The sequence below is a fragment of the Colwellia sp. MB3u-8 genome, assembly GCF_014076985.1.
Lineage (GTDB): Bacteria > Pseudomonadota > Gammaproteobacteria > Enterobacterales > Alteromonadaceae > Cognaticolwellia.
In genome coordinates, this window is record NZ_JACGVA010000070.1 from 1 (window position 1) to 57,671 (window position 57,671).

Annotated in this window: 41 protein-coding genes and 2 pseudogenes; 28 read left to right on the forward strand and 15 right to left on the reverse strand. The window is 39.9% G+C overall.

The genetic code is table 11. The features are described from left to right. Nucleotides 1-285 precede the first annotated feature (285 nt). The 3 genes from H4J54_RS15120 to H4J54_RS15130 all read left to right on the forward strand — a co-directional run bounded on the left by H4J54_RS15120 (nucleotide 286) and on the right by H4J54_RS15130 (nucleotide 6,147). On the forward strand, nucleotides 286-3,234 hold the full coding sequence (locus H4J54_RS15120) for a UvrD-helicase domain-containing protein (RefSeq protein ID WP_182191844.1): 2,949 nt from the start codon (nucleotides 286-288) through the stop codon (nucleotides 3,232-3,234). Nucleotides 3,235-3,919: 685 nt separating this feature from the next. After that, a complete protein-coding gene (nirK, locus tag H4J54_RS15125) occupies nucleotides 3,920-5,041 on the forward strand; it encodes a copper-containing nitrite reductase (protein WP_310650178.1) in 1,122 nt (373 codons plus the stop codon). A gap of 125 nt (nucleotides 5,042-5,166) precedes the next feature. Continuing rightward, a complete protein-coding gene (locus tag H4J54_RS15130) occupies nucleotides 5,167-6,147 on the forward strand; it encodes a transposase (RefSeq protein WP_182191846.1) in 981 nt (326 codons plus the stop codon). A 239-nt stretch (nucleotides 6,148-6,386) separates the two neighbouring features. Here the strand turns inward: H4J54_RS15130 and H4J54_RS19805 are convergent, their stop codons facing one another. The 4 genes from H4J54_RS19805 to H4J54_RS15150 all read right to left on the reverse strand — a co-directional run bounded on the left by H4J54_RS19805 (nucleotide 6,387) and on the right by H4J54_RS15150 (nucleotide 11,331). Continuing rightward, nucleotides 6,387-6,578, reverse strand: coding sequence for a helix-turn-helix domain-containing protein (locus H4J54_RS19805; RefSeq protein ID WP_182191847.1), 192 nt, complete (start codon nucleotides 6,576-6,578; stop codon nucleotides 6,387-6,389). Nucleotides 6,579-6,621: 43 nt separating this feature from the next. Further along, the gene (locus H4J54_RS19810; RefSeq protein WP_182191848.1) at nucleotides 6,622-6,795 is read right to left on the reverse strand and encodes a hypothetical protein; all 174 of its coding nucleotides are present in this window, start codon (nucleotides 6,793-6,795) and stop codon (nucleotides 6,622-6,624) included. A gap of 102 nt (nucleotides 6,796-6,897) precedes the next feature. After that, nucleotides 6,898-8,418, reverse strand: a complete 1,521-nt coding sequence (locus tag H4J54_RS15145) for a tryptophan halogenase family protein (protein WP_182191849.1) — start codon at nucleotides 8,416-8,418, stop codon at nucleotides 6,898-6,900. Nucleotides 8,419-8,514: 96 nt separating this feature from the next. Next, nucleotides 8,515-11,331 (reverse strand): TonB-dependent receptor, encoded by a 2,817-nt coding sequence (locus tag H4J54_RS15150; RefSeq protein ID WP_182191850.1) that lies wholly within the window; start codon nucleotides 11,329-11,331, stop codon nucleotides 8,515-8,517. A 646-nt stretch (nucleotides 11,332-11,977) separates the two neighbouring features. Between H4J54_RS15150 and pulA the strand changes: the two genes are divergently transcribed. The 4 genes from pulA (at nucleotide 11,978) to mnmH (ending at nucleotide 19,166) form a co-directional block, all read left to right on the forward strand. Further along, nucleotides 11,978-14,836, forward strand: a complete 2,859-nt coding sequence (gene pulA / locus H4J54_RS15155) for a pullulanase-type alpha-1,6-glucosidase (protein ID WP_182191851.1) — start codon at nucleotides 11,978-11,980, stop codon at nucleotides 14,834-14,836. 498 nt (nucleotides 14,837-15,334) lie between these two features. Then, the gene (locus H4J54_RS15160) at nucleotides 15,335-16,939 is read left to right on the forward strand and encodes a cation:proton antiporter (RefSeq protein ID WP_182191852.1); all 1,605 of its coding nucleotides are present in this window, start codon (nucleotides 15,335-15,337) and stop codon (nucleotides 16,937-16,939) included. An 86-nt stretch (nucleotides 16,940-17,025) separates the two neighbouring features. Further along, nucleotides 17,026-18,060 carry a selenide, water dikinase SelD gene (gene selD, locus H4J54_RS15165; RefSeq protein WP_310650179.1) on the forward strand — a complete coding sequence of 345 codons (1,035 nt, stop codon included), beginning with the start codon at nucleotides 17,026-17,028 and terminating at the stop codon, nucleotides 18,058-18,060. Next, on the forward strand, nucleotides 18,060-19,166 hold the full coding sequence (gene mnmH, locus H4J54_RS15170; RefSeq protein ID WP_182191854.1) for a tRNA 2-selenouridine(34) synthase MnmH: 1,107 nt from the start codon (nucleotides 18,060-18,062) through the stop codon (nucleotides 19,164-19,166). Before selD ends, mnmH begins: the two co-directional genes overlap by 1 nt. A 431-nt stretch (nucleotides 19,167-19,597) precedes the next feature. On the opposite strand, the gene H4J54_RS15175 is transcribed toward mnmH, so the two are convergent. From H4J54_RS15175 to H4J54_RS15185, 3 genes are read right to left on the reverse strand one after another with little or no spacing between them, the layout of a single operon-like run. Continuing rightward, nucleotides 19,598-20,719, reverse strand: a complete 1,122-nt coding sequence (locus H4J54_RS15175) for an acyl-CoA dehydrogenase family protein (RefSeq protein WP_182191855.1) — start codon at nucleotides 20,717-20,719, stop codon at nucleotides 19,598-19,600. Between the two features lie 20 nt (nucleotides 20,720-20,739). Further along, nucleotides 20,740-21,939, reverse strand: a complete 1,200-nt coding sequence (locus tag H4J54_RS15180) for an acyl-CoA dehydrogenase family protein (RefSeq protein ID WP_182191856.1) — start codon at nucleotides 21,937-21,939, stop codon at nucleotides 20,740-20,742. A gap of 26 nt (nucleotides 21,940-21,965) precedes the next feature. Next, on the reverse strand, nucleotides 21,966-23,117 hold the full coding sequence (locus tag H4J54_RS15185; RefSeq protein WP_182191857.1) for an acyl-CoA dehydrogenase family protein: 1,152 nt from the start codon (nucleotides 23,115-23,117) through the stop codon (nucleotides 21,966-21,968). Between the two features lie 470 nt (nucleotides 23,118-23,587). Here H4J54_RS15185 and H4J54_RS15190 point away from each other — a divergent pair, with 470 nt between their 5' ends. From H4J54_RS15190 to H4J54_RS15220, 7 genes are all read left to right on the forward strand, one after another. Then, nucleotides 23,588-26,401 (forward strand): TonB-dependent receptor domain-containing protein, encoded by a 2,814-nt coding sequence (locus tag H4J54_RS15190; RefSeq protein ID WP_182191858.1) that lies wholly within the window; start codon nucleotides 23,588-23,590, stop codon nucleotides 26,399-26,401. 267 nt (nucleotides 26,402-26,668) lie between these two features. Further along, complete coding sequence (locus H4J54_RS15195) at nucleotides 26,669-27,223, forward strand: YbhB/YbcL family Raf kinase inhibitor-like protein (RefSeq protein WP_182191859.1); 555 nt, start codon at nucleotides 26,669-26,671, stop codon at nucleotides 27,221-27,223. A gap of 221 nt (nucleotides 27,224-27,444) precedes the next feature. After that, nucleotides 27,445-28,047 carry a flavin reductase family protein gene (locus tag H4J54_RS15200; RefSeq protein ID WP_182191860.1) on the forward strand — a complete coding sequence of 201 codons (603 nt, stop codon included), beginning with the start codon at nucleotides 27,445-27,447 and terminating at the stop codon, nucleotides 28,045-28,047. A 178-nt stretch (nucleotides 28,048-28,225) separates the two neighbouring features. Then, entirely contained in the window at nucleotides 28,226-28,645 is a 420-nt protein-coding gene (locus H4J54_RS15205) for a PaaI family thioesterase (protein ID WP_220464316.1), read from the forward strand. A gap of 963 nt (nucleotides 28,646-29,608) precedes the next feature. Further along, on the forward strand, nucleotides 29,609-30,379 hold the full coding sequence (locus H4J54_RS15210) for an ABC transporter substrate-binding protein (protein WP_182191861.1): 771 nt from the start codon (nucleotides 29,609-29,611) through the stop codon (nucleotides 30,377-30,379). Between the two features lie 386 nt (nucleotides 30,380-30,765). Next, nucleotides 30,766-31,119 carry a hypothetical protein gene (locus H4J54_RS15215; RefSeq protein WP_182191862.1) on the forward strand — a complete coding sequence of 118 codons (354 nt, stop codon included), beginning with the start codon at nucleotides 30,766-30,768 and terminating at the stop codon, nucleotides 31,117-31,119. Nucleotide 31,120: 1 nt separating this feature from the next. Beyond that, nucleotides 31,121-31,369 (forward strand): hypothetical protein, encoded by a 249-nt coding sequence (locus H4J54_RS15220; protein WP_182191863.1) that lies wholly within the window; start codon nucleotides 31,121-31,123, stop codon nucleotides 31,367-31,369. A 21-nt stretch (nucleotides 31,370-31,390) separates the two neighbouring features. On the opposite strand, the gene H4J54_RS19555 is transcribed toward H4J54_RS15220, so the two are convergent. After that, complete coding sequence (locus H4J54_RS19555) at nucleotides 31,391-31,993, reverse strand: PEP-CTERM sorting domain-containing protein (protein ID WP_259367153.1); 603 nt, start codon at nucleotides 31,991-31,993, stop codon at nucleotides 31,391-31,393. Between the two features lie 297 nt (nucleotides 31,994-32,290). Here H4J54_RS19555 and H4J54_RS19815 point away from each other — a divergent pair. Both H4J54_RS19815 and H4J54_RS15235 read left to right on the forward strand, forming a co-directional pair. Then, nucleotides 32,291-32,413, forward strand: a pseudogene (locus H4J54_RS19815) (efflux RND transporter permease subunit); the annotation flags it as partial. 1,154 nt (nucleotides 32,414-33,567) lie between these two features. Further along, nucleotides 33,568-34,278 (forward strand): PEP_CTERM-anchored TLD domain-containing protein, encoded by a 711-nt coding sequence (locus tag H4J54_RS15235; protein ID WP_182191865.1) that lies wholly within the window; start codon nucleotides 33,568-33,570, stop codon nucleotides 34,276-34,278. Here H4J54_RS15235 and H4J54_RS15240 read toward each other — a convergent pair. After that, a pseudogene (locus H4J54_RS15240) lies at nucleotides 34,252-35,262 on the reverse strand (reverse transcriptase domain-containing protein). The gene H4J54_RS15235 and the pseudogene H4J54_RS15240 sit on opposite strands and share 27 nt — an antisense overlap. 557 nt (nucleotides 35,263-35,819) lie before the next feature. Here H4J54_RS15240 and H4J54_RS15245 point away from each other — a divergent pair. Continuing rightward, nucleotides 35,820-37,616, forward strand: coding sequence for an EAL domain-containing protein (locus tag H4J54_RS15245; protein ID WP_182191866.1), 1,797 nt, complete (start codon nucleotides 35,820-35,822; stop codon nucleotides 37,614-37,616). 452 nt (nucleotides 37,617-38,068) lie between these two features. Here the strand turns inward: H4J54_RS15245 and H4J54_RS15250 are convergent, their stop codons facing one another. The 3 genes from H4J54_RS15250 to H4J54_RS15260 form a co-directional block, all read right to left on the reverse strand. Beyond that, on the reverse strand, nucleotides 38,069-39,160 hold the full coding sequence (locus H4J54_RS15250; protein WP_182191867.1) for an alkene reductase: 1,092 nt from the start codon (nucleotides 39,158-39,160) through the stop codon (nucleotides 38,069-38,071). 421 nt (nucleotides 39,161-39,581) lie between these two features. After that, the gene (locus H4J54_RS15255; RefSeq protein ID WP_182191868.1) at nucleotides 39,582-40,577 is read right to left on the reverse strand and encodes a catalase family peroxidase; all 996 of its coding nucleotides are present in this window, start codon (nucleotides 40,575-40,577) and stop codon (nucleotides 39,582-39,584) included. Between the two features lie 169 nt (nucleotides 40,578-40,746). Next, the gene (locus H4J54_RS15260; protein WP_182191869.1) at nucleotides 40,747-42,189 is read right to left on the reverse strand and encodes a hypothetical protein; all 1,443 of its coding nucleotides are present in this window, start codon (nucleotides 42,187-42,189) and stop codon (nucleotides 40,747-40,749) included. Between the two features lie 486 nt (nucleotides 42,190-42,675). On the opposite strand from H4J54_RS15260, the gene H4J54_RS15265 reads away from it, so the two are divergent. The 11 genes from H4J54_RS15265 to H4J54_RS15315 all read left to right on the forward strand — a co-directional run bounded on the left by H4J54_RS15265 (nucleotide 42,676) and on the right by H4J54_RS15315 (nucleotide 54,243). After that, nucleotides 42,676-44,526, forward strand: coding sequence for an acyl-CoA synthetase (locus tag H4J54_RS15265; protein WP_182191870.1), 1,851 nt, complete (start codon nucleotides 42,676-42,678; stop codon nucleotides 44,524-44,526). A 13-nt stretch (nucleotides 44,527-44,539) separates the two neighbouring features. Next, nucleotides 44,540-45,739: a 3-oxoadipyl-CoA thiolase gene (locus H4J54_RS15270; RefSeq protein ID WP_182191871.1), complete on the forward strand. Its 1,200-nt coding sequence runs from the start codon at nucleotides 44,540-44,542 to the stop codon at nucleotides 45,737-45,739. Between the two features lie 24 nt (nucleotides 45,740-45,763). Continuing rightward, nucleotides 45,764-47,860, forward strand: a complete 2,097-nt coding sequence (locus tag H4J54_RS15275) for a 3-hydroxyacyl-CoA dehydrogenase NAD-binding domain-containing protein (protein WP_182191872.1) — start codon at nucleotides 45,764-45,766, stop codon at nucleotides 47,858-47,860. A gap of 78 nt (nucleotides 47,861-47,938) precedes the next feature. Continuing rightward, nucleotides 47,939-48,916, forward strand: a complete 978-nt coding sequence (locus H4J54_RS15280) for a nitronate monooxygenase family protein (RefSeq protein WP_182191873.1) — start codon at nucleotides 47,939-47,941, stop codon at nucleotides 48,914-48,916. An 11-nt stretch (nucleotides 48,917-48,927) separates the two neighbouring features. After that, nucleotides 48,928-49,662, forward strand: a complete 735-nt coding sequence (locus H4J54_RS15285; RefSeq protein WP_182191874.1) for an enoyl-CoA hydratase-related protein — start codon at nucleotides 48,928-48,930, stop codon at nucleotides 49,660-49,662. 9 nt (nucleotides 49,663-49,671) lie between these two features. Then, complete coding sequence (locus H4J54_RS15290) at nucleotides 49,672-50,070, forward strand: PaaI family thioesterase (protein ID WP_182191875.1); 399 nt, start codon at nucleotides 49,672-49,674, stop codon at nucleotides 50,068-50,070. A gap of 92 nt (nucleotides 50,071-50,162) precedes the next feature. Continuing rightward, on the forward strand, nucleotides 50,163-50,600 hold the full coding sequence (locus H4J54_RS15295; RefSeq protein ID WP_182191876.1) for a thioesterase family protein: 438 nt from the start codon (nucleotides 50,163-50,165) through the stop codon (nucleotides 50,598-50,600). A 98-nt stretch (nucleotides 50,601-50,698) separates the two neighbouring features. Next, nucleotides 50,699-51,451 carry an electron transfer flavoprotein subunit beta/FixA family protein gene (locus H4J54_RS15300; RefSeq protein ID WP_182191877.1) on the forward strand — a complete coding sequence of 251 codons (753 nt, stop codon included), beginning with the start codon at nucleotides 50,699-50,701 and terminating at the stop codon, nucleotides 51,449-51,451. Beyond that, a complete protein-coding gene (locus H4J54_RS15305) occupies nucleotides 51,448-52,374 on the forward strand; it encodes an electron transfer flavoprotein subunit alpha/FixB family protein (RefSeq protein WP_182191878.1) in 927 nt (308 codons plus the stop codon). The genes H4J54_RS15300 and H4J54_RS15305 overlap by 4 nt, the downstream gene beginning before the upstream one ends. A gap of 677 nt (nucleotides 52,375-53,051) precedes the next feature. Continuing rightward, on the forward strand, nucleotides 53,052-53,852 hold the full coding sequence (locus H4J54_RS15310) for an IclR family transcriptional regulator (protein WP_182191879.1): 801 nt from the start codon (nucleotides 53,052-53,054) through the stop codon (nucleotides 53,850-53,852). A gap of 184 nt (nucleotides 53,853-54,036) precedes the next feature. Then, a complete protein-coding gene (locus tag H4J54_RS15315) occupies nucleotides 54,037-54,243 on the forward strand; it encodes a hypothetical protein (RefSeq protein ID WP_182191880.1) in 207 nt (68 codons plus the stop codon). Between the two features lie 307 nt (nucleotides 54,244-54,550). On the opposite strand, the gene H4J54_RS15320 is transcribed toward H4J54_RS15315, so the two are convergent. The 3 genes from H4J54_RS15320 to H4J54_RS15330 all read right to left on the reverse strand — a co-directional run bounded on the left by H4J54_RS15320 (nucleotide 54,551) and on the right by H4J54_RS15330 (nucleotide 57,624). Then, nucleotides 54,551-55,891: a TRAP transporter large permease gene (locus tag H4J54_RS15320; RefSeq protein ID WP_182191881.1), complete on the reverse strand. Its 1,341-nt coding sequence runs from the start codon at nucleotides 55,889-55,891 to the stop codon at nucleotides 54,551-54,553. 3 nt (nucleotides 55,892-55,894) lie between these two features. After that, nucleotides 55,895-56,425, reverse strand: a complete 531-nt coding sequence (locus tag H4J54_RS15325) for a TRAP transporter small permease (RefSeq protein ID WP_182191882.1) — start codon at nucleotides 56,423-56,425, stop codon at nucleotides 55,895-55,897. Nucleotides 56,426-56,559: 134 nt separating this feature from the next. Beyond that, the gene (locus H4J54_RS15330) at nucleotides 56,560-57,624 is read right to left on the reverse strand and encodes a C4-dicarboxylate TRAP transporter substrate-binding protein (protein WP_259367152.1); all 1,065 of its coding nucleotides are present in this window, start codon (nucleotides 57,622-57,624) and stop codon (nucleotides 56,560-56,562) included. Nucleotides 57,625-57,671: the final 47 nt, after the last annotated feature.

Below are 57,671 nucleotides of genomic sequence, written 5' to 3' on the forward strand. Positions count from 1 at the left end.
GATTTTTTTGATTTTTTTTGTGAATTTTTTTTGATTTTTGTAGGACGGACTTTAGTCTGTCAACTGCTTAGCGGGCAATTAACGTTATGGGTTAACAAACAGCTATCGCGGGTATTATTTTTTATTGGTACTTGTGCTGTTAATGGTTAAATTTCATTTAACTTGTTGGACTAAAATCCCCCCTACAAAGGGCCTAGTGCTTTTTATTCCTAGCTGTTGACATGACTAATGTTAGAATAAGTTCTTTCCCGCTTTTATCTCTTTAGTGTTAGGTTTTTGTTGTAAATGAAATATATCCCTTCAAGTGTTTTTGGCCGTTTTATGGGTAAAAACACGACAATTAATATCAATGAAATTGGCTTGTCTTTTGATGTTGAAAACAGTTTAATCGAAATTAAATGGCAAGATCTTCTAGCCCCTCCAATGTTTTGTATCAGTTTTTTTGGGCAAATCGTTACCTTAAAAACGGCCAATAAAAACTACGTTTTTACTATGCTAGCTTATAGTTCAAGGCTTATGCAGCAGGGTCATTGTCAGCAATTTTGGGTCGGCGCTAACATGCAACGGCTTGATACCTTATTAAGTGCGATAAAAAAAATCACCCATGAGCAATATCTACGACAATCGACTATTAAACGCGTTCAATTAACCGTTAATCAAGAGTTTACACGTTGGTTTCCTTGGATCAACAACAGTAAAGCACAAGCAATGGTGACTGAAAAACTGCAATTGCTTAACCATTACCAACATTGGCAAGCGCCGGATATAGATGATTGTCGTGAACGCTATATCAAGCGGCAGCTGCAAGTTCATCAACACTTTTTTGATGATGTTGAGTCCAATCCTTTAACATTACATCAGCGCCGAGCTTGTATTATCGACAATGATAATAATTTGCTGTTAGCGGGCGCTGGCACAGGCAAAACCAGTGTTATGGTGGGGCGGGCCGGGTATTTACTTAATAGCCAACAAGCGCAGCCTAGTGAAATGTTATTACTGGCTTATGGCCGTAAAGCCGCTGACGAAATGGATGAAAGAATAAAAGACAAACTGGCGACTACTGAAATAAGTGCGACAACTTTTCATAGTTTAGGCCTAAATATTATTGCTCAGGTGGAAGGGGTTAAACCTAGCTTGTCGGTATTAGCCACAGATGAAAAAACTAAGGCTAAGTGGATCCAAAGCTGTTTTGAACGCTTAATTGATCAGCATGCTCAGTATCGATATTTGCTCATCGAATATTTCACTCAGTACTATTACGTTGAGCGAAACGATTTTGATTTTAATAGCTTAGGTGAGTACTACCAATATTTAACCGACAATGATATTCGTAGTTTAAAAGGCGATAAGGTTAAAAACTTTGCTGAGCTCACTATTGCCAATTGGTTATTTAATCACGGTATAGAATACCAATATGAGGCTAGCTATGCACACAAGCTAAAAACCATAGCGCGTAGGCAATATCAACCAAACTTTTTTCTGCCTGAATTGAATGTTTATATTGAATATTACGCTATAGATGAGCAAGGTAATACCGCGCCTTATATTGATAAAAAGGCATACCATGAGGCGATAACATGGAAGCGCAATACTCATCAGCATTATCAAACTCCTTGTCTTGAATTAAGCTACGCGCAGCATAAACAAGGGCGGTTAATTAGCGCGTTAGCAGCGTTTTTTACTCACCAAAAAATTGCCATTGAATTACTGCCCGATGAAGCGATATTGGAAAGTTTAAAAGAAAGTGGACGAATAACCGTACTCGCTAGCTTGTTTTGTCAGTTAGTGGGGCTTTATAAAGCGGCTGATGTGGACGCTACCTTAGAGGGCGGGTTAGAGCGTAGCTTAAAAGATAAGGTTATTGCCAACTCAGCTGATCCACAGCAAACCGCCAAGGCACTGGTGTTACTTAAGCCCATTTTAACTGCCTATGAGGCCCATTTAACACGCCAAGCAGAAATTGATTTTGAAGATATGATCAATAAAGCGCTAGTTTATGTTCAAACAGGGCAATTTAAATCGCCGTGGCGTTATATTATGGTGGATGAATTTCAAGATATATCAGCGCCACGGGCACGATTAGTTAAAGCATTACGTGATAATAATAAAGCCTGTTCAATTTTTGCCGTTGGTGATGACTGGCAAGCTATTTATCGTTTTAGTGGTGCAGACCTGAGGTTAACCACAGGTTTTGCTGATTATTTTGGCGCCACCACGCAATCAGTATTAGATAAAACCTTTCGCTTTAATAATCAAATTGGCAAAGTCGCGACAAATTTTATTGGTAAAAATCCGGCACAAATTCATAAAAATATTAACGCGTTTAAACAGGTTCAAGCCCCTGCGGTTTCACTACTTAAACGTGATAATGCGGCTTTTAACTCATCAAACAACAAGGTGATTGATGAGCTGGACAATGGCGCTGTTGACGATGTTTTAGCCGCTATTTCAGCTAAAGTATCTCAGCCAGTGAGTGTTTACTTACTGGCGCGTTTTTGGTTTCAGTTACCCAGTAAAACAGCGTTAAAGCAGTTAAATAATCAATACTCGCTATTAAACATTGAAGCGCAATCTTTTCATGCTTCAAAAGGCAAAGAGGCTGATTATGTTATTATTATCGGACTGAAAAAAGGCGCGCATGGCTTTCCCTCTGAAAAAGCAACACCCGCACTGCTTGATGCACTGCTCGCTAAAAAAGAAGCTTTTGCTTATGCAGAAGAACGGCGATTATTTTATGTGGCGCTAACCAGAGCTAAAGACAGAGTTTATATTATTGCCGATATGAGCCATGCCAGTTGCTTTGTTAAAGAGCTTATCGATGAACATAGCCTTGACCTTGAGCTGGATGAATTTGGCAGTGCCACCAGCCAAGCATTTATTGACCAGCTAAACTGCCTGGTTTGTGAAACCGGCAGATTAAAAAAACGAGCCGGTAAGTATGGCGCTTTTTATTCCTGTTCACACTTTCCGCGCTGCGAGCATACAGAACAACCCTGCGCTAACTGTGCAAGCCCCATGAGCCAAAAACGTCATAAAGGCTTTAAAGTTTGTTTAAATCCATCATGTCAAAATGTCATACCCACTTGTGAAAAATGTAATGCAGATATGGTGTTACGTGCCAGTAAAAATGGCGAGTTTTGGGGCTGTAGAAACTATAAAGGCAATGATCCCATGAGCTGTAAAAATGGTCTTGATGGCTCAAAAATAAACTGGCCTGAAGTAGCCGCTGAATAAAGTTGAAAGCATCTCAATAAATATGGAAAGACAATAGGCAAAATCAACTAAAGTTGGAAGCTCACAATGCTATGTGTTGAGCGGAAGCTAGCTATCGGTTACTTCTTAGGTCAGCTGACTAAGATTTATCACCATAAATAGTTCGCTTAGCCACCATATATTCATTGAGTTACCATGAAATCAAATGCCTGTCTGAATGACTGATGCTCGTCTTAAACACTATATTGCATTAAAAATATTAACAGAGAATTAATTATTGTAATTTATCCACAACGCCCACTCTGTTAGCTTTATTTTTGGCGATAAGTTGAAGTTAACCTCACTTGTTGGGGTTTTGGTGTGAGGTAAGCTATTTCATTCAGTATGTCTTGCCGAGTTTCGAGTTAGGTATATTCCAAATATTTCTATTCTTAGTTGCTGTCTATTTTCATTTTTCTGATGGCTACACTACGGCAATGTTGCAAAAAGCACACAACAGGCAAATCAACGAAAACAAAACATTTTAGCCAATACTTACTTAGTTTGTTATTTGGGCGTTATAAAATGCATTACCAATGTCGTTTAGATGATTTAGATGTGTTAATGGCTCTTTTGATCTAAATCAATGATATATAAAAGTTTTGAGGTATGGTTACGACTTAGCGTTGGTTATAACGTAATTGATAATAAACCTTGGAGACATAATGTGAATCCTTTTAAAAAATTAGCCCTAAGTATCGCAGTTGCGACAACACTGGTAGCCTTTTCGGCAGGGTCATATGCTGGTGAGACACTTGATACCGCTAAAGTAGGCCTTGCATCACAGGCGCAAGGACTTGAGCGCGTAACACAAATATTAGTAGCACCACCATTTTTACCTAAGCATGAGCAAGTGGCTAAGGGTGGCCCTAAAATTATTGCCATGACCATGGAAGTGGTTGAAAAAGAGATGGAAATATCACCAGGCGCATTTGTCCAAGCAATGACCTTTGAAGGTTCAAACCCGGGTCCAATGATTGTCGTGCATGTAGGGGATTATGTGGAGCTAACCCTGAAAAATCCTAAAACAAATACACTTCTCCATAACATAGATTTTCATGCGGCAACAGGTGCTTTGGGTGGTGGTGCTTTAACCGATGTATCTCCTGGCGAACAAGTTGTACTTCGTTTTAAAGCCACTAAAGCGGGTGTGTTTGTTTATCATTGTGCACCAGGTGGTGTAATGATTCCATTCCACATTGTTTCAGGTATGAATGGCGCTATTATGATTTTACCTCGTGAAGGTTTAAAAGATGAAAAGGGTCAATCTGTAAGCTATGACAAAGCCTATTATATCGGCGAGCAAGATTGGTATGTGCCTAAAGATGACCATGGTAAATACAAACGTTATAACTCACCTGCAGAGGGCATGGCTGACACTATGGCTGTAATGCGAGATTTAATTCCGACACATATTACCTTTAATGGCAAAGTGGGTGCTTTAACGGGTGAAAATGCCATGACAGCCAAAGTGGGTGAAACGGTTTTATTCCTACATTCAGAAGCAAATCGTGATACCCGTATCCATTTGATTGGTGGTCACGGCGATCTTGTATGGCCAGGTGGTTCATTTAATGACACACCGATCACTAATCAAGAAACATGGTCAGTACTTGGCGGTTCAGCTGTTGCAGCAATGTATACCTTTAAACAACCTGGTAGTTATGCTTATGTTAACCATAATTTAATTGAAGCTGTTATGTTGGGTGCTTTAGCGCATGTATCGGTAGAAGGAAAATGGAATAATGACTTAATGGAACAGGTTTCTAAACCTAGTCCTATTAAATAAAACGTAGCACCACTTACCACTTATTAAGCCACCCATTACCACTTATTAAGCCACCCATAATAACTTGTTTGTTTTTTTAACAATAAACTACACTTAATTTACCCTTTTTAAGTGTGGTGATTGTTATGCCCAAGCCTCGTTCACAACAAATCAGTTTATCTGATACGCCGTATTATCATATTTGCAGTCAAACCGTTCGAAAAGCCTTTTTATGTGGTGTTGATAAAGCAACGGGTGTCAGCTATGAGCATAGACGTAGTTGGATTGAAAAACGTATTTTTCAATTATCTCAGGTGTTTGCTATTGATATTTGTGCTCACGCTGTCATGAATAATCACTTACATTTAGTCCTTCATGTTGATAGTGAACAAGTTAAAAACTGGACTACGCTAGATGTACTGTCTCGTTGGCATAAGTTGTTTAAAGGCACCTTGTTGACCAGAAAATATCAGCGAGAACAACTATTAACTGAATTCGAATTCAAAATGGTTGAAGAAACAGCGCAGGTCTATAAGCAGCGCTTAATCGATATCAGTTGGTTTATGCGCGCTTTAAATGAGCCTATTGCTCGTCAAGCCAATAAAGAAGACAAATGTACTGGCCACTTTTGGGAAGGACGCTTCAAATCTCAAGCCCTGCTCGATGAAGGTGCATTACTCGCTTGTATGGCTTATGTAGATTTAAATCCAGTCCGTGCGGGCATTGCGCCAACACCTGAGCAATCGAGTTTTACCAGCATCCAGCTACGTATCAAAGCGGCGATAAAGGGCAAGCAGCCTACAACGTTATTAGCCTTTATTGGCAATGAACATCAAGAGAAAACCTCAGGTATCAGCTTTAGCTTGAAGGATTACTTAACCCTAGTAGATGAAACAGGTCGCGTAATAAGAGAAGATAAACGAGGCGCTATCGATACTAAAACCGCACAGATACTGTCAAGACTTCACATCAGCGATGAAAGTTGGCTCAAACTCACCACAAACTTTGAAGGTATATTCACTGGCGCGGTGGGCACCGCAGAGCATTTGTGTGAATTTACTGAACACGTGGGTTTAAAGCGAGCACACGGTAAAGCAAATGCCCAAGCTTGTTTGAATAGCGCTTAAACTTAACTAGATGCTAAGACAGCAAGAAAAATACAGCTACCTTTGGGTGGCAAGTACCGCTTGCCTGACATTCACTCATTTAATGAAAATATATAAAAATCGATATACAAAGGCTTAGCATATGAAGTACAGGCATTGTTGTTGACCAATGGATAGCCGTGTTTCAGAGCATTATTATTACGTAGAATTATCATGGGTGGCATAGTTAATTGTCGCATAGTTAATTGTCGGTGGCATAGTTAATTGAAATCATTAAGGTGGCGAGATATTGTACTTTCATGAACAAGTAATGCCTGAGCTATCATGGTGATAGTCCAGCCTTTTACATGTAATAAAACTGCTTTTATACGGTCACGCTCATAACCATCACGAACTTTGCTATGTCGTAATTTTAAAGCTGACTTTAATGCGGGTGTAAGTTCAATACTCATTGGCGACTAGCTTGATCCTCTTCGAATGAAAAATCAAGCATCTTCATTGAACACGGGTATATATCACGATTTTTGTCTTAGTTTTTCTGGGCGTTAATTGCTTATTGTTGTGGCAAAAATATACATCACTCTCTTTATCATTGGTAAAATTTGAACGATTAAATATGCCTTTTTTCTCACTGCCTGATGTATCACCTTTAGGGACTAATGGCGTCATCCCCGCCTCTTGAGTGTCTTTGATCTCTTTACCATGAAGTAACCTTTATCAGCGATAACCGTTAGGTCTTTTCTTTTTAATGCGTGTTGTTACCCAACACGCTTATAGTGAGTGTAAAAAATCATCGTGGCTTGGCATTTTTTCTACCGTGCGATTGATTAAGATTTTTAAATTTTTCATTAAATCATCTACCTGTTCTTCTGATAAGGTATCCACTAATGGGTGATGATCTTCGGGTATATTACCTTGACCTATCATGACTTGTTGCCATGCTGTTTCAGTAAATAAATCGTCAGGCTGACAAAATACTTTCCCTGTTTTTTTAAATAACTGAATTTTATTCATTAATGACTCAGGTACATCCATGCGCTGACAAGCCCGCCAAAATTCACTATCGCCGCGGTTATTGAGTTTGTAATGTAAAATAATGAAATCGCGAATACCTTCAGACTCCACCTTTGATTGACGATTGAATTCGTTAACTTCTTCAAGGTTAATACCCTGGTGAGGAAAAAATTTAACTAAGCGCGTAGCAGCCGTTTGAATTAAGTGAATATTAGTGGCTTCTAAGGGTTCAAAAAAGCCACTAGATAAACCAATGGCAATAACATTTTTATTCCATTGTTTACGGCGACGACCGGTTTGAAATGAGATAATTTTTGGCTCGGCTAGCGCTTTACCGTCAATGTTTTTGAGTAATAACGCTTTAGCCTCTTCATCACTCATGTGTTTACTGGCATAAACTAAGCCATTTCCTGTTCTATGTTGCAGTGGAATGCGCCATTGCCAGCCAACTTTATGAGCAGTTGAGCGGGTGTAAGCTTCAATATTATCGGTTTTTTCACAAGCCACGGCGATGGCACGATCACAGGGCAACCAGTGAGAATAGTCGTCATAACCGGTACTGAGTGTTTTTTCTATTAAAATAGCCGCTAGGCCCGTACAGTCAATAAATAAATCACCACTAATACTGGTGCCATCTTCAAGTGTTACGCTGTTGATATCGCCTGATTTATCATCTTGCGCTATGTCGGTAATCGTTCCTTCAATGCGCTTTACCCCTAAGCCCTCTGCGTGTTTACGTAAAAATTTAGCGTATAAACCGGCATCAAAGTGATAAGCGTAGGCTAACCCAGGTAAATTGGTATTGGGAATTTGTTTAATTGGCGCGAACTTACCTTGCTTAGCGGCTTGGTAGTTTAAGGAATAATCCCAGAAACTGTTACCGTCAATATTGTCGCTGCCACTTTGTAATTGTTGATGTTTTTGCCAGAAATGATGAAAATCACAAAAAGGAAACTTTTTTCCTATGCTGCCAAAAGCATGCATATAGCGCTCACCGTCTTGATGCCAGTGATTAAATTCTATCCCCAGTTTCATTGTGCCTTTAGTGGCTTTAATAAACTCTTTTTCATCAATGCCAACAGCGCTGTTAAAGTTAACGATAGGAGGTATGGTGGCTTCACCAACACCAACAATGCCAATGTTATCTGATTCAACTAAAGTAATATTGAGGGTTTTACCTAGTACTTTGGCGAGTAGTGAAGCTGTCATCCATCCAGCGGTACCACCGCCCACAATAACGATATTTTTTATCTGACCTTGAGTGTTATTTTTATGCATAATATTTCTCGAGCGTGATACCAATGTAGGTTAAATAAAAAAGCCCTTGCAAGAGATTATCACAAGGGCTTTACTTTATCGCACTAGACTAAAAAATTACATTTTGTAGCTAAAGCCTAATAAATAAGAGCTACCGTAGTCTTGGTAATCACGTACTTGTAGTGCATTGTCACCTTGTAATGAGGTGAATGGCTCTTCAGTTAAGTTATAACCTTGTAAGAAGATAGATAAACCTTCTAAGCTTTCAAAACCAGCTTCAGCGAAGTCATAACCAATTTGTGCATCAACAATAGTTTCACCGACAATATCAACTTGTACTGTATTGAAACCTAGGCCGTAAACATCACCTTTAAAGGCATCACGCTTACGCATACTGGCACGGGCAGAGAAACCATTTTTATCGTAATAAAAGGTCGCACTGGTAATACTTTTAGATAAACCAGGTAACTCGTAGTCATTATCATTTTGATCTTTCATATCAGATTCAATGCCAGTATAACTCGCAATAATTCCGAAGCCATCAAGATGCTCTGTTAGCATGTTAAGAGGTAAAGTTGCCGATAATTCATAACCCCAAAGCGTGCCTTCACCACCATTGACTTTACCTGTGCCTGTGCCTGTTGTGTGTTCTGTGTTTTCAGGTAAGTTACCTGTTGCAGGGTTTGAAACACCGGTCATGTCAACGGCGTAGGTACCGTCAAAAATCCAGTTTTGTAAGTCTTTATGAAATAGTGCTACGGAAAAGTAACCTTCAGCACTGAAGTAATTTTCATAAGATAAATCAAGTCCAATGGCTTCTTTTGGCTCAAGTGAAGGGTTACCACCTGAAACACTCCAGTAGTTACCTTCCCCATCAGGTTGATTTGGATTATAGCTAGCGTTAAATGACGCATTCATTTCATCTAAACGCGCACGAGAAATAGTTTTTGCAGCACCAAAGCGTAATGTTTGAGTATCGTCAATTTGCATTGACAAGTTTACACTCGGTAAAAAGTGACTATAGTCATGGCTCACGTCAGCCGGTTGAGTCACCACTAAATCATCAACGGTGTTAAAAGCATTACCTTGTGACGATTGGTCGGTATAAACATAACGCACACCCACATTACCGGTTAATGGCATACCCGCAATTTCAGAAGATATTTCAGCTTGTACAAAAGCAGACATCACTTTTTCATTGACCATCCAAGACTTAGTGGCATGCGTTGAGTTAGTTAAGCTTTCTTGCATTAGGTTATAATAACCATCTTTGATTAAGCCCATAGTGTCATAAGCGATCATATCGCCCATACCAATAAAGTCTAAGTTAGCGGTGCCTTCACGGTATGCTTCAGGTACAACTTTCATGCCTGGATTATCAAGAGAAAAATCACTTAAGGTCATGAAATAACCTTCAGACTGCTTGGTTTTTTGACGTTCGCGATAAGCAACGCCGTAAGTAATTTCAGTGATGAAGTTTGATTCAAGCTCTTGGTTAGCGGCAAACTTTAATGACATGAGCTCATCATCAATGTTTGGGGTATTGATAAAGCCATCTTGTAATTGGTTTTCGTACTCAGTACCGGTAACGCCATATTGGTCATTTAATGCGCCACTCCAACCCCAACTTAATGGACCGCCTAGTTGCATTAGGTTGTAGTCGCTATAATCTAAGCCGTGAGCGAAGGTAGCACCGGTATTGCCTGAGTTAAAAGTGTAGCCTAAGTCATCACCAGCACCTCGACTATCACCACGACCCGTACCAGCATAACTTTCAACACTGTAAACGTCACGTTCAACTTTTGAATAAGCGACATCAAAATCTAATATCCAACCATCGGTTACTGCCCAGTTAGTATTAAAACCCAATGACATTAATTGTGCTTCACGTTCTTCATAGTCATTACGTACTACAACGCGTTGATCTTGTGTGACTGCACTGGTAACAAAGCCTGTTGCCGCGTCAATTACCGCGGTATCAGGCGAAATAGAACCTTGACCCCATGCGAAAGGTATTTCAATACCACGTAAAATTTTGGTATCTAAAAAGTCGACATAAAGGGCATCAAAGGTCATTTTTATGTCATCAGTTGGCGTAGCTTCAATCACTAACATCGCTGAGTCACGCTCTAAGTTAGATGAGCGAACGAATGGCTTAGCACCCCCTAAGATAGAACCTTTTGAACCATCTTCATATTCAAATTCAGGATAACCCCATGCATTCCAACGTTTTTCTTGGTTAGGCGAGCCCATGGTGGTGTAGGCAAAAGCGACACCTAAGGTATTATCAGCAAATTGATCCATATAGAAGAAGGTGCCTTTTAAACCATCATCATCACCATCAGGGTTTAATTTATCAAAACTGGTTTTTTCATAGGTACCATTAAATTGAATAACACGACCGTCTTGGTCTAATGGTTTAATGGTTTGTAAATCGATTACACCGGCAATACCTTCACCTTCAAGGCTAGCATTGGGTGTTTTATAAACGGTAACGCCGCTCATAATTTCAGAGGGGTACAGGTCAAATTCAACGCCGCGGTTATCACCAATAGACACTTGCTCACGACCATTTAAGGTGGTGCCACTTTCATTTTCGCCAAAACCACGAATACTGACTTTGCTCGCACGGCCATCAACACGCTGCGCTGCTAGACCCGGTAAACGAGCAATGGATTCAGCAATTGAAGAATCTGGCAATTTACCTATATCTTCTGCTGAAATAGCTTCAACTACGTTTGATGAATAACGCTTAAGGTTGATAGATTCGACAATACTTTTACGAAAGCCACTCACTTGAATAACTTCAATTTCTTTTTCGTCATTCTTTTTAGCAGCGGCAACTTCTTCAGCAGCAAACGTTGGTGTGCTTAAGGCGATAAGGCCACTTGAAATTAACGCTAACGTCATTTTACTTGGTTTAAAATTTAACATTGAAAGGTTCCCCTGGCTGATTATTAATTAATTTTTATAAGCCATTTCCCATTAGCTTTATAATTATATTTTTTATTAGTCTTGTCACGTCATCTGGTTAAATAAAGCTAAAAGACGGTAACTTTTGAACAACTTTAATATAAAGGCCTGACTGGCAGATGAATAGCGTATGCATACGTATTCACTCGATGTATTTATCCGAAAAATCGATTGAATACGTATGCAAGGATAGTTATTAAAATAAGTAGGTCACTCTGTTGATGAGACGTTGATGAGAATGTGATAAGAATGTTGATGAGAAAATGAATAACGCGGTATAAATTGTTTTAGTCCGATCAGAGACCGGCTTGAGCCAGACCATTTTATGGTTACGTCAACGCCATAGCAATAAGCTGATTTAATTTACACCGCTTTAATTGACACAGCTTTAACTGACACAGCTCAAACTATACTCCTCAAATTAACCTGACGTATTCAAGTTGAATCAGCAGCTTCAATGATACTCAGTAGTCATATAGCAGTCATACAGTAGCCATACTAACGGGTAATATTAAACTGAATACGTATGCAAAATAGCAAAATGGGTTTTTTTATATGCCCTTAACAAGTAAGTTAAGGGCAAGGAAAACTTACTAGATTGGCCACAATGAAAAAGCACCCTAGATCACTTTTTATTTATGCATCATGTTTTGCTGCGCTGCTTTTAACGGCTTGCAGTGAAGAGTCGAAAAAGAGCAATTCGCTTGCAGCGGTAGCTGAAGCAAATTCACTTGTACCTGCTGAGCTAGTTGCCCAAGCGAGTGATAGTTCAGTTCACTGGCTAACACCAAATTTATTGGTTATGCCTAAAACTAACCAGCAGGTAGATTACCAGTTACTCAAGCTAGCAAAAGCAGATTTTGCGGCCCTTGATTTATTAGCGGTTAATTTACCTGATTATTTAATGAAGAAATTCCCACATCTTGCTGATTTTCAAGCCTATAAAGTTGAGTTATTACCTTCGCAAGCTAAAAAATGGTTAAAGCAGCCATTAGTGGTTATTGGGGGGGCGCAAAGTAAGCAAACACAAGATGTACATTTTGTACAAACGGGCGCGGTGTTAGACGCCCTTTATACGCAAGGTGACAATGATGCCAATGAAGAAACAAACTTAGGCACAAAAATCACTGAAAATGGCGTGAGCTTTAAGTTATGGGCTCCAACAGCGCAAAAGGTGACATTATTACTTTTTAATAACGATTTATCTCCCTCATCCACCTCTAGCCTAACAATGCTTGAAGATACCAAGTCTGGTATTTGGTCTGTTGTTGGCGATAGCTCACTCAATGGCGCTTACTATCAATACCAAGTCACTGTTTATCATCCTCAATCAAAGAAAATAGAAACACTGATCACCACAGACCCCTATTCACTCAGCTTGTCTGTTAATAGTCAATATTCACAGGTAGTTGATTTAAATGATGCTAGTACACAACCGCTTAACTGGCAAAGCCAGACTGTGCCTAAGGTTGAAAATATTGAAGATAATATATTTTATGAAACGCACATTAGAGACTTTAGCGCGGATGATAATGCGCTGTCGAATAATAAATTTCGAGGCAAATACAAAGCGTTTAGCGAGCAAAATTCCAGTGGCATACGCCATTTAAAGGCCCTGAAAAAAGCGGGCTTAAACAATATTCATTTACTGCCCACTTACGATTTAGCCACGATTAATGAAGACGACAGTCAGTCGGTAGATATCAATGATACTGTTGCTCAAGTAAAGGTAAAAGTATGTGATATTGCGCCAACTAGCCATATTTGTAGCACTGATTTTTCTTATTTAAATGATTTCAGTGAAGAACAAAGTTTGAAATCACTACTGGCTAGTTTCGATGCTAGCAGTGCTCAAGCGCAAAAAATCGTGAGTGAACTGCGTCAATTTGATAATTTTAACTGGGGTTATGACCCTTTTCATTACACGGTACCCGAGGGGAGTTATGCACTCAGTCCAAAAGGTAAAAGCCGTTTAGTTGAGTTTCGTGAAATGGTGCAAAGTATTCACCACTTAGGTTTTCGCGTCATTATGGATGTTGTTTATAATCATACTTATCAATTTGGTTTAAAAGAAAAGTCAGTGCTTGATAAAATTGTGCCCCATTATTATCACCGGCTTAATATCATCACAGGTGAAGTCGAACAGTCAACCTGTCACACCTGTGGCAATACCGCAACCGAGCGGGTGATGATGGCAAAGTTAATGTCAGATTCATTGGTGACTTGGGCGCGTGATTATAAAATAGATGGTTTTCGTTTTGATTTGATGGGTCATCAAACCAAAAGTGCCATGCTGGCAGCGCGAGAAGCGGTGCGAGCAGTGGATGCGGATACTTATTTCTATGGAGAAGGTTGGAACTTTGGTGAAGTTGCGAACAACACTCGCTTTGTTCAAGCCAGTCAACTAGAGCTAGGCGGCAGTGAAATTGGTACTTATAGCGACAGATTGCGTGATGCAGTGCGTGGCGGTGGTAATAATACGCGCGATTCACAAGGGCTAGGTAATGGTTTACTGATGCAGCCAAACGAACGTCAAACACAAAGCATTTCATCACAAAAAAATAATTTGCAAGCATACCATCTTCGCATGGATCAGCTACGCATTGGTTTAACGGGGAATTTATCAAACTTTCCGCTTTATCTTATTGAGGGTAAAGCGATACTCGGCAAAGATATTCCTTATGGCGACCAGCCAACCGGCTACGCCTTAGACCCTGCTGATACTATTAATTATGTTTCAAAGCATGATAATCAAACGCTGTGGGATAACAGCCAGTATCGTTTGGCCTTTGATGTTTCAACCGCTGATCGCGTTAGAATGCATTTACAAAGCTTGTCGTTTGTTCTTTATGCTCAAGGTATTCCCTTTTTGCATATGGGCAGTGAATTTATGCGCTCAAAATCTTTTCTTAGAGACAGTTATGACTATGGCGATTGGTTTAATCGTGTTGATTTTTCTCAGCATAAAAATTATTACCATGTTGGTTTGCCGCCCAGTGATAAAGACCAAGAGAACTGGCCGTTAATTAACCAAGTACGTAAAGGTCATCAAGGGCGAGATCAGGTTAGCGCTCAAGACATTGGCTTTAGCGCTAAGATATTTGAAGAGATGATAGCGCTGCGCATGAGCTCGCCATTATTTAGATTAACAACCGCCGAGGATATTATAGCCAAGGTGAGTTTTCTTAACCTAAGTCAGCATTCAATGGCTAATCAAGCCTTAGGTTTGTTGGTGATGAAAATAGATGACACACTTGGCCAAAGCGTTGATGCAAATGTTGAAAGTTTAATGGTGATTTTTAATACCAGTACTAAAGCACAAACATTCGCTTACCCTCAAGCTAAGGATTATCAACTTCATCCCATCCAACAAAATAGCCTGGATGCCTTGCTAAAGCAGAGTAAAGCCGATGAAAAAGGTTTTACTGTGCCGGCATTATCAAATGTGGTATTTGTTAAATACTAACCGCGGGCCTTAGGGGAGAAGCTGGGAAACCGGCTTGTTGCTCAAATAGTATTGCTGTCGAGAGAATTTGGGGTAAAATCAAGGGTGTGTAGTCACGCCTTTTTTTTTGCCCTAAGTAAAGAGGTAAATAAGTAAATAGGTACTCCACAGCGATGATGTGGTGATAAAAACTCAGTGATCTGGGTTTTTCCATTAGTCCATTTATTGTTTTTTGGCTTAAGCTTTGTGCTTCACTCCTGAGTTAATGAATGATTAATATAGCACTCTAATTGCACTATAATGGTGCGCGTGCATTAAGCGTAAGCATCAGATAAAAACTTAATACATAGACTTAGGGCTGTTCATTTTTAACTCATTGAATTTAAATAATTAATTTTATAACTTGGTGCATTGCTGGTGTGCTGCTTTTGTTTTTTAGTGGCCTGTAATGTGCATGGAAGTTATTAGATAAATTTTTTAATTTCTGATATAAATATTCAGGTTAATTTAAGGACTTAGATGGACTCTATACTTGTTATTATTGCTGTATCCTTGGCGCTTGCGAGCGTTATCAATATTGTATTAACTAAATTCTCAATTTCGCATATTATTGGTTATATTATTACTGGCACTATTGTCAGTAATTTTTTTGATTTTAATGGCAGCACCACACCTCACTCTCTTGAGTTGATTGGCGAGTTTGGTATTGTTTTTCTTATGTTTACTATAGGTTTGGAAATGTCATTTTCTAAGCTAGGTAAAATGAAAGAACTGATATTTTTTAATGGTTTTATACAAGTTGCTTTTAGCTCTATCATTATTTTTATCATTGCCTTTTATGGCTTTAATGTTGAACCCATATCGTCATTAATTATTGCGCTCTCATTTAGCTTATCCTCAACGGCCATCGTATTACCCTATTTAAAAAAATCAAAAGACATTGTTACCCCTTATGGTAAAAAGTCAGTTGCTATCTTAGTTTTTCAAGACTTGGCGGTGATCCCTATTTTATTATTAATGGGCTTCTTATCCAATAATGAATTATCCCTGGTTGATATTTTATTAAAAACGCTTTTGTATGCCAGCCTTATTATTATTTTCATGTTCACTATTGGCAAAAAAATCATTACTTGGTTACTGCATTTCTCAGCAAATGCCCGCATGGAAGAGCTGTTTTTAAGTTCGGTATTTACCATCGTTTTGGGTACTTCACTGATTGCTCATGAAATGGGCTTTACGTATTCTTTAGGCGCATTTATTGCAGGTATGATCATCGCAGAAACTAAATTTCACATAAAAGTAGAATCAGATATATCGTCATATAAAGATTTATTATTAGGGGCGTTTTTCTTTTCTATTGGCACAAAAATCGATGTGTTATTTTTTATCAGCAACTTACACTGGGTACTGGGTATATTAGCCTTAGTGATGATAATAAAAGCTATTATCGTTTATTTTCTCATGAGAGCAAAAGCGAATAAAAGTGAGTCGATAAAATCGGCTATCGCTTTGTGCCAAGTAGGCGAGTTTTCTTTCGCTATTTTTGCCTTGGCGATCAGTCAAAATATTCTCTCAGAAAATTTAGGCAGTTTCTTAATATTGATCACAGTGTTATCTATGATATTAACGCCTTTTATGGTCAGCAATATCTATAAGTTAGCCGCCATTTTTGTGGTTGAATATTTTGAAGCAGACAAAATAACCGCGGTAGATGCCAGCAACCATACCATTGTTTGTGGTTTTGCTATTTTAGGCAGAATTGTGGCGAAAGAACTGACCAGTAAAGGTGTTGATTTTTTAATTATTTCTGATGATTTACAACATGTATTACTGGCAAGAAAGCGTGGTTATAACGCCTATTTTGGTCACTTAGACAAAAAGCCCGTATTAGAGTCATTAAAAGTAGAGCAAAGCAGTAGTATTATTGTTACTGCTAATTCTTTGAGAAACAAACAAATTATTTGTGAGGCTGTGCTTAATTACTCTCCTAAGGCAAACTTAATAGTGAAAGTTAATACCTTAGAAGAAAAAAGCGAATTGGCAGGTATTAACATTAGCTCGTTTGTCTATGCACAGCATGAAATAGCGGCGCTATTAGTTAAAAAAAGTATGTCTGCAAGTTAAGCGGCAGGTTATAAATAGTAATCGGCAGGTGTAACAGGGCAGGTATTACTGTAAATTAGGCACCTGCTTACGCTTTCATACGAGACATCATGACAAAAATTCGCTTGACTCAATACTCACACGGCGCAGGCTGTGGCTGCAAAATTTCACCATCGGTACTTGACGTGATGCTAAAATCATCACTTACTTTGCCGGTGAATAACGCACTGTTAGTGGGTAATAGCACCAAAGATGATGCAGCCGTTTTCGATATTGGCAATGACCAAGCCGTGATCTCCACCACAGATTTTTTTATGCCTATTGTCGATGACCCAACCGACTTTGGTAAAATTTCTGCCTGTAACGCTATTAGCGATGTTTACGCCATGGGGGGTAAACCCCTGATGGCGATAGCTATTTTGGGTTGGCCGGTTAATCTTTTAGCACCAGAAATCGCTCAACAAGTACTTGATGGCGCTAGAGCTATTTGTGCTGAAGCCGGTATTCCGTTAGCGGGCGGTCATTCAATTGATGCGCCAGAGCCTATTTTTGGCTTGGCGGTTACTGGCCTGATTAATAACGCGCAGATTAAGCGAAACAATACTGCCGAGGTTGGTGACCTTTTATATTTAACTAAACCCTTGGGTATTGGTATTTTAACCACAGCGGAAAAACAAGGTAAATTGTTACCTGAACATGCCGATATAGCGCCGCAAGTGATGAAAACTTTAAATACGATTGGACAAAAATTTGCAGCACTAGACACAGTGACCGCCATGACAGATGTGACAGGTTTTGCGCTGTTAGGGCATCTTTTGGAAATGTGTCAAGGCAGTGAGGTCTCGGCTGTGCTTGATTTTGAGCGAGTACCCCGTCTTGATTTTGTTGATGACTACATCGACCAAGGCTGTGTACCGGGTGGCTGTGAACGAAACTTTACCAGTTATGGCGAACATGTTGGGCCGTTAAGCCCAAAACAGAAAATACTCTTGTGCGATCCTCAAACCAGTGGCGGGTTACTCGTTGCCGTCAAGCCAGCAGGCAAGCAAGCTTTTGAAGCCTTATGTCAAGAAAATGGTTTGAACCTTCAAGCTATTGGCGAAGTTGTTACCGCCACTTCACCCACGGTAAGCTTAGTGTAATGGCCATCAAGAGTTCAGCAACAGCGCGCGCCGATAGCGCTGATTTTCGCACTATTATTGCTAATAAATTGCCTTTAATGGATGTACGCGCACCGATTGAATTTGAAAAGGGCGCTTTTGGGCAGTCGATTAATCATCCGCTAATGAATAATGATGAGCGTGCTGAAGTTGGTCTTTGTTATAAAAATAAAGGCCAAGCCGCCGCTATTACTTTGGGTAATGCCCTGGTTTGTGGACAGAGCAAAGCAAGCCGACTGGCACACTGGCAAAACTTTGCTCAGGAAAACCCACAAGGTTATTTATATTGCTTTCGTGGTGGCTTACGTTCACAAACGGTGCAAGGCTGGTTAAAAGAGTCAGGGGTTAACTACCCATTGATTACCGGAGGCTACAAAGCACTGCGTCAGTTTTTACTGAACGAATTGGAGCAACTTGCCTTACATCCCTTAACGATTTTAGCGGGTAATACCGGTAGTGGAAAAACGCCTTTTTTGGCCCATTGTACGAACAGTTTAGATTTAGAAGGCGCAGCCGGTCATCGAGGCTCAAGTTTTGGCGGTTTTGTGACCGCGCAAGCCAATCAAATCAATTTTGAAAATAAATTGGCTGAACAATACATCCAAGGTAAGTTTTCTTTAACGCAAAGGTTAGTCTTGGAAGATGAAGGCCGATTAATTGGTAGTGTACATTTACCCGAAAGTTTACGCCAAGCGATGACCTTAGCACCAGTGGTGGTGATTGAAGAAAGTTTAGATTATCGACTTGAGCAGATATATCAAGAATATATCATCAAAATGACCGCCCAATACCAACTCGCCTATGGTGAAGAACAAGGTTTTATGGCCTTTAGTGAGTATATAGAGCAAGGTTTATTTAAAGTACGTAAACGCCTAGGTACAGAACGTTATGGTCAATTAAAGCAAATACAGAGTACGGCCTTATCTCAGCAGCAAAAGGGTCAACTAGCGTATCACTTAGATTGGTTAAAACCTTTGCTTAGTGAGTATTATGATCCTATGTACCAATACCAGTTAGGATTAAAAGCTGACCGAGTTATTTTTCAAGGTAACAACGCGCAATGTTTAGCTTTTATACAGGATAAATAAAATCTAATCTAATCTGACCTAACCTAACCTAAGTAAAGCAAAGGAAATTCGATTTTGAGCGGGTATTTAGCCCCTGTTTTCCTCTGCCTGAGTTGTGGTGCAGATAAATCTTGTTGGCGAATTTAGTCATACCAATTTCATTAATTAGATGGTCTACTTTATGCGCAGGAAAAATGGCCAAATATAAGGCATTTATTTAATAACTAGTTGTTCTAATTATTAAATAAATAACGCAGTAGTGGGTTGTTTTAACCAGTAAAAATGATCAGATAATTAGTGAGATGGGTATAGCTACGCTGAGATGAAAAAAAATGCCTTGAATTGGATGTAATCAATTCAAGGCATTTTTATAGCGCTAATCGTTAAGAGATAATGAGCGGCTGAGTTAATCGCTAACAACGATGGTAACGACAAATGCTAACGACTAAGCGTTACAAAGCGGCAAAGCGCTTGGTATGAGCATCAGTGCTACCAAACAAAAATTGAATGGTGGTTAAACGTTTAAAGATATGACCCACATCAAGCTCATCAGTCATGCCTATAGCACCGTGCAGTTGTATTGCTTCACGACCGACTAAGTTCGCTGCTTTGCCAATACGACTTTTTGCCGCTGACAATGCTTTTGCATCACTGCCATTATTACTGTCCATTTTTAATACCGCCATTAACAGTATAGATTTAGCCTGTTGATGCTCGATAAACATATTAACTAAACGGTGCTGAATAGCTTGGAAAGAGCCAATCGTGCGGCCAAACTGTTTACGTGTTTTAGCATATTCTAAGGTACGCTGATGGGCGATTTCCATCGCGCCAACGGCTTCGGCGCAAATCGCTAATGTCGCTTTATCAATAATATTATTCATGGCAGGCAAGGCATTATCTAGCTCACCTAACAATCCTAGGGTAGGGGTATTGTCGAACCAAATGTCAGCCGCTTGATGGCCGTCAACATTGGCATAACCTTCACGTTTCACGCTCGGGTGATTAGCGTTAACTAGGAATAAGCTGATGCCATTGTCGTCATTTGTTACACCAGAAGTACGCGCGGCAACAATTAAGGTATCAGCATGATGACCATTTAACACCACCGACTTTTGACCGGTAATAACAAATTCACCCTGGTTTTCGATAGCACGACATTTGACGTTGTTTAATTGATAACGACTTTGTGGCTCGGCATAGGCAAAAGCCATTTGCAGCTCACCTGCCATTATTCTGGGTAAGTAATCGTCTTTTTGCGCTTTATCACCGGCTAAGGCAATTAAACCACCAGAGATAACCGCCGTTGCAAGGAAAGGTTCAACGACCATGCCTTTGCCAAACTCTTCCATGACCAACATAAGGTCGACCATAGAGCCGCCTAAACCGCCGTCTTCTTCGGTAAATGGCAGCATTAACCAACCAAGTTCAGCAAATAAATGCCAATTTTCTTGACTAAAACCTGTCTTCGATGCCAGTATTTTTCGACGCGTATCAAAGTCGTAATCGTTGAGAATAAACTTTGATACACTATCTTGAATCATTTGTTGTTCGTTGTTTAACGAAAAGTCCATAGTAAACTCCTAATGCTAATTTAAAGGCCTAAAACGGCTTTGCTAATAATGTTAGTTTGAATTTCGTTACTACCGCCATATATGGAAGCTTTGCGATTATTAAAGTAACGTAATGCACTGTTCGTTGCCATATCAGGGCCAATGCTTTGTCCGTCAAAGTCATCATAAAACTGATGAGGAACAAATGGCATTGCGTAATATCCAGCGGCTTCAACATACAATTCGTCAATGGCTTGGATAATTTGTGTCCCAACAATTTTTAAAATGGAAGACTCTGGTCCTGGCGCTTGGCCTGTGCTGATAGCAGAAAGTGTGCGTAATTCAGTATATTCTAAGGCTAATAAATCAATTTCTACTTGTGCCACTTTTTGCGCAAAAATAGCGTCTTCCATTAACTTATTATCGCCATCAGGCGATGTATGGGCTAATGCTTTTAATTGTACGAGGCGATCTTTAGAGATAGCAACGCGAGCGATACCGGTTCGCTCATGGGTTAATAGCACTTTAGCGTAGGTCCAACCTTGACCTTCTTCACCAATAAGATTAATCGCAGGCACACGGGCATTATCAAAATGAACCTCATTAACTTCATGTCGACCATCAATGGTAATAATGGGTGATACCGTTATTTTAGGGTCGTTCATGTTAATTAATAGGAAACTGATGGCTTCTTGGTTTTTAACGCTCGGCTCACCGGTTCTGACTAAACAGAATATCCAATCGGCATGTTGGCCTAAGGTTGTCCATGTTTTGGTGCCGTTGACAACATATTCATCGCCTTCTTTTACCGCTGTTGTTCTAACCGATGCCAGATCAGAGCCTGCACCTGGTTCTGAATAACCCTGACACCACCAAACATTGCTGGCTAATACGTCAGGTAAAAAACGTTGCTTTTGTTCTTCATTACCAAAGGTATAAATAACAGGGGCTACCATTTTTAGACCAAAAGGGATCACGTCGGGGCCACCGGCTTTGGCACATTCATTAGCAAAAATATATTTTTGCGTCGGTGTCCAACCCGTTCCACCATGCTCAACTGGCCAATTAACACCCGCCCAGCCTTGTTTGTAGAGTATTTTTTGCCACTGATTACATTCATCTTTAGATAAATGTAATGCGTTTTTGGTTTTTTCAGCGATATCTTTCGGTAATTTTTCTTGCAAAAATTGCTGCACTTCTTGTTGAAAGTCTTTTTCTTGGGCGGTAAAGTTTAAATTCATGGTGCAAATCCTTCGTTGGTCTTAATTTATTGAATGTCTTTGATCATATTTTTGGCAATTATCATTTGTTGGATCTGTGTCGTGCCTTCGTATAATCGAAATAATCTGACGTCACGATAAAGTCTTTCTACGGCGTATTCTGAAATATAGCCAGCACCGCCGTGAATTTGTACCGCTTTGTCAGCGACTCTTCCCACCATTTCTGTGGCAAATAACTTACAACAAGAAGCTTCTGTGGTTATTTTTTTGCCTAAATCTTTTTGTCTTGCGGCATCAAGTACCATGCATTTAGCCGCGTAAGCTTCAGCCTTACTGTCTGCTAACATCACTTGAATCATTTGGTGCTCAGCAATAGGTTTACCAAATTGCGTTCTATCTATAGCGTATCTTAAGGCATCGTCAATTAATCGCTCGGCAATACCGACACTTAATGCTGAAATATGCAGGCGACCTCTGTCTAATACTTTCATTGATGTTATAAAGCCTTTGCCGGCAACACCACCAATAATATTTTCGGCCGGGACACGGCAATTCTCAAAAATAACATCACAGGTATGAGAACCTTGCTGACCCATTTTTTTATCTTTAGGCCCAAGGGTAATACCAGGAGTCGACGCGTCTACTATAAAAGCTGATATTCCTTTAGCGCCTTTAATCGATGGCTCGGTGCGAGCCATCACGGTAAAGGTTCCAGCTCTTGGCGCGTTAGTAATATAACGCTTGGTACCATTAATAATATACTCATCGCCTTGCTTTATTGCCGTTGTTTGCACGGCAGAGGCGTCAGAGCCAACATCGGGTTCAGTTAAACAAAAAGCACCAATAATTTCACCTGAGGCATACTTAGGTAAATAGCTTTGTTTTTGTTTTTCAGTGCCATCAAACACAATAGCGGCCGAGCCAATACCGTTATTAGTACCAATGAGGGAGCGAAAAGCAGGTGATGTTCGACCTAACTCAATAGCGACCAGCGCTTCTTCCTCCATTGTTAGACCTAAACCATCATATTCTTCTGGGATTGTCATACCAAACAAACCCATGGCTTTCATTTCTTGAACAATATCATCTGGAATAGCATCGTTTTCTGCCACTTCATTTTCCGCAGGAACTAACCGCTCTCTAACGAATTTTGAAATACTGTTTAGAAACTGATCCAACATTTCTTGATCTCGAATCATTTTTTAATCTCTATTGTAAAAGCTCTGGGTTCCGCACAGTGGAACATAGGGTTAAATAAATATCAAGGTGTAATTGCAGCTAATCACATTATATTCGCTGACTAAATATTCTCTTACTAGATATTCTCTTACTAGATAATATTAGTTTTATTTTTAGCTTTATATTATTTTTGTTAATGTTAGGTTAAATTGAAATTAGTGGAACCAATGGCTAAATAAAGTGCTTGCATATTCCGCTACGCAGAATTAGTATCACTTAAATCGATTTTTGAAGGCAGTGTTTTTTAGGCTTTTTTACTGAGTCTTTATAACGATTGAATGGCTGAATTATCATGACGATGCAAGTAAAACCTTAAGGGTAATTTAGTGCAGTAAGCAGAAAAATTAATAGCTGTTGGAGAAAAACAGTCATTAATTGAAAATATTATAATCACAATAAAATAAAATAAAATGAATAACAGGGGAAACAAATGAAAAATACCAGACTAAAACGAAACTCCATAACCATCGCGATTAGCGCAGCGCTTGGAATCATGGCAAGTAGTGCTTTGTATGCCGAAGAAGTAAAAGAGATAAACAAAAAAGATATTGAGAAAATCCAAGTGATAGGTTCTCATTTAAAAGGTTCGGCACTAGAAACCTCAGCACCTGTGCAAACGATTAGTCGAGCTGATTTAGAAAAAATTGGCTCTCCCTCTATTGTTGAATTGACTCAGAAATTGTCAATTAGCTCTGGTATTCAAGGTAATTCAAATCAATATGGTTCTAATGGTACTGAAGGGACTTCCAATATCAATTTAAGAGGACTAGGAGCAGGCCGTACCTTAGTGTTAATTAACGGCAAAAGACATACCTTCAACCCTTACGCTATTGTTGATCAACAAATGTTTTATGTTAACACCCAAGACATTCCTTCTATGGCGGTTAAACGAGTCGACATGTTAAAAGAAGGTGCAGCAGCTATATATGGCTCTGATGCCATTGCAGGTGTAGTTAACTTTTCAACCCGAAGTGATTTCGAAGGCCTAGAAATAAAAGCTGACTATAAAAGCTTACAAGATAGTGACGGTGATTACGGCTTAGGTTTCATTTGGGGACTAGGCAATGATGATACGCATTGGGTAACTTCTGTTAGCTATGATAAAACCAATACCATCAACACCAGAGATAAAGATTGGGCGGTACAAGACTTTGCCACTAACCCACAAGGGGGTTGGTCATCAATCGGTAATCCACCATCGATATTTAATGCGGCTTGGCTCGGTGATAATTCACAACCTAAATACTTGATGGATCCTGGCTGTGAATCATTAGGGGGAACTATCGCGGGTGTATGTAAATTCCAATATAGTCCCTATTCAGCTTTGAATGATGGTGATACACATCTGAAAGTATTTAGCGAATTAAGTCACGACTTTAAAAGTGGCGTTAATCTGCATGTTGAAGTGTTATATTCAGAGACTGAGGTGCCTACCACTTATGGCTCACCTTCGTATCCACCACAAAAGCTTGTTGATTTTTCCGACCGTTATGTACCGACTTATCATCCTGCATGGCAAGCATTAGTGGCTGGCAATCCAGAATTTGCTAGTGCTCCTCATCCGTCGTTAGACCGTGTCGCTTATATTGGTCGTACTGTAGGTGTTGAGGGACCCTCAAGTGAAGGTGGTCTAGACTATAAAACTTACCGTATTGCTGCAGATCTAGAAGGTAAATTTGATAATGGCTATAACTGGGAAACTAGTTTTGCTTATTCAAATTCAAAACTTGATTATGTCAGTAACCCAGACACATTAATTGTGCCATTAAAGAATGCGTTATTAGGTTATGGCGGCGATAATTGTGATATGGAAGCAGGTGTGCCAGGTGCCAATGGCTGTTTATACTTTAATCCATTTTCTAACGGCATTGAAACATCGGCTTCTAATGGCGTCACTAATCCAAATTTCAATCCGGCATTAGCCAACTCTCAAGAAGTATTAGATTATGTTTCAGGCACAAGAACTTCACAAAAAGCCACAGAATTATTTGTGCTTGATGGCTTAGTGTCGGGAGACACAGGTTTTGAATTGGATGGTGGCATTGTTGAGTTTGCCGTAGGCGCTCAGTATCGAAATGAGTCTTTTACTAATGAAGTTAATGACTTAGGTAATTTAGCCATAAATCCATGTCCAGTGCTTGGAGAAACAGATTGTGCAAACCCTACTGGTGTTTTTCATTTTCGTAGTGGTGAGCTAAATCAAGATTCATCTCAAAGTATTTTTGCCGTATTTGGTGAGCTTGCGTTACCGGTATCAGACGATTTAAATATGCAAGTTGCTTTGCGATATGAGGATTACGGCGGAGAAGTCGGTAATACCATAGATCCAAAAGTATCAGCGCAATATACCATAAATGATAATTTTTCATTACGTGGCTCTGCTAGTACTACTTTTAGAGGACCAACACTAAATCAATTAGAAGGGACTAATACAACTCTTTCTTATGTGGGGGCTGCAGGTGCTTTTAAAGCCGTAGATACTCAAGGTAATAATGCTTTGGCGCCTGAATCAGCGGTTGCGTTAAACTTTGGCATTATTGGTGAATTTTGGGGCGACCGTTTATTCGCAACAGTTGATTTTTGGTCATTTGATCTAAGCGACCCCATTATTGTTGAAAATTATAATGCGGTATTATCAGCTGCCGTTGCCGGTAAGCAACCTTATGTTGACCAAGTGCGATGGACAGAGCCTGGTAACGCAAAGACAGTAGAGCGAATTGAAACTAATATAATCAATGGTTCTGATGTTAAAACCAGTGGTGTTGATGTGCAATTACGGTTAAATGTTACCGACTACTGGACCTTAAACATGAATGGAACCTATACGGCTGAATACGAAGTCAGTGGCGATGGTTTGTCTGAAACTTTTGACGCGGCTGGTTTCCTGAACAAGACTAACTCGAATCGTCCAATACCCAAGTATAAAGCGACTATGATCAATAGTTTTGATTTTGATAATCACAATGTTAGCTTATCTACTTATTATGTTGGTGATTATAAAGATGAACGAGAGGAGTTATTTACCACTAACACTCGAGGTCAAGTCATTGATAGCCAGGTACAGTTTGATTTAAGTTATAACTATCGCTTTAATGAAGATCAGACCAAATTGAACTTAACCGTGAGTAACTTAACGGATGAAGAGCCTTCTTTTGCTCGTTTAGATTTAAACTATGACCCGTTCACACATAATCCTTTAGGTCGTACTTTTAAATTAAGTGTTGTGCATAAATTTGCTGAATAATCTTTAAAGACAGTATAAAGCTATAGGCACTCAGGCATTTTAGTCGTAAAGGCTTAATGCTGGCTTTATGGACTAAGGAGAAAAATCCGATGAGGTTAATCATCGGATTTTTTATGTATAGGATATAGGGGCATTTTTTTGTTGCAGACAAAAAATAAGGACCTAGATCCATGTAGGTACTGCCAAGATCAAGTCGATGTAAAAGAGTGGCGAATGCCTTTAAGTGGCGTTTTCGAGCAAATTACATAGCTATAAAAAAGGGTTATTATGTTTAATACACTTAAATTTTTTTCAGTTTTATCACTTAGCATTTCATCAACGGCATTTTCAGCGCCGCTGACATTATCTAGTCAGGATATTGCGCAAGGAGAATTTATGGCTAAAACACATGAATTTAAAGGCTATAGTTGTTCAGGAGACGATCTGTCGCCACACCTTAAATGGTCTGGCGCGCCCGAAGGCACAAAAAGTTTTGCCATTACCGCTTATGATCCTGATACAGCGTCAGGTAGTGGTTGGTGGCATTGGCAGGTAATAAATATTCCGCTGACTGTGTTGGAAATACCCAGGGGGGCAGCGAATAAAAAAAATAGTGCCCTTAAAGGTAGTACTCAAATAGAAAATGATTTCAGTATTGCCGCTTTTAGTGGCGCTTGCCCGCCTAAAGGCGACGGTTTACATCACTACCGCTTTACAATACATGCACTTTCGCTAGCGAAAATTGACTTACCAGAAAACGCTTCTGGTGCATTAGCAGGCTACATGATAAATATACACACGATAGAATCAAGTACGATTGAGGCTTTGTACCAACGTGACTAGCTTAAGCAGTTAAAGTAAAACAGCAATAAGTTTGCTAAAGGTTTTGCTAGCGGTAGCGCTGCAAAACCTTTAGTCATTTCTTATTGTAATTTCTTGTTGAAATTTATAGCCTTAATTTATCATAGTCACTTATTTTTTTTAGCGGGAAAACAGCGTATTAGCGGTAAAGAAAGCCTAGAGTATCTGCTGTTAAACTTGAACACTAGGAGATGGAGTAACCAATGATTTTTGATGTCTCAGTATTAGAAAACCAAGAAAAATATCGTCTCCTCAATGGCGGCGTAACGCCCAGACCCATTGCATGGATTAGCACCCGTTCACCCGAGGGTATTGATAATTTAGCCCCTTATTCATTTTTCACTGTTGCCAGCTGTAATCCTCCTGTGCTGCTTTATACCCAGGTAACGCAGCGCAGTGGTATTGAAAAAGATACCTTGCAAAACTTAATGGCAACCGGCGAATGTGTGGTCAATATAGTTAACTCCGCTTTATTAGAAAAAATGAACCTGACCAGTGCCAGTCTTGATAAAGATGAAAGTGAATTCGATTTCGCTAACGTTGAGCGCTGCGCTAGTGAGCAAGTAATGCCGCGCTCAGTGAAAGACTCACCCATACGTTACGAGTGTACCTTAAGAGAAATAATTCCGATCAGTGATTTGCCGACGGGTGGCACGGTTATTCTTTTGGATGTAAAGTGCGTTTATGTCAGAGATGACTTATATGAAGACGGCAATATAAAGCAAGAATTAATTGATTCTGTTGGTAAAATGGGTGGAAATCACTTTAGCTTAACAGCTAAAACTATAGAACTTAAGCGTCCTTAAAATGTTTACTGTCTATTGTTATTGTTTATTGTTTATTGTTGCTGGCTATTATTAGTTACCGCTAATAAGACAATAAAGCGAAATTATTTCAAGGCGTAGGCACACACTAGGCTTGACACGTTAAGCTATTATTCGCCCTTGTCTGGGCTTTTTTGAAGCACTATTTTGGAGAACTATTTTGGCAACTAAGCAAGAAATTGAAAATTTTATGAAAACAGACTTTCCTCAGGCTAAGTGCACTGTTGAAGCTGTTGGCGCACAGTCAGCAAGGGTAAGACACAGGGTTGGATTTGATGAATTAAGGCCAGGTGGTACTGTATCTGGCCCGGTTTTAATGACGGTTGCTGATTGTGCTTTATACGTCGCTATTCTAGGTGAAATAGGCATAGTTGCACTTGCGGTTACCACCAGTCTGACAATTAACTTTATGAGAAAGCCCTCATCAACGAAAGATATTATTGCTAAATGTACTCTGTTAAAAGTGGGGAAGTCACTAATCGTTGGTGAAGTTTCTTTATATTCTGAAGGTGATGAAAAAGCGGTTGCACATGTCGTTGGCACATATTCAATACCAAAACTCAAATCAACCTTATCCTAGTGAGCATTAGTGTAGGAGAACAATAAAGTTGTTTACTGTATCTTTGCTAAAGCCACATTGAGTAGCAACTACTCCATAGGCAATATAAATAAAGTTACATGCCTATGCACTTGGCTCAAGTAACACTGTCATTATGGGAAACCACAACAAATTAACCTAATATTTCACCATATTATATGGTTTGCCGTTATTAAAATTGTAGATTTACAGTCTTTATTGGTGTTCTCATGACACTAGCTGATTAAGCTACATTGGCACAGAGTTATTTACCAATCCCGTTAGTTAATAACTCTGTGCCAATAGCCGAGCAATAAAGTTCTTTACTGTAAATGAAGGGGGTCACTAATAATGACCATTGACCACTAAGAAGTAAGGCTAACAATTGCCATAAAACGGTCGTTCTTTGTGAACCAAATTCATCCCTGCTAAAGGCAGTTTAGATACTTGAGCGGACGTTAGCTTAGCATTTGTTTCTTAAACGACAGCTCTTACGACAGTGATCTTGACCCAAATAAACGACACTAATTTGGCAAAATTTCCTTGCAAGTTCGGCGCTCAACTGAACGTTTAGAGTTAAGATGATTTTTTGGTTTGGATAATGGTGTTTCTTTCAAATTATCTATTATTTTTTTCAAGCCTATTTTCACTTTTAGCAATTAGTTGTTCCAGTTTATTTTGGTTTTAAGGCTCAGAGTTTTAAGTTAAGTGAGTAACGTGGGGAAGAATTCTACTTCTGTTGTTTAAAAAATAAACATGGTAACATCTTGATACTAAGGTCAGTTAAGTGAAAGTAAATAAGGTAGGAGTGACAGTTGGCTAGGTTTCACTTAGTCTCAAATTTTTCCTGCTATTATTTGGACGTTGTTGCTAACCTTTCCTCAATGTTTAGATGAATTAAATTAAGATGGTTTCATAAGGTGCTGATTCAGTGAGTTTTTATTGGTTATTTTTTATTAAGGACATATGGAAAAGACAATATTTTCGTTAATTCTAACCATTATGATGGTGTTATCAACTTCAGCATATTCAGGGGAAGTTCTGATAGCATCAGGGCATAATCAATATCCTCCATTTATGTGGAAAGAGGGGGATAAGATTATAGGGGTAAGTGCAGAGCTAACTTCTATCATATTTGGAGAGCTAGGGATAAAAGTAAATTCAATAGCTGTCGGCCCATGGAAGCGTCTTCAGAAAGTTGCTAAAACTGGGGGGGTTGATTTGATTTTAGGTATATATAAGAATGACGAACGCCTTAAATATCTCATATATCCCAATGAATCATATACCTTAGATCCAGTTGTTATATTTGTTAAAAAAGGAAAATCATTTTCATTTACTGAATGGAAAGATCTTGTGGGTAAACAAGGTGGAGCAATTATAGGTGACTCTTTTGGAAAGGAATTTGACTTATATGCAGAAGATAACCTTAAGGTTTATCAAGTTACAGAAATTAGGCAAGCTCTAAAAATGATTGTTTTAGACCGTCTTGAATATGTAATTCTCGGATTATATTCTGGAAGAACCCAAATGATAGAAATGGGACTCCAAAATGAAATTGAATACTTGCCAAAACCTGTAATTACTCCTGCCGCTTATCAAGCCTTTTCAAATAAATCTAAATTTATCAATCATATAGTATATTTCAATAAAAGGCTTGCTGAGCTAAAAGAAGATGGTACGGTAGGTAAATTAATAGAAAAATATATGGCATACTGGGAAAACACTAGAAAATGAAACATCAAAAGAGAAATTTAACTAGCGTAGCGTAAATGTCGGGGCCACCCCAGTAAATACTATTCAGCACATGGAAACTCAAAGAAATACACATCACATCAAATAGAGTGTCAAAATAGAGTGTCAGGTCTTGCCTTTTGCCTCTATGATGAAGCGCATAAGTTAGGCCAAACAAATTTCAAAAGGAGTTTGAAATGTCTAGACCATTAAGAATGGAATACACAGGCGCGCTTTACCACGTCACTTCGCGTGGTGATCGTTAAGAATATATCTATGAAGAAGATGCAGAACGTAGGCTTTTTCTCTCAGTTTTAGGTGATGTGTGTTTAAGCTACACTGGCGTGAGCAGAATCATTTCAATGGCAAAAGACAAGACTTAACACCCTTTGTTGGCACTAAACCTTAACGCTATCTTTAACTCAACCACACTCAATACAGCCTACTCATGGTTGTGTAAGCAGCGGGTTAATTTTCCCGCCAATGCAGACATCTGGCATCTGCGTTTTCATTGGCACAGGATTCGACAGGAACTGCTAAAAAAACTCAACAAGCAGAATTACACCTTTCTGCCACTGAGCGTGGTGACTAAAGCCGATGGTGAAAGTATTCATGTGTGGTCATCACAAGATGCCCTGGTATTAAAGATGTTAGCCATGGCCTTAGCCGATGCATTGGCATTATCCCCGCACTGTACACATATCAAAGGCCATGGCGGATTATCACGACGTGATGAAAACTGATGTGAAGGGCTACTATGAGACCATTGACCATACAATATTGCTCAGGCCGCTTGATAAAGACATGGCCGACCCGTCTATCTGGCGCTTTTTAGTGCAGGTTGTGAAACGCAGCGTTGAAAGGGGCCGTACGTTTAAGTCTATACCATGCGGTATATCCAGAGGCTGCCCCTTATCGCCGGTTATTGATGATTATCGACAAGGTTGGTTACATGTTTTTATTCAGGCATACGGTCGTCCAGACTGGATATAGACAGTGAAACGCACCTATTACTTAAGCTTGTTTCTTAAAGCGACGTGATGCTAGACCCATTAAACCTAATGCAAAGATAGCAAGGGTTGATGGTTCGGGTACGTGCGTCGCAGCCTCTCCACCAAAGTGAACTTCAGCAAGGCCGACGCCTCCTCGTACAGAAGTATTTGTATTTGTTAGGGTGACGGACATCACGTCGGCTACAGGCGCGAAATTGATTGTGTATAGATCACTGTCGTGAGCGTCCGGGGCTGGATTTGGCATGGAAAAATTATGTGAAGACAATGTGCTACCACCACCACTAGCTGCATTAAAAAAACTTAGGCTCCATTCCGTTGGACTATGGCCATAGTAATCCCAAATATAAGCGGTATCGAGATTAGTAGCAGTATTGAAATCAAACGTCCATGTATTAAATGACTGGTTGGCATAGGTGGATGTTCCGTACCCCCCACTTCCCGGCATAGGTGCTAAATAGGTCGCATCTAATGCATTTTCAATTAGTACATTTGCAGTATTGCTAGCGCTGTTAGATGAAAAAACACTGTCTGGTGTTATAAAAGTTGCCGCGGCACTAGTGGACATGACCAAAAGTAAACCGCCGGTTAAAAATATATTTTTCATTTGATACTCCCTTTAATTCCTTCGTATATTTGTACGCTTGGGTAATTGCTAATTTGATGCGTCATCAAATAAATAATATAAAGCATGTACCATGATAAAGCATTTACCATGCCAAAAATATAATATTATATTATTTCAATAACTTAAAAAATCAGTAATTTTAATGTTTTTAAGTTTGTAAAAGTTTCTGACACTAATCTTTTGAAAAATAGCAATTAATTAGGTAAGCAGTCATGGATATTTGAGCTAATGGCTTAGGTTTGATGTTGATAGGACTTGCTGGCGCTTTGTTATGCGTTTCAGGTGGCCTTGCGTAAAGCATCTACTCAGCGTTTTCGGCCGATAGTCATGACCGGTTTTACCACGGTTTTTAGTGCCCTGCCTCTGGTACTTGCCATAGGAGCCGGGGCAGAAAGTCGATCTTCTAATACAATGTTTTAGCGAGTTTTTTGATTTTCCAGATATATGGATATGTAAAATAAATGGACACATGCATTGGGATAAAAAACCAGTAAACACTGGGCTGAAGGGAATTTCAACTTTTACAGGGCGTTATTGTGTGTAAAAAAACCTGACACTCCTTAATTTGGCTAAAGGTAGGCGTTTGATGGCATGTCAGTAATAATGTTGACTGCACGATATTAGCTTGGTTGAGTCAGATATCATTTTACTGCGAACGACTGCAAAGAGCTTGCAAGAGACGCTGATTTCATTTCTTAACCAGTGCCCTATCGACTGGCAATAAAGCCACCAAAGCGGTCATAGGGTATTACGACAACTGATAGCCATAAGCGGTCATTAGCTTTTGTGTATCCTTGACCATAATTATGGCAATACTAACTGAAATTCCTTGCTCATTTGTGGGTCGGGTTTAAGCTCAAAGCCGACTGTGGAATTCAAATTTTAGATGTTAACAATCAAGCTAAAGTTACAGTTATAAGTCAAAGATCACTTTGACAATATTTAACTTCCCCTAACAACGGATAAAACTCCGTCAGTACGCATATATTAAATTTTATTACCTTGTGCTATTCGAAAATCATTAATATAAGAGCATATGATTTATTAATTAAAATCAATATCTTGTGTTTGTAGTGATAGCAACGAATGACATTTTAAGCCAACTGATTACAAGTCCTTTTGTAGGTGGTGGAAAGCTATTGAATATATTGTTCTGTAGCAGTGTTGAAGTGATGAAATACAACAATTAGCACCACTTAGTTTTAATCAATTACACTACTGAAGTGGCTATTTTAGGTGGCTTAAAGTTAATAATTATAATTCTTGTTGCTATGTTGAAGATGGAATTTAATCATCTAATTATGTTTATATACTAAAACCAATTTAAGTTACAGTTTGTTAATATTATGCCATCAATTCAGCTGATTGATGAGTTGTTTGGTGTCAGGTTATTTTACAGTTTTACATAATTTAAAATTTTTAAATTATCATCACATTGAAATTGTTTGATATTTTAAGTTTGGCATGATTTTTGTATTAATGTGCGGGGATTCATAAATTACTTTAACAACGATTACCTACCAAAATTATGGAAAGGGATATAAGGAACACAAATGAAATTTAAATTTTTAAATGTAGCGCTGGCTAGCCTAGCGATAGCCGTCGGCAGTTTCCCGGCACACTCTGGTATTATAGATGCAAGTAGCGTTTTGCTAGATGATGCTGGCGCTACACAGCTAGAGTCATGGTTAGGTCAAGGTGATCTGGATTGGGATAGCATTTGGTACGGTACGACAGGAGCTACGCCCCAACAGTGGCATGATGGCGTGGATGGCGTACTCGACACGGTATCAATAATGAAAGTTATAGACACAACTGGCGTCGTTTCATTGTTAGGAGGATACACCGACATCGCCTGGGACGCGGACGGGACATATAGCAAAACGGATAATGCATTTATATTCAACCTAACCAACAACTCCCGCCAGTTAGTCAACACCCTAAATGCTAACGTAGCCATAGTAACGTTAGACTCATATTTTCCTACATTCGGGGGCGGACACAATTTGACGGGCGGATACGCTCATGCTATCGGTGTTAATGGTGCAGGTACTCATAGCGCCGGTTACGCAAATAACGCGTCAGCCTACTACAACGGGAACGTAAACATTTTAGGCGGTGCTGGGTTAAGCCAGTTCAAACTCCTTGAGTTAGAGACGGTCACTTTTGCCCAGGCTACTGATGTCCCGGAACCATCGACACTTGCGATTTTTGCATTAGGAATGATTGGTTTAGCATCACGTCGATTTAAGAAACAATCTTAATTCTACTGATTCAGTATCGAAATTAATTATCGACGACGGTATGCCTGAATAAACCCATGTAACCCAATGTTGTCGATAATCATCAATAAGCATCTTCCAGTTTGGTAGATGCTTTTTTTGCTCATAAAGCTGCGTTATTCGACGTATGTGATTTTGTATTGTTCGTATTGAAACCGTTATTTTTTCTTGCCCAAATTGATAACCTAAAAAATCAAAACCATGGCTAATTCTACCAATATCAGTTTTATCAGGGTGTTGTTTTAACTTTAGTATTTCAAAATGTCGGTTGACCGTTTTTATGGCTTTACGTAATTTCCACCTTGTTGGTGATAATACAATAATGTCATCCATGTAACGTCGATAGAAAACAGGTTTATCTTCCATTTATTTATCTAACTCATAAAGGTAAAAATTCGATATCAAAGGGCTTAACGGACAACCTGATGATATACCTTGTTTTATATCTTTAAATAAACCACCTGATTCAACACTTCTTTTTAAGTATTGTGATAATAAGTTCATCACCATTTTATCTTTAATGTAAACCGATAACTTGTCTAACAATATTTCGTGATTGATGGACTCATAATACGATTTAACATCCGTTCTAAATACAAAGGTATTATTCGGTATTTCAGCTTGTATTGAAGTTACTGTTTGTTTACTACCACCATGCCCTTTTAAGTGTGTACACAGCTTAGATGACGGTAAATAATGTGATAACACCAATGATAACAATTTCAATACCACACTATCGATTGATGTCCATAAGTGAATAACTTCACCTGAAGCTTTTGTTACCTTTTGTAGTGGTTGAAAAATGAAACGATTCGTTGATAAATCATGTATTAATTTGGCTTTGATACTTTGCCAATGAAATCGACAATGCCACACATCACTATTAGCAGGGAAGTGTTTGCGTTGTTTGCATAACCAACTAAATGATTCATCCAATAGGTTGGAGTTTGTTAACTCATTTACCATAAGAAATACCTGTAAAGCATCACCATAGGATTAAGTATCCTTTGTTAAAATAGATAGGTAAATACTTCTGGCTAATATCGTTAAATAATTAGCACTACTTGAGTGTAATTCTTCTTTTTAAACCAAAAAAATATTTTTGTCGAGTGACTGCTTTGGTGGCATTGTTCACACTCAGGCTGAACGACTTACTGGCAAAAATCCATCATCAAAAGCCACATATTCACATCTGCTGGGAACGTCCGCTATCGTATCTTTGCTGACTGTTTTGAGGTCGATTTTTCATTCATAAAAACGTCCGGAATGTGGCATTAGTTAGCCTAATAACTCAACACTAAGTCGTTCAATTTTTAGCTTCTAAATTAATCAAATGCTAAAGACTAGACTTAAGTTGACCCTGACCCCAGTTTTAAAGTTGACCCTGACCCCAGTTTTACAAGGCTAGATCCTTGCTTTTTTTTGACATTGAAAATCCCTATGAACGTTGTTAGTGTAAATATATAAAAAGGTAAGACAAAAAAAATATTACTGACTTAAGTCAGTAAAGTGAGTAATACAAAGTGACTCAAAAAAACAAAGAAAAAAAGTGTGCCGCTGAACTGGTTGTCGCCAATAAAGAACTGAGCTTTCAACACGATGAAAAAGCAAAGCGTGCCGATGAACTGGTTATCGCCAACAAAGAACTGATTTTTCAACATGATGAAAAAGCAAAGCGTGCCGATGAACTGGTTATCGCCAATAAAGAACTTATTTTTCAACATGATGAAAATGCAAAGCTTGTGGCTGAACTAGTTATCGCCAATAAAGAACTGAGCTTTCAACATGATGAAAAAGCAAAGCTTGTGGCTAGACTAGTTATCGCGGGTAAAAAATTGAACTTTCAACATGATGAAAAAGAAAAATGTCCGACTGAACTATTTAACGCCAATAGAAAACTGAGCTTTAAAGAACTAAGCTTTCAAAATGATAAAAAAGCAAAACGTTCGGCTGAACTCGATATTGCTAATAAATCACTGAGCTTGCAAAACGATGAGAATAAGAGCCTAGCCTTGAAGCTAGCTCATTATGATGTGCTGACGGAGCTAGCTAACCGCAGCTTATTATTCGATAGGCTTAATCATGCGTTAGCCTTCAGTGCGCGTAGTGGTGAAAGTGGTGCACTATTGTTTCTCGACTTAGACCACTTCAAAAACCTCAATGATACGCTTGGACATGATGTTGGTGATTTGTTACTGCAACAGGTAGCGCAACGACTAATTGCCTGTATACGTGAAGAAGATACTATTGCTCGTATAGGAGGTGATGAGTTTGTCATAGTGCTAGAAAACTTAAGCGCGAGTGCCATCGAAGCTGCGGTTAAAATCAACCATGTCGCAGAAAAAATATTCCTTACGCTTAACAAAACCTATCAACTGAACGAACACTCCTACCAAAATACCACTAGCATAGGGGCTACACTGTTCATGGGTCATGAACTCGCGGCAAATGAACTATTAAAGCAGGCAGGCATTGCCATGTATCAATCTAAGAGCAAAGGCCGTAATACGTTGAGCTTCTTTAGCTCAACGATGCAAGAGATGATTACGGCTCGTGTTAATCTTGAAAACGAGCTAGGCAGAGCCATTGAGGAAGAGCATTTCCAATTACACTATCAAGTACAAGTTGACAGCACAGGGCGTCCCTTTGGTGCAGAAGCCTTAATTCGCTGGCCGCATCCCAAAAACGGCATAATTTCTCCTTTACACTTTATTCCAGTAGCCGAAGAAACAGGACTCATTATCGCCATTGGCCAATGGGTGCTAGAAACTGCCTGTGCACAATTGAAACTATGGGAGCAAGACCCACTGACACATCAACTCACCTTGTCAATCAATGTGAGTGCTAAACAATTATTTCAAATAGGATTTGTAGCGCAAGTGCATGCAACAGTGCAGCGTTATGGCATTAATCCGACTAGGCTTAAGCTGGAATTGACCGAGAGTATGTTTGTAGATAACATTGAAAGAATCATTGATACTATAAATACTCTGAGTGAAATGGGCATTAAAATCTCATTAGATGACTTTGGTACGGGCTATTCATCATTACAATACCTAAAAAAATTACGCATTTATCAACTTAAAATTGATCAATCATTTGTACGTGATATTGTCACTGACATCCAGGATGAAGTCATTATTCGCACCATTATTGCTATGGCACATAGCCTAGATGTAAGTGTCATTGCTGAAGGTGTTGAAACAGAAGGGCAGAAACAGCGCTTACTTACTAATGGATGCACTTACTTTCAGGGGTATTTATTTAGTAAACCTGTGCCTATTGATGAGTTTGAGCTTTTTATTAGAAAATTTCATTAATGTTTGCTCTTGGCTGTACAATGCATACAAGCAATTCAGCGGGGCTAATTGAGCGTTAGGCATCAAAAACCAATCCATTTCATCATATCGGTAGAGCACATTAGCTTCTGTTTGATGCGTTCTTTTGTCTTACAAGATAAAATGCCACCAGCAATGAGCTTTCAGGAGAGATTGTAGTGGTCAAGTAAAACTGGCCACAGTTTTGTAGTTTAGTCAGTACTTTCGCTCTGACTCATTAGGGCTTATTCCTGCATTGTACGTATGTGGCACTAGTTATATTATTACTTTTGTCGCAATGGGCTCAGTAGTAAAGGTGGTATTTGTTACCTTAAAGGACAAATACCACACAAATAATTTACCCCTTAGACTTTATTAATGATGTAGCGCCTAAGCAGTATCAACAGGGACAGGTCTACAATCTGCAACTTTGTCCCTGCGATTATGTTGTAAACCTAAGCTGACTTGTAGGTTTGATAATCAGTATAACCTTTAGCGCCGCCACCATACCAATCACTCGCATCGTCAGATGGCGCCAATGGCCAGTTATTAAGCATACGCTGAGGTAAGTCTGGGTTAGCAATATAGGGGCGACCAAAAGCTACCAGATCCGCTTTGTCTGAACCAATTACCGCTTCAGCTTTTGCCTGGTCATAGCCACAATTCCCTATAATAAGGCCATGATATAAACTTCTGAAATCTTCTAGGGTCATTGGCTCGCCACGTTCGTGAAAACCAAAAGCTAAGCCATCCATAATATGCACAAAACCAAGCTGGTAATGAGTAAAACGCTGCATAACATGAGTATATAATGCTCTGTAGTCATCACAGCCCATATCATTGAATACGCCATTGGGCGAAATTCTGCTACCCACATTTTCCGCAGGCCATACCGTTAATACCGCTTCAAGTATTTCGTTTAAAAAGCGCGTACGATTTTCAATGCTACCGCCATACTCATCGTCACGCTGATTGGTACTAGCATCAAGAAACTGATTAATGAGATAGCCGTTAGCGGCATGAACTTCAACGCCATCAAAGCCTGCTGCCTTTGCATTCTCAGCGGCTTTGCGAAAGTCTTCCACTGTTCTTTTGATATCTTGCACTGTCATAGCGCGTGGCACTTCATAGTCTTTTTTAGCTTCAGGGGTATGAATTTGATCGCCATTAATTTTTACTGCTGAAGCGGATAGCGGCAATTCACCGTCATGAAAGTCACTATGAGATGCTCGTCCGGTATGCCAAAGTTGAAGAATAATTTGACTGCCTTGCTGATGTACACGCTCAGTAATTGTCTGCCAACCCTCGACCATTTCTTGGCTATAAATACCGGGTGAGTTTACCCAACCATTGCCTTCTTCAGATATAGCGGTCGCTTCAGCAATTACTAAGCCAGCCGTACTGCGCTGCTGATAATACTCTGCCATTAATTCATTAGGGACGCGAGTTGGACCTGCACGACCGCGGGTTAACGGGGCAAGAACGAAACGATTTTTTAGGGGCTTTTTAGCGAATGTTGTCGTTGAAAAAAGTGTAGGTGTAGACACGTTATTGTTTCCTTATTCATTTATCTAGTGACCTATTTCATACGTCACGTTAATAGGTCACTAGATGTAGATCTCAGTCATTAATATGATTATCTCATATAATATAAAAGCATTATTTTATATTTTGTAATAACCTGTAGTTATATGTAAATGTAGCATTCTTATTGAAATATAATGTTAAGTGCGAGTTAAATTGATTAAGTCACTTTTAATTTCCGCTCAATTTTCACTCAATTCTCACTCAATTTTAAAAGATACATTTTACTTTTATATAGCTTGCTTTTAATTTAGCTAAAAGCGGCTATCATCCTTTGCTCTTGATTATTAAGTTTCAAGAGTAAAGGGGTAGCATAAACTACCCCCTCATTCATTTTTCAGTACAGCGATTTGTAATAAACGCTTTTAACACTTAAAAAATTATTTATTGACCACTCAATCTTTTACCAAAAGAGATAGCGTAAGCAGGCGAGCGCATTCTTAATATAGGGTCAGCACTGGGTGTAAAGCCTGCCGACATCACATTAGGATCAAAGTTAGTATTATTACAGGTATCGCCACCACTTGTTTTAACGGTTACCGTACCCAGGCTCACTTGAGGGCGTTCACTAGGCCACTGTTGTGAGGGGTCAATGTCGCTATCTTGTGCTTCACCTAAGCTCGCCATAATACTAAAACTAACGGTTTCATCTTTAAGTTGTTGCGCAAAAGTATCAGCTAAAAACTCAGTCGGCATGCTATCAGCCTCAGATTTTTCTAGTGTTTTTACCCCTAAGCTTGGCTTAACATTCCAGCGAAACTTAGTTTGTTGTTCATTGGCTTGGTCAAAGTAAAAGGTATGCAAACCAAAAAACTCAGTATTGGCGAATGACGCGGCTGTTTTAGCGTTTTTATTCCACATAACGTGAGCTTGTAAGCTTGGGTGCTGCTCAACAAATGCCATGGTTTTAGCGGGGTCAGATTTACCATTTTCATCAGGCAGTAAAGTCGATAAAAAACCATGAAAAATTTCTGGATTTTTGCCGGCAAATACGGGGAAGTTGTTACCGGTAAAAGTGTGCAAAGCGCCATCAGGTAGTTGAATTTGCATGCCCATACCACGCGTACCAGCGGCTTTCTCATCACTACTTGGGCTAGCACCGCCTACTGAAAAACGCATAGATACCGGCAGTTCACCGTTCGATAACAAGGCGGCTCCGGTAAAGTGCTTATTGGGCGCGGGTACAAAAGTACCAGAGGCACATAGACCTTTAGCATGTGCTTTTCTATAGCCTGGATGTTTGCCACCTAGCTTTTCGAATATTTCAACGAGATCATTTGCTTCAATTTTTTTGTCATTGGCAACTGCAGTCGACGTTGCCACTGCGCTTGCCATGAGAAAAAAAGCAGTAAGGCTTGAGGTGATGAGGTTATGCATCATTTGTATTCCTTTATGGTTTTATCGTAATTTAAAGGTAATTTAAATTAAATTTACAATACGAAAAACTTTGCGGTTAAGATCATAATATTATTTACCAGACCAGTGCACGTTGTTAAAAATTACAAGCTCAGCAAAAACTATCATAAATAGTGTTTACATCCCTTTTTAATTACACCATGACAAGCAGAAAAAAATCTAAAGCTAATAGCACTAATATACTATATAAACCATTCCACTTTACCCCCATTTGAAAAGGAGAAATTCCGGTGATTTTAGCGCTAATACGTACCGAGGTAGTAGAAGGCGAGCTACCGGCAACCACGGCCCAAGTGACCATCATGACGAGTGCAATAGTGACGGGCATATTGTTAACACCAGGTAATTGAGCTAACGCCCCAGCCATCAAAGTGACTGAAATCATCGGGCTGATAAATAACAGCGCGGCGATAAAAATGAGCCATGAAGCGGCAATTAATATCAGCGCAGCAGATAAATGTAAATGGGCTAATTGTTGCGCAAACCAGTCAAGGTCTAACACGGTTAATAACAAGCGACCAATCAGTACAGAACCGGCAAAAAATACGATTTCTGAACGCTGTAAGGCTAATCTAAAAAATATGTCTGTGCTAAAACGTTTCACCGTTAATCGCATGGCGTTTACTTTATTATTTGTTTTATGATACTGGCTAAATATCCAAGCTATGCTGACAAGCGGTGCACTGACTAACACCGCCGCAATAGGTCGTAGGGGCGAGGAAAATATCAGCAGCGCAGATATGATAGCCAAGGTGATAACAACAACAATAATAGGGTAACTGACTTTTAAGGCGGATAAATCGTTAGAAATGGTCGGTACAAGATGGCTAAGGTTTTTCGGTGCCTGAACATGATCTAGCCAAATGCCAAACAACAGTAGCGCTAAGGTGAGGTACAAACCATAAGGAATAATATCTATCCACTTTAGATCAGGAATAGTGGTGACTAACAGCGTAATAGTAATTGAAGTGGGCGCCCAAAGCGGTATGCTGCAAAATCCTCGCATAACCGCTAGCATCATACGGCGCTGCCTAACGCGGTTGATGCGTGCGTCAACGGTATCTTTATTGTTATCTAAACTTCTTTGGATCATGGTGCCTAATAAATTAATGGCGCCAACACTCATTAATATCCCCAAAATGTGACTGGCAAAGGTTAGCAGCGCATAACGTCTAACGGGGTGTTGTTGTAATAGCACCAGACCGGTAAGATTAACCGAATTTGAGCTTAAAGCCGCTTCTTTTAATAGGCCGAGGGCAATTAAGAAAAAAGCAAAAAAAACAACACTGCTAGATAGGCTAGCTAGTTGATGAAATGATATCTGTGAGAATAATAACAAGACGAGTGTTAAGCCCATAGCAACCCATGCAATGATTTTTGTTGATAAATCTAACTGTCTCCATTCGATAAGCATAAATAATATCAACATGAATACCGCTAATAGGGCAGGTGGCTGGTAACCGGTCCATTCAGTGATTAAGGTGGCAAAAAAAATAATCACTAGGCAAAGGGGTGACAGCCAAGCAAAGGCGTGAGTTATTTTGCCACTTTGCTTCAGGTCAGAAATATTCTTCATAGCTATGTTCTTTTACATAAGTGGTTGAGATTAAAAGCCGTATTATAAAACTCATTGCTTTATAAAACTCGTGTTAGACAGTTTCATTTTACACTGTTGGCGACAAACCTTGTCGAAGCTGCCACTAACGCTTGATAGGGATAGTTAATTTTATTGATTCTTGACTTTATTTAGCTTGGTATTAAATCTTTAAGCAATTGCATTTAAAATAATACCACACAGTACCGCTTGGCGGAATTATATTTTACATGATTGAGCTTATCTAGCTTTATTAATATGATGAAATAAAACCCTTGTTTAGGTGCAACTTTCTTGATTTTTCTTCAACTGAATGCCTATGATTTCATTGTTTTATCAAGTACATTGGCGAGTATCTTAAAAACACTTGCAAAATCAAGTTCCGCATTGCAGAATGTAGGTACTGATTTACTGCGTAATTAATCTTGTGGTAATAATGAATGAAAATTGTATTAGAGTGAGCGCTTAATGTCCAAACTAACAGAATTAGAGTTACTTGCTGATTTAGAAAAAATAAACGACCAAGACAGATATCATTGTAAAACAACCTACGATATTTTTTGCCATGCGGCCGATGAATATGCTGCTGATATCGCCATAGTTGAGCATTTAACCGCTGATCGAGATGAAGTGGCTAATACCCTTACTTTTGCTACTTTAACCAAAAAACTGAATCAAACAGCAAAGCTTTATCAAGCATTTGGTGTTGAGCGTACAGACGTTATCTCTATTTTACTGCCTAATTTGGCTGAAACTCATCTAAGCATGTGGGCTGCCCAAGCGGTAGGTATTGCTAACCCGATTAATTACCTGTTGCAGGTTGATCACATTGTTGAAATATTAAACGAAGTAAAGTCAAAAGTATTAGTTACTGTTTCACTTGATCAGACCACAGAATTAGGTAAAAAAGTACATGAGATTATTGCCCGCGTGCCATCACTTGAGCACATACTTGTCCTAGATAACCGCTATGGGCCCAGCAATAATAACCGCATCACCATCACTGATTTTAATCAGGCGATATCGGCTCAATCAAGTGAACGATTAACAAAAACCTCTCAACCCAAGGCTGATGATATTGCGATGTACTTTCATACGGGAGGCACAACCGGGCGCCCTAAAGTAGCTAAACTATCGCATTACAACATTAGTTTTGTCGTGCAAGTTTATGCCGGCTTTAATGCTTTTCAAGGTAAATCTGCGGTCTTGAATGCCTTACCCTTATTTCATGTTTTTGGTGTTATTGCGGCCAGTTTATCGATGTTTTTTGTTGGTCGTCAGGTAGTTATTATGACCCCAGAAGGATTTAGAAACCCTAATACGGTGAAAAACTGGTGGTTTTTTGTTAATAAATATCAAGTGTGTTGGTTTCCTACCGTGCCCACCATTATTTCTGTTTTACTGCAGCAACCTGATGAAGACATTGATCTTAGCTGTTTTGAACATGCGGCTTGTGGCTCAGCGCCTTTACCTATTGAACTGAAATTATCTTTTCAGCGTCGCTTTAATTGTAATGTTACCAATGGCTACGGCATGACCGAATCTTCTTGTGTGGTCGCTAGAGTATTACCCGGCTACGATGTTGAAGGGGTTTCCGTGGGTAATGGCATACCTTATAGCCGAGTGATTGCTGCCCACGTTATTGATAATAAAATTAGCCGTGTTTGTGGCAGCAATGAACCCGGTATTATTCTGGTCAAAGGACCTAATATCTTTCAAGGCTATTTGAACGAAAGCGATAATGAAGGAGCATGGGTTGACGGTGAATGGTTTAATACCGGTGACTTAGGTTTAATTAATAACCTAGGACATATTCAGCTAACTGGCCGAGCAAAAGACTTGATTATCCGTGGCGGGCATAACATAGATCCCCAGATTATTGAAGATGCCTTAATGGCGCATCCCGGTGTTCTTCAAGCAGTGGCTATTGGTCAACCTGATGCACATGCAGGAGAGATACCGGTTGCCTACGTGGTGGTTAAAGATCCCCAGCAAACCACAGCCGCTGAATTATTGCACCATTGCCAAACACATATTAACGAAAGAGCGGCCATTCCAAAACGTATCGAAATACTCGACAGCTTTCCGCTAACAGCGGTGGGTAAAGTATTCAAACCTATATTACGTAATAAAGCGACCGAATTTAGCGTCAATGCCTTATTCAAAGCCAATCATATTACGGCTCAAGTGAGCGCAGAATTTGATCCAGAAAAAGGCCAGGTCGTTCATATTCAATTATCAAATGTTCAAGACAAAGACAAAGTGGCGACATTATTAATCGCCGTTCCTGTCTTGGTTGATTATCAAACAACTTTATAACTTAGGAAAAATTATGAAAGACGCGTATATATACGATGCCGCAAGAACAGCCTTTGGACGTCATGGCGGAATTTTATCTTCTGTTCGACCCGATGATATGCTTGCCCACCTTATAAAAACTCTAGTACAACGCAACGACTTTGATTTAAGCCTTTATGAAGATGTTATTGCTGGTAGTACCAATCAAGCAGGCGAAGACAGCCGTAATGTCGCGCGTTTTGCCGGGCTATTAGCGGGTTTACCGATTGAAACAGGTGGTATAACGGTGAACCGTTTGTGTGGTTCAAGCTTATCAGCCGCTTTAGATGCCGCTCGTTGTGTAAAAGCCAATGAAGGTGACTTGTTTGTTGCTTGTGGTGTTGAATCTATGAGTCGTGCGCCTTTTGTTTTGGCTAAAGCAAGCTCAGCCTTTGCTCGCCAGCAAGAAATGTTTGATACCACTATGGGGGCACGTTTTACTAATCCTGAGATTATTAAAGCCTATGGCGGTCATTCTATGCCAGAAACAGCCGACAACATTGCCAGTGATTTAAATATCAGCAGAGCAGACTGTGATGTATTTGCTGCCAGCTCTCAAGCTAAGTATGAAGCAGCCAAAGTAGCAGGATATTTTGATGATGAAATTATTGCCATTGAAGTGTCACAAGGGCGTAAGTTGCCAGCACTTTCGGTAACCGCTGATGAACACCCACGTCCTGCTTCAACCGCAGAAGCTTTAAGTAAATTAAGACCATTATTTGATGGCGTAGTTACCGCAGGTAATGCTTCAGGCATCAACGATGGTGCTTCAGCGATGATTATTGGTAGCAAAGAAGTGGGTGAAAAAGCGGGTATTAAACCGCGTGGTAGAATTATAGCCGGCGCTATAGCCGGTGTACCACCACGTGTTATGGGTTTAGGGCCAGTTCCCGCTTCACAAAAAGCCTTAGCGCGAGCGGGTTTAACGTTAGCGGATATGGACGTTTTAGAATTTAATGAAGCCTTTGCCGTACAAGCGCTAGGTTGCATGAAACAATTAGGTATCGCTTTTGATGACCCACGGGTTAATCAAAATGGCGGTGCTATTGCCATTGGCCATCCTTTAGGCGCTAGTGGTACGCGTATTATGATGACGGCATTACGCCAATTAGAAAAAACCGGTGGCCGTTATGCATTAGCCACCATGTGTATTGGTATCGGTCAAGGTATCGCTGTCGTTATTGAGCGTGTTTAACTTCTCAAAGTAAGGAATGAATTTATGTCAGTTGTTAGTTATCAATTAGAGGGTGACATCGGTGTTATTAGTCTAAATAACCCACCAGTTAACGCGCTTTCTCATGCATTACGTTTAGGTATTCAAGACGCGGTAGTACAAGCACAAAACGATGCTTCTTTAGCCTTAGTGTTAATTTGTCAGGGCCGTACCTTTATTGCCGGGGCAGACATCTCAGAATTTGGCAAAGCCCCTATGTTGCCATCATTACCTGGGCTGCTTGATATTATAGAAGCGTCAACAAAACCTATTATCGCCGCGATTCATGGCACGGCACTTGGCGGTGGTTTAGAAACAGCATTGGCTTGTCATTATCGTTGTGCTTTATCTAGCGCCAAGGTTGGCTTACCAGAAGTTAAATTAGGCTTATTACCTGGCGCGGGTGGCACCCAAAGAGTACCTAGATTAGCCGGTGTGAAAGCGGCACTTGATTTAATCACCACAGGCACGCCCATCACGGCAGCTAACGCGTTAAAGATTGGCTTAATTGATAAAGTGGTTGAAGGTGATTTGCTTAGCGCCGCACTGGATTTTGCCCAAGACGTTATTGCCCAAGGTGGGGTACTTAAAAGAGTCAGAGATATAGCCGTTGATAAAACAGATGCTTCAGCTGATTTTTTTGCTGAATATCGAGGCCATTTAAGTAAACGTTTTCGCCAACAAGAAGCACCACAACGTATTGTTGAATGTATTGAAGCCGCCTTGAGTCAACCTTTTGATGAAGGTCTTAAAGTTGAACGACGTCTGTTTGTCGAGTGCATGCAATCAACACAGTCGGCTGCTTTACGTCATCTGTTTTTTGCTGAACGAATGTCTTCAAAAATTAAAGGCCTACCCAAAGACACCCAGCTTAAAGATATTAAACGCGTCGGTATTATTGGCGGCGGTACTATGGGTGGCGGTATTGCAATGAATTTTGTTAATGCCAATATTCCCGTGACCTTATTGGAAATTAACCAAGAAGCATTGCAACGCGGTAAAGACATTATCGCTAAAAATTACGCGATGACGGTTAAAAAAGGTAAGTTAACCACTGAGCTCGCCGCTGAACGTCAAGCGCTGATCACAGGCACAACCGATTATAACGATCTCGCTGACATGGACTTGGTGATTGAAGCCGTTTTTGAAAATCTAGCGATTAAAAAACAAGTCTTCGCCAAGCTCGATAGCGTGTGTAAGCCCGGTGCTATTTTAGCCAGTAACACCTCTTATCAAGACGTTAATTTAATTGCCGAGTCTACTTCTCGTCCCCAAGATGTCATTGGTCTGCATTTCTTTAGCCCAGCTAATGTGATGAAATTACTTGAGATTGTACGTGGCGATAAAACCTCTGAGCAAGTATTAGCCACCTCGATGGCAATGGCTAAAACCATTAAAAAAATTCCGGCATTGTCGCGTGTTTGTTATGGTTTTATTGGTAACCGTATGTTGCGTCAATATGCCCGTGAAGCACAACTGTGTTTGCTTGAAGGCTCAAGCCCCGAAGCGATAGACAGGGTTATGCAAAATTTTGGTATGGCAATGGGACCGCTAGCGGTCGGCGATTTAGCAGGCATAGACATTGGCTATAAAGCGCGTGAAGGCTTAACGGATGAAGAAAAAGGCGATGTTAGAAGCTATTGTATTGCTGATGCTTTATATGAGATGGGCCGTTTAGGTCAAAAAACCGGTGCAGGTTATTATCGTTATGACGCCGAGACAAGACAGCGTATAGCTGACCCCATAGTACTGGAAGTGATTGAAGCACAAGCCAAGCAAAGGGGAGTTGAGCGCAAAGCAATAAGTGACGAAACGATATTAGCGCGTTTGACTTTTGCCTTGATCAACGAAGGCTTTAAAATACTGGAAGAAGGTATTGCCCAACGCCCAAGTGATATTGATGTTGTTTACGCATTCGGTTACGGATTTCCGGCTTTTCGAGGCGGTCCGATGTTTTATGCTGAAACCATAGGGTTAGAGAAAGTTTATCAAACCATTTGTCAATTTGGTGCAACCTACGGTGAAGAGTTTTGGCAACCTGCGGCGTTATTAAAACAACTTGTTGCAGAAGGTAAAAGCTTATCTGAGTGGTCCAATAGCTAAACAAGTTATAAAATGAGTTATACCCGTTTGTGGTATCACTCATCTTTTATCACAGTAAATATCTTTTAGGGGATCAATATGCCAATGCCAAAAACATTACAAAATAAACTCTCTTTGCCTGTTATCAGTGCTCCTATGTTTATCGTCTCGGGACCAGAACTGGTTATTGCAGAGTGTAAAGCCGGTATTGTTGGCTCTTTTCCAGCGCTTAATGCCCGTCCACAATCACTGTTGGCTGAATGGCTCACCACCATTAAAACTGAGTTAGATAGCTATCAGGTTGCGAACCCCAACGCCATCGTTGCACCCTATGCGGTTAACTTAATTGTGCATAAGAGTAATGACCGTTTAGAGGCGGATATAAATACCTGTATTGAATATAAAGTGCCGGTAATTATTACTAGCTTACGCGCGTTAGATCCTACCTTAGTGCAACGTATTCAAGCTTATGGCGGCATTATTTTTCACGATATTATCAATATTCGCCATGCCGAAAAGGCCATAGAAGCCGGTGTTGATGGCTTAGTATTAGTGTGTGCTGGCGCAGGTGGCCATGCAGGTACCCTAAGCCCTTTTGCTTTAGTGAGTGAGATTAAACAAATTTTTGATGGCCCTATTGCTTTGTCAGGCGCTATTGCTAATGGCGCTTCTATATTGTCAGCGCAAGCTTTGGGGGCAGATTTTGCTTATATAGGCACGTCTTTTATTGCCACTAAAGAAGCTAATGCCGATCAAGCATACAAAAAAATGTTAGTTGAGCATAGCGCGAAAGATATTGTTTATAGTTCGTTATTTACCGGTGTTCACGGCAATTATCTCAAACCCAGTATTACTAATGCCGGCTTAAATCCTGATGATTTAGAAGAAGGTGATAAAAGTAAAATGAAGTTTGGCTCATCAGGGGGCAGTAAAACTAAGGCTTGGAAAGACATTTGGGGTGCAGGACAAGGCTTGGGCAGTATTACCGATATTGCGACTGTTGCTAGTGTCGTGCAACGCTTTAAAACAGAATATGATGTGGCGCTATCGCGTTTAAATAGTCTACAAAAAAAATAGGTACTCTTCATATGAAAGCTCAAGAACACATCTTAATTTATCAGGACAGTGGTGTTTTACACTTAGCTATTAATCGCCCCGAGAAAAAAAATGCCTTAAGCAGTTTAATGTATGCCGCTATGGCTAAAGCCCTAAAAGACAGTGTGACTGATGAAAGTATCAAAGTGGTACTGATACATGGCACACAAGAGGCTTTTTCAGCCGGTAATGATTTAAACGATTTTAATAATCGTGATGCCAATGAACCCTCACCAGCCGCCACTTTATTGTATGAGCTGTATAACTATCCTAAGCCGATTGTTGGCGCAGTATCTGGTGTTGCCGTAGGTATAGGCGTAACTATGTTGCTGCATTTTGATTTGGTTTACGCCTCAGAAACTTATTTTAAAATGCCATTTGTTGATTTAGGTGTTTGCCCTGAAGGTGGTTCAAGTCTGCTTATTCCTCAGTTAGCTGGCCATCGTAAAGCCGCTGAGTTATTAATGCTTGGCGAGGCTTTTAATACTGAAACGGCGATTAATATCGGCATAGTTAATCAACAAATAGACAAGTCTGAGGTATTTGATTTTGCCTTAAGTAAAGCCAAAGCCTTAGCGCTGAAGCCGCAAAATGCTTTGCGTGCTAGCAAAAAACTTCTCAAAGCCTCTGGGCAGGGAATACTGCACGATGTGATTAAAAATGAGTTAGTGATCTTTGCACAGCTACTGCAAAGTGAAGAATCTATAGCCGCCAGAACAAAAAAATAAGAGTTTACAATGAAACCTTGGGCAAATAAAACCATGCCGGCATTCAATAACCATTTAGGTTTTGTGGTCGAAGAATGGCATAAAAATCATATTAAAATTAGTGCTGAGCTTAAGCCCGAACATCTTAACCGTTCAGGGATACCCCACGGTGGCTTTATTTCTACCTTATTAGATGCCGCCACGGCACTATCGGGCGCCCATAGTGACGATCCGCTTGATTATAAAAAAGCATTAACTTTATCTTTAAACATAAATTACTTAGGACAAGCGCAGTCCAACAGCCTTTATGCTATTGGCAAAGTGACCGCGTCGGGGCGAAATATCTATTATGGCTCGGCCGAGGTATTCGACTCTTTTGACAATATCATTGCTTCAGGGCAAGGCGTATTTCGTTATCGAAAAGAGTGAGTTAATTTTCACCCAATGATGCCGTTAAACGGGGTTGGGCGTTAGTTAGAGTCCCAGCAGACAAACAAATAAGCAAAGAAGTGGAGAGTTTTTTGAACGAACTATTACAACATTATCCTCATCAAATAAAACATCCGGTTAGATGGGGCGATATTGATATGTTAGGCCATGTTAATAACAGCAATTATTTTCGTTACTGTGAAGAAGGACGGGTTAATTTTTTTACTGATAGTCAGATTAGAGCCGCACTTGGCGAAGACAAACTCGGCTTTGTTGTGGCTTATATCGATTGTAAGTTCAAGTTTCCAGTAACTTATCCTGATAACCTTATTGTTGCGACCAAAGTTGAGCAGATAAGCAAGGATAGGTTTACCTTAAGCCAAATTATCTATAGTGAAAACCATCAAAAGGTTGCCGCTAAAAGTGAAAGCATTATTGTTTCTTTTAGCCATGAACTGCAAAGTAAGATTAACCTTCCTAGCGCGGCATTAACCTTGTTAGAAACAGAGTTAGCCCGTGGTGGTGCATAAATTTAAAAACCATAACAACAAAAATTATTTCAGATAATTCATATTATTTCAGATAACTCATATTATTTCAGATAACTCATCGAGGAGCAGTAAATTTAATGAAAGTATTAGTCCCCATCAAACGTGTCATCGACTATAACGTCAAAGTGCGTGTTAAACCAGATAACTCAAACGTTGATTTAGCCAACGTTAAGATGGCCCTTAACCCGTTTTGTGAAATTGCGGTAGAAGAAGCCGTTCGTCTTAAAGAAGCGGGCACAGCCACTGAAGTTATTGCGGTTTCTATTGGTCAGAAAAGTTGTCAAGAACAACTGCGTACCGCACTGGCTTTAGGCGCTGATCGTGCGATTCATATCGATACCGAGCTAACGCTCGACGCGTTACATATTGCTAAGTTATTACAAAAAATTGTTGAAGAAGAGCAGCCTCAATTGGTTATCTTAGGTAAGCAGTCTATCGACAGCGATAACAACCAAACTGGCCAAATGCTGGGCGCACTAACGGGTTTTTCCCAAGGTACTTTCGCCTCCCAAGTTAAGGTTGAAGGCGACAAAATTAAGGTCACACGTGAAGTCGACAGTGGCTTGCAAACGGTTGCGCTAAACTTACCTGCTATTGTAACGACGGACTTACGTTTAAATGAACCACGTTACGCCTCTTTACCTAACATTATGAAAGCTAAACGTAAGCCATTAGTGGTGAAGTTGGCGAGTGATTTTGGTATTGATTTAACCCCACGTACTCAGTTATTAAAGGTTTCTCCTCCGAAAGAGCGTCAAGCCGGCATTATGGTTGAATCAATTGATGCATTAGTTGAAAAGTTAAGAAATGAAGCCAAGGTGATCTCATGAGTATTTTAGTTTACGCAGAACACGACAACAGCGTGTTAAAAGCCGATACCTTAAAAACAGTAGCGGCGGCTCAACAAATAGGGGGAGATATCACTATTTTAGTTGCAGGCCATCACTGCCAAAGTGTTGCAGAACAAGCGGCAAAAGTTAATGGTGTTGCCAAGGTACTGGTGGCTGATAATGCGGCGTACGAGCATCAACTGGCAGAAAACATCAGTTTATTAGTGACTGAATTAGCGGCTGATTACACTGTTGTGATGGCAACGGCATTAACTACAGGCAAAAACTTTATGCCTCGCGTTGCCGCTTTATTAGATGTGGCTCAAATTTCAGATATTGTTGCGGTTGAAAGTGCTGACACCTTTGTGCGTCCTATCTATGCAGGCAATGCCATTGCAACCGTACAAAGTTTAGAGGCTAAAAAAGTGATCACCGTGCGTTCAACCGGGTTTGATGCGGTTGCCACTGATGGCGCTGCAGAAATTATCTCATTAGATAAGGTTAAAGACGCCGGTATTTCAAGCCATGTCAGTGACGAGTTATCGGTTTCAGCACGCCCTGATTTAGGTGCCGCACGGGTGATTATTTCCGGTGGTCGTGGCATGCAAAATGGTGATAACTTTACCTTATTAGATGGCATTGCTGACAAGTTAGGGGCTGGCATTGGCGCATCACGCGCGGCTGTCGACGCGGGCTTTGTGCCTAACGACATGCAAGTAGGGCAAACGGGTAAAATTGTCGCGCCAGATTTATACATAGCGGTTGGTATTTCGGGAGCTATTCAACATCTTGCCGGTATGAAAGACTCAAAAGTTATTGTCGCGATTAACAAAGACCCAGAAGCGCCTATTTTCCAAGTGGCTGACTACGGTCTTGTAGCGGATCTATTTGAAGCCTTACCTGAATTAGAAAGTGCTTTGTAAGTACTGATAACTCAGTGGTGAGCTCAGTGGTGAGCTTAAAGCTCATGCCATGAATTAAAAGCCAAGCAGGTTAGATGATGCTTGGCTTTCCTTTAATTTAATTTAATTTAATTTAATTTGCTTTAGCAAAAATAGGTTAGATTAACTTTCGCTGGTATATTAGTTGGTATACTTGTCAGCTCATATCTTCTGTCTCAAAACTATCATCATCAACAATCACTTCAAAAAAGCCAGCAAAAATAATCTTCTATAACTTGAAGTTTTTTTCGTCAAAATATGTCTGAACATAGATAATAAATTCATTACGCTGGGTACAAGTTTGCTATCGTATTTGCCTATAACTGTGCCTAACCTGATACAAAAGCTCAGCTGATTATCTGTTTTTTCTTATTAAGGCGTGAATTTGTTAAGCGTTGAAATCTACCTTAGTGTTGGCTTTGTTTGTCGATTTTCAGTGTTTACATTTCAATAACAAATAAAATAAGGCGATCTGTGACCCTATACTTTTAATGCTATTAAGCTAACTTGCTGCTATTAATCTATAAATTTATTCTTAAAGCTATCTATCATCTTTATTTTTAGAGCAAAAAATGAGATTATAAGCCATTATTTGAAAACGTATTGACAGTTACAATAAGTCACTACGTCTAGTGTGATTAACAATTGAGTAGCTCAAAATGAATACATTAACTGGTATGCCAAGAGATATAAATGGGGAAGTAGATCGTAAGTTTGTCGAAGCGCTTGCCAGAGGGTTAGATATATTACGGGCATTTAACCCAGGAGACGGATTTCTTGGTAACCAGGAGATTGCCCAACGAACCGGATTACCCAAATCAAGTATATCTCGCTTAACTTATACCTTGACCAGCCTAGGCTACCTAACTTATTCAAAGCGCTTAGAAAAATACCAGCTTGGCGCTGGTGTGTTGGCATTGGGTTATGCCTTTGTTTCTAATCTTGGCATTCGCCAAGTGGCGAACCCCCAGATGAAAGAGCTGTCAATTGAAACAGGTACCTCGATAGGCCTAGCAGACCGCGACCGACTAGATATGATTTATCTTGATCATTGCGCGCCAAAAGATATTGTTACCTTTAAAAAAGAAATTGGCGATAAAATACCTATGGCCACTACGGCGGCAGGGCGAGCTTATTTAGTGGCATTATCAGAAGAAGAACGTGACTTCTTTTTACGACATTTCAAAGAAAAGCTTGGTGATAAGTTTGACGCAGTTAAAGTGGGTATTGATCAAGCGTTGGAAAGCTATAAAGAATTTGGTTATTGCCATTCCTGGGGCGATTGGGAGCGAGATACCAACGCTATTGCCGTACCGTTAAAACTGACTCAAGGTCAAATCTACGTATTCAATGCGGGTGGCCCGGCATTTAGACTGTCGAAAGAGTTCTTGGCGGGTGAAGTTGCGCCGCAATTAAAAAGCATGGTGCGTAATATTGAAGCCACGTTAATTCAATTTTAAGATTATATCTTAGTTTAATCCTTTGACATGATGGTGTGTTTCACATGATTGAGTGCTAAAAAGCCTTTGTTTACTGCAAAGGCTTTTTGCTATGTGTTAGGTACTGATGTGAATGAAATACTAGGTCAATGACATACAAAAATACAATCTTGATAGTAAAGTCATGGGTGCGATAGGCCTTTTGGTGCCTAAAACTCGTTTGTTAGCAGGCTATGGCTTGATTGCTTTAATTCTTGCTGTCTATCCGGCTAATATAAACATGGCTTTGCAGCCAGAAAAATATCACAATATTTCAGTGTTTTTTTTATATCTTCGCCTACCCATGCAATTATTATTTATTTGGTTTGTATGGTGGGCAATTGCACCAGAAAGAATTCAGCACAAAGATTAAAATAGATAACAAGGCCAGCAGTTCACGCAATGTCTAGGTATTACTTGGCGGAAAATCGGCCTTTGTCTGTGCTGTTATATGTCTAAGATCACCCATGTCAGTTATCGCTAATAGAGCTAAACGCGATTTTATCTGGTGATATTACCTCTGTGTGAACACCGGTTGAAAAAGGGGTTGCTGAAATGGTAAATACAATCTGATGTAGCAATATTTTAATGTTTTAATATTTGAACAGCGAACATAAACTAGTAATCTAGCATGTTCGCTTTCGTCTTTAATATATTAGCCAAAGTGCGAATAATAAGTGTTACATCATCAGATTAGGCAAGAGCAAGGAGAGGATAGGGAAGGCGATAATTGCCACCAATACCAAGATGTCCATAACCAAAAATCTTGTCACGCCCATAAAAATGTCATATACCGCGACCGAAGGTTTAGTGACACTGGCGATAACAAAAACGTTTAATCCTACCGGCGGGGTGATCAAGCTTATTTCAAGCAACTTTATTATCACTACGCCAAACCAAATTAAGTCTAAGCCATAACCTTCTACCATAGGGATTAAAAAAGGTAAGGTAAGTACCATAATACCTAGTGGGTCAAGAAACATACCCAGGAGAAAATATACCGCTGCGATCATGATCAGCAATAGCCATAAAGAAACATCGGCAGCTTCGATAAGGCCGACCAGCGCGGGCGCCATACCGGTTAGCGCAACAAAGCCAACAAATATTTTTGCACCAGCGGCGATAAAGAAGATAGACGTGGTTTGCGTACAGGTTTCTTTAATTGATTGCATAAACTGCTGCCAATTAAGACGTTTTTGCAATGAACCTATGATAATCACCGAAAATGCGCTGATCGCTGCAGCTTCGGTCGCGGTGAATAAACCACCATAAATACCGCCAATAATAATGGTAAAAAGTAACACAGCTGGCCAACATCTTATGGCGGCTTTACGGCGGTCTCCCTTTATCAGTAGGGTGGTATCGGCAGGCGCATCACTGGGATTACGCTTTACCCAGATGTAGATTACCACTAAAAAACCGACCAGTGATATTAGACCTGGGATGACACCAGCTAAGAACAGGCGGCTGACAGACATTTCGGTAAAAATACCGTAAACAATAAATAGCACACTGGGCGGGATCAGCGAACCTAGCGTGCCGCCAACAGCGACGGTAGAAGTTGCTAGGCGTTTATCATAACCCATACGTAACATTTCTGGCACGCAGATTTTACCCATAGCCGACGCGCAAGCTATGCTTGAGCCGGTAATGGCGGAGAAGCCACCACAGCCAAAAACAGAGGCCATAGCCACACCGCCAGGTAAGCGTTTTAGCCAAACACGTGCCGCATGGTATATATCAGTAGTGATACCGGTATGAAAGGCGATATGACCTAACAGCACGAATAGCGGTATCATACTCAGATCATAAGAATGCACCAAGTCAAACGCATTGGATGAAATCATGGTCAGTGTCGGTGCTACAGCTGATTGAATATCAAAACCACCAGAGCGCATGGCAAAAAATAAAAAGATAAATACCGATGATACACCAGCCAAACTGAAGGCGATTGGCACACGGAACATAAGTAAAAGCAAGGTACAGGCAAACCCGACTAGCCCAAGCATCAATGGATCCACAGATTAACCCTCTTCAGTTGTATTGTATGCAGCGTCAGAGCGCTGCACAAGATGTTCAGTATTACCAGAAATAGCGGCTCGAAAATCAGCAATAAAAATCACTAATAAACGGATAATAAATAGTGCAGCTCCAACGAAAAAGGCCAATCGCCCCGGCCATTCAGGTAGGTCTAACTCGCTAAAAAAATAGGCGCCACTGCTGGCCGCATGAAAAAAACCCTTCCAAGCGGCGAAGGCAAGTGGCATTAATATTAATAAACTGATAAAAGAGCCAATGGCAAGCAACCATAATTTGCTGTGTTTACCCAAGCGTTTAAATAAGAACTCTATAGTAATGTGACTATAATCTGCGGTGACATAAGCTAATGGTAGAAAAACAGCACCCACCATGAGTTCTCGAACGATAACAACATCGTCAGTAACTCCCCAGCCAAAAAGGTTACGCGTCACAACCGTTAGGGTGATCATGAGTCCTAGAGTGATAATGCACACCCCAGCGACAATTAATGCACCCTGTTCCATTTTTTTCAACATAATAATAAACTCTATGTAATACCCATCTCACTACGTTGTGACCCTTTATACCAGTTAAAATAAAGGCCTTATATTTGGCCATTTTTATTGTGTATAAAGTTCATCAGCTTATTAATGAAACAGGTGTAATTAAATTAACGTGTCCAAGGGTAGCCTTTTAGATCGCGTTCTTGGCTGTATTTAGTGAGCAGTGCTTTATAGTTTTCAACCATGGCCTTGCCATCAAGGTCACTTTTATTGGCTTCATTTTCCCATTTACTAATGTGAGATTGGCTGGCTAAATATAATTTCGCAGAGTCTTCAGGAGGGAGACTAATAATTTCCAATTTGTGGCCATTAATCCCTTGGGTTAATAATTGCTCTGCTCTATTGTCAGCTTTTACTACATTTTGACCAAGATGGTTGATAAAATCAGCGCCGACTTCATCTAACACTTTTCTCTGAGAGGGACTCAATTTGGTTAGTGACTTTTTATTAATATACATGCCCAATCCAGTATAAATCCCCCAATTGAGTTTGGTTAAACTGTCTGCCGCTTCATGTTGCTTTAGGGCGATGGTGGCGTTCATATAACCTTGACTACAATCGAGTAAACCGTTACCTAGTCCTTGATAAGCCTTATAAATGCTCATGCTAACCAAGTTTGCGCCTAAGTCGCCAAATATTTTTCCGAAGGTACCTACGCCACGTATTTTTTTATTTCTTATATCATCTATTGAACGAACAGCGTCGCCTTTGCATAAGATAATAACGCTAGAAAGCATGTACGAAGTGACAAAGGCTAAATTTTGTTCAGCCAAGCTGTGTATCACTTCAGGCGATTGCATGTGGTCATAGTTCGCTTTTAGTCCTACCCAGGGATCTAAATTTTCAAAGGGTAAGTTAGTCAGTGAAGCAGAGACCATTTCTTTAGGAAAGTAATCTGGGATAATAGTGCCCATATCTACCACGCCAGCAGCGATAGATTCTCGTGAGGCATTTGATTTAAATAAGGCGCCGCCCCACATAATATCAATTTTTAAATCACCACCAGAGCGCTTGTCAACTTCCTGTGCAAACCATTTAGTGGCACCTGCACGGGCGCCTCGGTTTGGCCCAGGTTCACCATAAGTGAGCACAGTTGCTGCAACAGCAGGAATTGCACTCAAAGCAGCGGCTGTTAATGTGGCTACTTTGAAAAATTTGCTAATCTTGTTCATTGTTATGACTCTTCAAAATAATATCCAGTGTTTCGCTTGGCGGAACT

Excerpts from the sequence above, each read along its gene's own strand:
- H4J54_RS15120 (WP_182191844.1), top strand. The coding sequence starts at position 286 with ATGAAATATATCCCTTCAAGTGTTTTTGGCCGTTTTATGGGTAAAAAC.
- H4J54_RS15130 (WP_182191846.1), top strand. The coding sequence starts at position 5,167 with ATGCCCAAGCCTCGTTCACAACAAATCAGTTTATCTGATACGCCGTAT.
- H4J54_RS19805 (WP_182191847.1), bottom strand. The coding sequence starts at position 6,578 with ATGAGTATTGAACTTACACCCGCATTAAAGTCAGCTTTAAAATTACGA.
- H4J54_RS19810 (WP_182191848.1), bottom strand. The coding sequence starts at position 6,795 with ATGACGCCATTAGTCCCTAAAGGTGATACATCAGGCAGTGAGAAAAAA.
- H4J54_RS15145 (WP_182191849.1), bottom strand. The coding sequence starts at position 8,418 with ATGCATAAAAATAACACTCAAGGTCAGATAAAAAATATCGTTATTGTG.
- H4J54_RS15150 (WP_182191850.1), bottom strand. The coding sequence starts at position 11,331 with ATGTTAAATTTTAAACCAAGTAAAATGACGTTAGCGTTAATTTCAAGT.
- pulA (WP_182191851.1), top strand. The coding sequence starts at position 11,978 with ATGAAAAAGCACCCTAGATCACTTTTTATTTATGCATCATGTTTTGCT.
- H4J54_RS15160 (WP_182191852.1), top strand. The coding sequence starts at position 15,335 with ATGGACTCTATACTTGTTATTATTGCTGTATCCTTGGCGCTTGCGAGC.
- mnmH (WP_182191854.1), top strand. The coding sequence starts at position 18,060 with ATGGCCATCAAGAGTTCAGCAACAGCGCGCGCCGATAGCGCTGATTTT.
- H4J54_RS15175 (WP_182191855.1), bottom strand. The coding sequence starts at position 20,719 with ATGGACTTTTCGTTAAACAACGAACAACAAATGATTCAAGATAGTGTA.
- H4J54_RS15180 (WP_182191856.1), bottom strand. The coding sequence starts at position 21,939 with ATGAATTTAAACTTTACCGCCCAAGAAAAAGACTTTCAACAAGAAGTG.
- H4J54_RS15185 (WP_182191857.1), bottom strand. The coding sequence starts at position 23,117 with ATGATTCGAGATCAAGAAATGTTGGATCAGTTTCTAAACAGTATTTCA.
- H4J54_RS15190 (WP_182191858.1), top strand. The coding sequence starts at position 23,588 with ATGAAAAATACCAGACTAAAACGAAACTCCATAACCATCGCGATTAGC.
- H4J54_RS15195 (WP_182191859.1), top strand. The coding sequence starts at position 26,669 with ATGTTTAATACACTTAAATTTTTTTCAGTTTTATCACTTAGCATTTCA.
- H4J54_RS15200 (WP_182191860.1), top strand. The coding sequence starts at position 27,445 with ATGATTTTTGATGTCTCAGTATTAGAAAACCAAGAAAAATATCGTCTC.
- H4J54_RS15210 (WP_182191861.1), top strand. The coding sequence starts at position 29,609 with ATGGAAAAGACAATATTTTCGTTAATTCTAACCATTATGATGGTGTTA.
- H4J54_RS19555 (WP_259367153.1), bottom strand. The coding sequence starts at position 31,993 with ATGAAAAATATATTTTTAACCGGCGGTTTACTTTTGGTCATGTCCACT.
- H4J54_RS15235 (WP_182191865.1), top strand. The coding sequence starts at position 33,568 with ATGAAATTTAAATTTTTAAATGTAGCGCTGGCTAGCCTAGCGATAGCC.
- H4J54_RS15255 (WP_182191868.1), bottom strand. The coding sequence starts at position 40,577 with ATGATGCATAACCTCATCACCTCAAGCCTTACTGCTTTTTTTCTCATG.
- H4J54_RS15260 (WP_182191869.1), bottom strand. The coding sequence starts at position 42,189 with ATGAAGAATATTTCTGACCTGAAGCAAAGTGGCAAAATAACTCACGCC.
- H4J54_RS15265 (WP_182191870.1), top strand. The coding sequence starts at position 42,676 with ATGTCCAAACTAACAGAATTAGAGTTACTTGCTGATTTAGAAAAAATA.
- H4J54_RS15270 (WP_182191871.1), top strand. The coding sequence starts at position 44,540 with ATGAAAGACGCGTATATATACGATGCCGCAAGAACAGCCTTTGGACGT.
- H4J54_RS15275 (WP_182191872.1), top strand. The coding sequence starts at position 45,764 with ATGTCAGTTGTTAGTTATCAATTAGAGGGTGACATCGGTGTTATTAGT.
- H4J54_RS15280 (WP_182191873.1), top strand. The coding sequence starts at position 47,939 with ATGCCAATGCCAAAAACATTACAAAATAAACTCTCTTTGCCTGTTATC.
- H4J54_RS15285 (WP_182191874.1), top strand. The coding sequence starts at position 48,928 with ATGAAAGCTCAAGAACACATCTTAATTTATCAGGACAGTGGTGTTTTA.
- H4J54_RS15290 (WP_182191875.1), top strand. The coding sequence starts at position 49,672 with ATGAAACCTTGGGCAAATAAAACCATGCCGGCATTCAATAACCATTTA.
- H4J54_RS15300 (WP_182191877.1), top strand. The coding sequence starts at position 50,699 with ATGAAAGTATTAGTCCCCATCAAACGTGTCATCGACTATAACGTCAAA.
- H4J54_RS15305 (WP_182191878.1), top strand. The coding sequence starts at position 51,448 with ATGAGTATTTTAGTTTACGCAGAACACGACAACAGCGTGTTAAAAGCC.
- H4J54_RS15310 (WP_182191879.1), top strand. The coding sequence starts at position 53,052 with ATGAATACATTAACTGGTATGCCAAGAGATATAAATGGGGAAGTAGAT.
- H4J54_RS15325 (WP_182191882.1), bottom strand. The coding sequence starts at position 56,425 with ATGTTGAAAAAAATGGAACAGGGTGCATTAATTGTCGCTGGGGTGTGC.
- H4J54_RS15330 (WP_259367152.1), bottom strand. The coding sequence starts at position 57,624 with ATGAACAAGATTAGCAAATTTTTCAAAGTAGCCACATTAACAGCCGCT.